General features: G+C 73.6%; 54 protein-coding genes (1 of these 54 cut by a window edge). 20 read left to right on the forward strand and 34 right to left on the reverse strand.

The window, feature by feature from the left end; genetic code table 11:
• Positions 1–312: 312 nt before the first annotated feature.
• Positions 313–1,311: a tryptophan--tRNA ligase gene (trpS, locus tag IF73_RS0111600; RefSeq protein WP_031006362.1), complete on the forward strand. Its 999-nt coding sequence runs from the start codon at positions 313–315 to the stop codon at positions 1,309–1,311.
• Here trpS and IF73_RS0111605 read toward each other — a convergent pair.
• Positions 1,278–2,276 (reverse strand): GlxA family transcriptional regulator, encoded by a 999-nt coding sequence (locus IF73_RS0111605; RefSeq protein WP_031006363.1) that lies wholly within the window; start codon positions 2,274–2,276, stop codon positions 1,278–1,280. The genes trpS and IF73_RS0111605 overlap by 34 nt on opposite strands.
• Before the next feature lie 75 nt (positions 2,277–2,351).
• On the opposite strand from IF73_RS0111605, the gene IF73_RS0111610 reads away from it, so the two are divergent.
• Positions 2,352–2,939 (forward strand): cysteine hydrolase family protein, encoded by a 588-nt coding sequence (locus IF73_RS0111610; protein ID WP_031006364.1) that lies wholly within the window; start codon positions 2,352–2,354, stop codon positions 2,937–2,939.
• Between the two features lie 4 nt (positions 2,940–2,943).
• On the opposite strand, the gene proC is transcribed toward IF73_RS0111610, so the two are convergent.
• From proC to IF73_RS0111635, 5 genes are all read right to left on the reverse strand, one after another.
• Positions 2,944–3,753, reverse strand: a complete 810-nt coding sequence (gene proC / locus IF73_RS0111615) for a pyrroline-5-carboxylate reductase (RefSeq protein ID WP_031006365.1) — start codon at positions 3,751–3,753, stop codon at positions 2,944–2,946.
• 86 nt (positions 3,754–3,839) lie between these two features.
• Complete coding sequence (locus tag IF73_RS0111620; protein WP_031006366.1) at positions 3,840–4,577, reverse strand: ABC transporter permease; 738 nt, start codon at positions 4,575–4,577, stop codon at positions 3,840–3,842.
• The gene (locus tag IF73_RS0111625) at positions 4,574–5,377 is read right to left on the reverse strand and encodes an ABC transporter ATP-binding protein (RefSeq protein ID WP_031006367.1); all 804 of its coding nucleotides are present in this window, start codon (positions 5,375–5,377) and stop codon (positions 4,574–4,576) included. Before IF73_RS0111625 ends, IF73_RS0111620 begins: the two co-directional genes overlap by 4 nt.
• 104 nt (positions 5,378–5,481) lie before the next feature.
• Positions 5,482–5,988 carry a hypothetical protein gene (locus tag IF73_RS0111630; protein WP_031006369.1) on the reverse strand — a complete coding sequence of 169 codons (507 nt, stop codon included), beginning with the start codon at positions 5,986–5,988 and terminating at the stop codon, positions 5,482–5,484.
• 49 nt (positions 5,989–6,037) lie between these two features.
• Complete coding sequence (locus IF73_RS0111635) at positions 6,038–6,292, reverse strand: SH3 domain-containing protein (RefSeq protein ID WP_031006371.1); 255 nt, start codon at positions 6,290–6,292, stop codon at positions 6,038–6,040.
• A gap of 136 nt (positions 6,293–6,428) precedes the next feature.
• On the opposite strand from IF73_RS0111635, the gene IF73_RS0111640 reads away from it, so the two are divergent.
• Positions 6,429–8,660 (forward strand): protein kinase domain-containing protein, encoded by a 2,232-nt coding sequence (locus tag IF73_RS0111640; protein WP_031006373.1) that lies wholly within the window; start codon positions 6,429–6,431, stop codon positions 8,658–8,660.
• Positions 8,661–8,724: 64 nt separating this feature from the next.
• Here the strand turns inward: IF73_RS0111640 and ilvD are convergent, their stop codons facing one another.
• From ilvD to IF73_RS0111660, 4 genes are all read right to left on the reverse strand, one after another.
• Positions 8,725–10,578, reverse strand: a complete 1,854-nt coding sequence (ilvD, locus tag IF73_RS0111645) for a dihydroxy-acid dehydratase (protein ID WP_031006375.1) — start codon at positions 10,576–10,578, stop codon at positions 8,725–8,727.
• A gap of 181 nt (positions 10,579–10,759) precedes the next feature.
• The gene (locus IF73_RS0111650) at positions 10,760–11,374 is read right to left on the reverse strand and encodes a TetR family transcriptional regulator (RefSeq protein WP_031006377.1); all 615 of its coding nucleotides are present in this window, start codon (positions 11,372–11,374) and stop codon (positions 10,760–10,762) included.
• Positions 11,371–12,195, reverse strand: coding sequence for a sugar phosphate isomerase/epimerase family protein (locus tag IF73_RS0111655; RefSeq protein WP_031006379.1), 825 nt, complete (start codon positions 12,193–12,195; stop codon positions 11,371–11,373). Before IF73_RS0111655 ends, IF73_RS0111650 begins: the two co-directional genes overlap by 4 nt.
• 210 nt (positions 12,196–12,405) lie before the next feature.
• A complete protein-coding gene (locus tag IF73_RS0111660; RefSeq protein WP_031006381.1) occupies positions 12,406–13,350 on the reverse strand; it encodes a Ppx/GppA phosphatase family protein in 945 nt (314 codons plus the stop codon).
• A gap of 41 nt (positions 13,351–13,391) precedes the next feature.
• On the opposite strand from IF73_RS0111660, the gene IF73_RS0111665 reads away from it, so the two are divergent.
• The gene (locus IF73_RS0111665) at positions 13,392–14,309 is read left to right on the forward strand and encodes a hypothetical protein (protein ID WP_031006384.1); all 918 of its coding nucleotides are present in this window, start codon (positions 13,392–13,394) and stop codon (positions 14,307–14,309) included.
• Between the two features lie 42 nt (positions 14,310–14,351).
• Here the strand turns inward: IF73_RS0111665 and IF73_RS0111670 are convergent, their stop codons facing one another.
• Entirely contained in the window at positions 14,352–16,184 is a 1,833-nt protein-coding gene (locus IF73_RS0111670; RefSeq protein ID WP_031006386.1) for a BACON domain-containing protein, read from the reverse strand.
• Between the two features lie 304 nt (positions 16,185–16,488).
• On the opposite strand from IF73_RS0111670, the gene radA reads away from it, so the two are divergent.
• Both radA and disA read left to right on the forward strand, forming a co-directional pair.
• Entirely contained in the window at positions 16,489–17,895 is a 1,407-nt protein-coding gene (radA, locus tag IF73_RS0111675) for a DNA repair protein RadA (RefSeq protein ID WP_031006388.1), read from the forward strand.
• Positions 17,896–18,182: 287 nt separating this feature from the next.
• Entirely contained in the window at positions 18,183–19,307 is a 1,125-nt protein-coding gene (disA, locus tag IF73_RS0111680; RefSeq protein WP_030497825.1) for a DNA integrity scanning diadenylate cyclase DisA, read from the forward strand.
• A 108-nt stretch (positions 19,308–19,415) separates the two neighbouring features.
• Here disA and IF73_RS0111685 read toward each other — a convergent pair whose 3' ends face one another.
• Positions 19,416–20,306 (reverse strand): hypothetical protein, encoded by an 891-nt coding sequence (locus tag IF73_RS0111685; RefSeq protein WP_063833421.1) that lies wholly within the window; start codon positions 20,304–20,306, stop codon positions 19,416–19,418.
• A gap of 215 nt (positions 20,307–20,521) precedes the next feature.
• Between IF73_RS0111685 and IF73_RS0111690 the strand changes: the two genes are divergently transcribed.
• The 6 genes from IF73_RS0111690 to cseC all read left to right on the forward strand — a co-directional run bounded on the left by IF73_RS0111690 (position 20,522) and on the right by cseC (position 25,877).
• The gene (locus tag IF73_RS0111690) at positions 20,522–21,199 is read left to right on the forward strand and encodes a phosphatase PAP2 family protein (protein ID WP_037878941.1); all 678 of its coding nucleotides are present in this window, start codon (positions 20,522–20,524) and stop codon (positions 21,197–21,199) included.
• Between the two features lie 33 nt (positions 21,200–21,232).
• On the forward strand, positions 21,233–22,171 hold the full coding sequence (locus IF73_RS0111695; RefSeq protein WP_031006395.1) for an A/G-specific adenine glycosylase: 939 nt from the start codon (positions 21,233–21,235) through the stop codon (positions 22,169–22,171).
• Between the two features lie 249 nt (positions 22,172–22,420).
• Positions 22,421–23,017: a SigE family RNA polymerase sigma factor gene (locus IF73_RS0111700; protein WP_031006397.1), complete on the forward strand. Its 597-nt coding sequence runs from the start codon at positions 22,421–22,423 to the stop codon at positions 23,015–23,017.
• A complete protein-coding gene (locus IF73_RS0111705; protein ID WP_031006399.1) occupies positions 23,005–23,787 on the forward strand; it encodes a hypothetical protein in 783 nt (260 codons plus the stop codon). Before IF73_RS0111700 ends, IF73_RS0111705 begins: the two co-directional genes overlap by 13 nt.
• Positions 23,788–23,846: 59 nt before the next feature.
• On the forward strand, positions 23,847–24,557 hold the full coding sequence (gene cseB / locus IF73_RS0111710) for a two-component system response regulator CseB (protein WP_031006401.1): 711 nt from the start codon (positions 23,847–23,849) through the stop codon (positions 24,555–24,557).
• Between the two features lie 3 nt (positions 24,558–24,560).
• Complete coding sequence (gene cseC / locus IF73_RS0111715; RefSeq protein ID WP_031006403.1) at positions 24,561–25,877, forward strand: two-component system sensor histidine kinase CseC; 1,317 nt, start codon at positions 24,561–24,563, stop codon at positions 25,875–25,877.
• 69 nt (positions 25,878–25,946) lie between these two features.
• On the opposite strand, the gene IF73_RS0111720 is transcribed toward cseC, so the two are convergent.
• Positions 25,947–27,524, reverse strand: coding sequence for an MDR family MFS transporter (locus tag IF73_RS0111720; protein ID WP_031006405.1), 1,578 nt, complete (start codon positions 27,522–27,524; stop codon positions 25,947–25,949).
• A gap of 105 nt (positions 27,525–27,629) precedes the next feature.
• Between IF73_RS0111720 and IF73_RS0111725 the strand changes: the two genes are divergently transcribed.
• Positions 27,630–28,187 (forward strand): TetR/AcrR family transcriptional regulator, encoded by a 558-nt coding sequence (locus IF73_RS0111725; RefSeq protein WP_031006407.1) that lies wholly within the window; start codon positions 27,630–27,632, stop codon positions 28,185–28,187.
• A gap of 12 nt (positions 28,188–28,199) precedes the next feature.
• Here IF73_RS0111725 and IF73_RS0111730 read toward each other — a convergent pair whose 3' ends face one another.
• A complete protein-coding gene (locus IF73_RS0111730; RefSeq protein WP_031006408.1) occupies positions 28,200–28,925 on the reverse strand; it encodes a M23 family metallopeptidase in 726 nt (241 codons plus the stop codon).
• 770 nt (positions 28,926–29,695) lie between these two features.
• Positions 29,696–32,215 carry an ATP-dependent Clp protease ATP-binding subunit gene (locus IF73_RS0111735; protein WP_031006410.1) on the reverse strand — a complete coding sequence of 840 codons (2,520 nt, stop codon included), beginning with the start codon at positions 32,213–32,215 and terminating at the stop codon, positions 29,696–29,698.
• Between the two features lie 473 nt (positions 32,216–32,688).
• Between IF73_RS0111735 and IF73_RS0111740 the strand changes: the two genes are divergently transcribed.
• Positions 32,689–33,285 (forward strand): SCO3374 family protein, encoded by a 597-nt coding sequence (locus IF73_RS0111740; protein WP_031006412.1) that lies wholly within the window; start codon positions 32,689–32,691, stop codon positions 33,283–33,285.
• Here IF73_RS0111740 and IF73_RS0111745 read toward each other — a convergent pair.
• The 10 genes from IF73_RS0111745 to IF73_RS0111790 all read right to left on the reverse strand — a co-directional run bounded on the left by IF73_RS0111745 (position 33,264) and on the right by IF73_RS0111790 (position 41,299).
• Positions 33,264–33,599: a histone-like nucleoid-structuring protein Lsr2 gene (locus IF73_RS0111745; RefSeq protein WP_031006415.1), complete on the reverse strand. Its 336-nt coding sequence runs from the start codon at positions 33,597–33,599 to the stop codon at positions 33,264–33,266. The two genes, IF73_RS0111740 and IF73_RS0111745, sit on opposite strands and share 22 nt — an antisense overlap.
• A 190-nt stretch (positions 33,600–33,789) precedes the next feature.
• Entirely contained in the window at positions 33,790–34,299 is a 510-nt protein-coding gene (locus tag IF73_RS0111750) for an amino-acid N-acetyltransferase (RefSeq protein WP_031006417.1), read from the reverse strand.
• A gap of 15 nt (positions 34,300–34,314) precedes the next feature.
• Positions 34,315–34,725, reverse strand: a complete 411-nt coding sequence (locus IF73_RS0111755) for a BlaI/MecI/CopY family transcriptional regulator (protein WP_031006419.1) — start codon at positions 34,723–34,725, stop codon at positions 34,315–34,317.
• 119 nt (positions 34,726–34,844) lie between these two features.
• Positions 34,845–35,021, reverse strand: a complete 177-nt coding sequence (locus IF73_RS41420) for a hypothetical protein (protein ID WP_031006421.1) — start codon at positions 35,019–35,021, stop codon at positions 34,845–34,847.
• Positions 35,022–35,035: 14 nt separating this feature from the next.
• Positions 35,036–35,608: a hypothetical protein gene (locus IF73_RS0111765; protein ID WP_031006423.1), complete on the reverse strand. Its 573-nt coding sequence runs from the start codon at positions 35,606–35,608 to the stop codon at positions 35,036–35,038.
• A 157-nt stretch (positions 35,609–35,765) separates the two neighbouring features.
• Positions 35,766–36,572: a type III pantothenate kinase gene (locus tag IF73_RS0111770; RefSeq protein WP_031006425.1), complete on the reverse strand. Its 807-nt coding sequence runs from the start codon at positions 36,570–36,572 to the stop codon at positions 35,766–35,768.
• Positions 36,572–37,585 (reverse strand): carboxylating nicotinate-nucleotide diphosphorylase, encoded by a 1,014-nt coding sequence (nadC, locus tag IF73_RS0111775; RefSeq protein WP_031006428.1) that lies wholly within the window; start codon positions 37,583–37,585, stop codon positions 36,572–36,574. The genes IF73_RS0111770 and nadC overlap by 1 nt, the downstream gene beginning before the upstream one ends.
• Positions 37,582–39,273, reverse strand: a complete 1,692-nt coding sequence (locus IF73_RS0111780; protein ID WP_031006430.1) for an L-aspartate oxidase — start codon at positions 39,271–39,273, stop codon at positions 37,582–37,584. Before IF73_RS0111780 ends, nadC begins: the two co-directional genes overlap by 4 nt.
• Positions 39,270–40,343, reverse strand: a complete 1,074-nt coding sequence (gene panC / locus IF73_RS0111785) for a pantoate--beta-alanine ligase (protein ID WP_051716687.1) — start codon at positions 40,341–40,343, stop codon at positions 39,270–39,272. The genes IF73_RS0111780 and panC overlap by 4 nt, the downstream gene beginning before the upstream one ends.
• On the reverse strand, positions 40,340–41,299 hold the full coding sequence (locus tag IF73_RS0111790; protein WP_037878948.1) for a Rossmann-like and DUF2520 domain-containing protein: 960 nt from the start codon (positions 41,297–41,299) through the stop codon (positions 40,340–40,342). The genes panC and IF73_RS0111790 overlap by 4 nt, the downstream gene beginning before the upstream one ends.
• A 137-nt stretch (positions 41,300–41,436) precedes the next feature.
• Between IF73_RS0111790 and IF73_RS0111795 the strand changes: the two genes are divergently transcribed.
• Positions 41,437–42,648 (forward strand): threonine aldolase family protein, encoded by a 1,212-nt coding sequence (locus IF73_RS0111795; RefSeq protein ID WP_078868026.1) that lies wholly within the window; start codon positions 41,437–41,439, stop codon positions 42,646–42,648.
• Between the two features lie 101 nt (positions 42,649–42,749).
• Here the strand turns inward: IF73_RS0111795 and IF73_RS0111800 are convergent, their stop codons facing one another.
• On the reverse strand, positions 42,750–42,959 hold the full coding sequence (locus IF73_RS0111800) for a hypothetical protein (protein WP_031006438.1): 210 nt from the start codon (positions 42,957–42,959) through the stop codon (positions 42,750–42,752).
• A gap of 100 nt (positions 42,960–43,059) precedes the next feature.
• Here IF73_RS0111800 and IF73_RS0111805 point away from each other — a divergent pair, with 100 nt between their 5' ends.
• Entirely contained in the window at positions 43,060–44,151 is a 1,092-nt protein-coding gene (locus IF73_RS0111805) for a DUF5937 family protein (protein WP_031006440.1), read from the forward strand.
• Positions 44,152–44,163: 12 nt separating this feature from the next.
• On the opposite strand, the gene IF73_RS0111810 is transcribed toward IF73_RS0111805, so the two are convergent.
• Both IF73_RS0111810 and IF73_RS0111815 read right to left on the reverse strand, forming a co-directional pair.
• Positions 44,164–44,838, reverse strand: a complete 675-nt coding sequence (locus IF73_RS0111810) for a response regulator (RefSeq protein WP_031006442.1) — start codon at positions 44,836–44,838, stop codon at positions 44,164–44,166.
• 54 nt (positions 44,839–44,892) lie between these two features.
• Positions 44,893–46,095, reverse strand: a complete 1,203-nt coding sequence (locus IF73_RS0111815; protein ID WP_031006444.1) for a sensor histidine kinase — start codon at positions 46,093–46,095, stop codon at positions 44,893–44,895.
• 96 nt (positions 46,096–46,191) lie between these two features.
• On the opposite strand from IF73_RS0111815, the gene IF73_RS0111820 reads away from it, so the two are divergent.
• Entirely contained in the window at positions 46,192–47,193 is a 1,002-nt protein-coding gene (locus IF73_RS0111820; RefSeq protein ID WP_234338211.1) for an SAM-dependent methyltransferase, read from the forward strand.
• A gap of 121 nt (positions 47,194–47,314) precedes the next feature.
• Positions 47,315–48,457, forward strand: coding sequence for an NADH-quinone oxidoreductase subunit D (locus IF73_RS0111825; RefSeq protein ID WP_031006448.1), 1,143 nt, complete (start codon positions 47,315–47,317; stop codon positions 48,455–48,457).
• Between the two features lie 16 nt (positions 48,458–48,473).
• Here the strand turns inward: IF73_RS0111825 and IF73_RS0111830 are convergent, their stop codons facing one another.
• The 5 genes from IF73_RS0111830 to IF73_RS0111850 all read right to left on the reverse strand — a co-directional run bounded on the left by IF73_RS0111830 (position 48,474) and on the right by IF73_RS0111850 (position 52,641).
• Positions 48,474–48,959 carry a GNAT family N-acetyltransferase gene (locus tag IF73_RS0111830; protein ID WP_031006450.1) on the reverse strand — a complete coding sequence of 162 codons (486 nt, stop codon included), beginning with the start codon at positions 48,957–48,959 and terminating at the stop codon, positions 48,474–48,476.
• Entirely contained in the window at positions 48,956–50,134 is a 1,179-nt protein-coding gene (locus tag IF73_RS0111835) for a hypothetical protein (RefSeq protein ID WP_031006452.1), read from the reverse strand. Before IF73_RS0111835 ends, IF73_RS0111830 begins: the two co-directional genes overlap by 4 nt.
• Before the next feature lie 130 nt (positions 50,135–50,264).
• Complete coding sequence (locus tag IF73_RS0111840) at positions 50,265–51,239, reverse strand: ABC transporter substrate-binding protein (RefSeq protein ID WP_031006454.1); 975 nt, start codon at positions 51,237–51,239, stop codon at positions 50,265–50,267.
• 36 nt (positions 51,240–51,275) lie between these two features.
• The gene (locus IF73_RS0111845; RefSeq protein WP_031006456.1) at positions 51,276–51,953 is read right to left on the reverse strand and encodes an ABC transporter permease; all 678 of its coding nucleotides are present in this window, start codon (positions 51,951–51,953) and stop codon (positions 51,276–51,278) included.
• Position 51,954: 1 nt separating this feature from the next.
• Positions 51,955–52,641 carry an ABC transporter permease gene (locus tag IF73_RS0111850; RefSeq protein WP_031006458.1) on the reverse strand — a complete coding sequence of 229 codons (687 nt, stop codon included), beginning with the start codon at positions 52,639–52,641 and terminating at the stop codon, positions 51,955–51,957.
• Positions 52,642–52,801: 160 nt separating this feature from the next.
• Between IF73_RS0111850 and IF73_RS0111855 the strand changes: the two genes are divergently transcribed.
• Positions 52,802–53,788, forward strand: coding sequence for an ABC transporter ATP-binding protein (locus tag IF73_RS0111855; RefSeq protein WP_031006460.1), 987 nt, complete (start codon positions 52,802–52,804; stop codon positions 53,786–53,788).
• Positions 53,789–53,791: 3 nt separating this feature from the next.
• Here IF73_RS0111855 and IF73_RS0111860 read toward each other — a convergent pair whose 3' ends face one another.
• Positions 53,792–54,904, reverse strand: coding sequence for an alpha/beta hydrolase (locus IF73_RS0111860; RefSeq protein WP_031006462.1), 1,113 nt, complete (start codon positions 54,902–54,904; stop codon positions 53,792–53,794).
• Between the two features lie 161 nt (positions 54,905–55,065).
• Here IF73_RS0111860 and IF73_RS0111865 point away from each other — a divergent pair, with 161 nt between their 5' ends.
• Positions 55,066–56,233 carry the 5' portion of a phosphatidylglycerol lysyltransferase domain-containing protein gene (locus IF73_RS0111865; RefSeq protein ID WP_051716688.1) on the forward strand. 683 nt of this gene lie beyond the right edge of the window, so 1,168 of the gene's 1,851 nt are visible here — the first part of the coding sequence; it begins with the start codon at positions 55,066–55,068; its stop codon lies off the right edge, out of view.

Raw genomic sequence — 56,233 nt, forward strand, 5'->3', positions numbered from 1 at the left:
AGAACGGCACGACGAATCGCAGCCGTCAGGCTCAGTGGTTCTTGCGGAGTGGCTGTCCGGGGCCGACCGGAGTCGGTGCTCACGTCGGACAACTCGGAGAACAGTACGGACCGGTCAATCCCGTGTCAACCCCCGTCCTGGGGCGTACTCTCTCCGTATGACTACGCGTGCGCACACCACCCAGTGGTGGGCCGCCTGACGGCGGCCCGTACTGACGCATGCACACGGCCGCCGATCCGGCGGCCGTTCGCGTATCCCCCTCCGGGAGCCGGGCCGTCGGGCCGGCTCGGGACGGAGAAGGAGCGGAACGCGATGACGAGGATCTTCAGTGGGGTCAAGCCGACCGGGCATCTGACGCTGGGCAACTACCTGGGGGCCGTGCGGCGGTGGGTCGAGGTGGACCAGCACCGGGGCGAGGCGCTGTTCAGCGTGGTGGATCTGCACGCGCTGACCGTGGAGCACGATCCGGCGCGGGTGCGCAGGCTCAGTCGGCAGGCGGCGACGCTGTTGTTGGCTTCGGGGCTCGATCCGGAGGTCTGCACGCTGTTCGTGCAGAGCCATGTGGACGAGCACGCCCGGCTGTCGTACCTGCTGGAGTGCACGGCCACCGACGGCGAGCTGCGGCGGATGATCCAGTACAAGGAGAAGAGCGTCCGGGCGCGGGAGGCTGGGCAGGGCGTACGGCTCTCTCTGCTCACCTATCCCGTGCTGATGGCCGCCGACATCCTGGCCTACGGGGCCGACGAGGTGCCGGTGGGCGAGGACCAGACGCAGCACGTGGAGCTGACGCGGGACCTGGCGGTGCGGTTCAACCAGCGGTACGGGCACACCTTCACCGTGCCGAAGGCGACGCGGCCGGCGGTGGCGGCGCGGGTGATGGATCTCCAGGACCCCGGATCGAAGATGGGCAAGTCGCATGAGAACGGGGCCGGGATCGTCTATCTCCTCGACGACGCGGACACCGTGCGGCGGAAGGTCATGCGGGCCGTGACGGACAGCGGACGGGAAGTCGTCTACGACCGGGACGTCAAGCCGGGTCTCGCAAATCTGCTCGATCTGATGGCGGCGGCGACGGGTGGGAACCCGGAGGAGCTGGCCGGTGTATACGAGTCGTACGGAGCGTTGAAGAAGGACACGGCGGACGCGGTCGTCGAGCTGCTGCGGCCGGTGCGGGAGCGGCATGCCGAGCTCGCGGCGGATCCGGGGTTCGTGGACCGGGTGCTGCGGGACGGGGCCGAGCGGGCCCGGGGGGTGGCGCGGCCGCTGGTCGACCGGGCCTACCGGGCGATCGGGCTGTTGCCGGCCGTGTGACGGAAGGCGGCGCGGTAGTCGCGCGGGCTGGTGGCGAGGTGCGAGGCGAAGTGCTGGCGCATCGTGACCTCGCTGCCGAAGCCCGCGCGGCGGGCCACTTCGGGGAGGGGATGGTCGGTGAGTTCGAGGAGTTTCTGGGCGGCGGCGACGCGCTGGGCGATGAGCCAGTGGAGCGGGGTCGTGCCGGTGGTGGCCTGGAAGTGGCGGGCGAAGGAGCGGGGGGACATCCCGGCGTGGGCGGCGAGACTCGCGACGGTGTGGGGCTGGTCGAGATGGGCGAGCGCGTGGGCGCGGACGGCGGCGAGCGCGTCCTCGTCGCGGTCGGCCCTGGGGGTGGGGCGCTCGATGAACTGGGCCTGGGTGCCGGTGCGGAAGGGGGCGGTGACCATCGAGCGGGCGACGGTGGCGGCGACCTCGGCGCCGTGGGCCGTACGGACGAGGTGGAGACAGAGGTCGATGCCGGCGGCGGTGCCGGCCGAGGTCCAGATGCCGGTGTCCTCGATGTAGAGCGCCTCCGGTTCGACGCGGATGCGGGGGTGGCGGGCGGCCAGGGTGTCGGCGAGGCGCCAGTGGGTGACCGCGCGGCGGCCGTCGAGCAGGCCGGCGCGGGCGAGGACGAAGGCGCCGGCGCAGAGGGAGGCGACGGGGACGGCGTGGTCGTGGGCGCGGCGGAGGGCGTCGAGGACGGGGGTGGGGACGTCGGCGTCGGGGTCCTCGATGCCGGGGACGAGGACGAGGTCGGTGGGGGTGAGGGTGTCGAGCCAGTCGAGGGGGCGGTCGGGGGTGAGGCTCAGGCCGCCGCGGATCGGGATGGGGATGGTCGGGTCTGCGGCGGTGCGGCGGAGGTCGAAGGCGGGGACGCCGCGGGTGGTGCGGTCGGTGCCCCAGACCTCGGTGACGACGGAGACGTCGAAGGCCCGGATGCCGGGGAAGGAGAGGAGAGCGATGCGCTGGGGGGCCGCCATGGTTGGCAGTAAACCATCGATCGCTGGCTTCGGCGCCTCTGGGACGTGTCCCGGGGCGGCGGCAGGATCGTGGACATGGAGATCAAGGAGAACGCAGCGCTGATCGTCGTCGACGTCCAGAAGGGCTTCGAGTACGCGTTCTGGGGGCGTCGGGACAACCCGGAGGCGGAGACGAACATGACCGCCCTGATCGACCGGTGGCAGGAGACGGGTCGGCCGGTGGTGTTCGTGCGGCACGACTCGGTTCAGGAGGGTTCGCCGCTGGCGCCGGGGACCGCGGGGAACGCGTTCAAGGACTTCGTCGAGGAGCGGCGGGGCAGGGGCGCGGGGCCCGAGGTGCTGGTGACGAAGACGGTGAACTCCGCCTTCTACGGGGAGCCGGATCTGGACGCGTGGCTGAAGGGGGCGGGGATCGACCAGCTGGTGATCGTCGGCATCCAGACGAACATGTGCAACGAGACGACGGCCCGGATGGGCGGGAACCTCGGGTACGACGTGGTGTTCCCGCTGGACGCGATGCACACCTTCGACCTGGCGGGGCCGTTCGGCTGGACGCGGACGGCGGAGGAGCTGACCCGGGCGACGGCGGTGTCGCTGCACGGCGGGCGGTTCGCCCGGGTCGTGACCACGGAGGACGTGCTGAAGGGGACCGTGGCGGAGTAGGGGGTCAGCCGTTGCCGGAGGCGAGTTCGCGGCTGCGGTCGCGGGCGGCTTCCAGGGCGGCGATGAGGGCGGCGCGGACGCCGTGGTTCTCCAGCTCGCGGATGGCGCTGATGGTGGTGCCGGCGGGGGAGGTGACGGCCTCGCGGAGCTTCACGGGGTGTTCGCCGCTGTCGCGGAGCATGACGGCGGCGCCGATGGCGGCCTGGACGATCAGGTCGTGGGCCTGGGCGCGGGGCAGACCGAGGAGGATGCCGGCGTCGGTCATGGCCTCGACGAGGAAGTAGAAGTACGCCGGGCCGGAGCCGGAGAGGGCGGTGGCGGCGTCCTGCTGGGACTCGGGGACGCGGAGGGTCTTGCCGACGCCGCCGAAGATCTCCTCGGTGTGGGCGAGGTGCTCGGGGGTGGCGTGGCTGCCGCCGGAGATCACGGACATGCCCTCGTCGACGAGGACGGGGGTGTTGGGCATGACGCGGACGACGGGGGTGCCGGGGCTGAGGCGTTCCTCGATGAAGGAGGTGGGGATGCCGGCGGCGGCGCTGATGACCAGGCGGTCGGTGGCGACGTGCGGGCCGAGTTCGTCGAGGAGGCGGCCCATGTCCTGGGGCTTGACGGCGAGGATGAGGGTGTCGGCGCGCTTGGCGGCCTCGGCGTTGGTGACGGTCTCGACGCCGTAGCGGTCGCGGAGTTCCTCGGCGCGCTCGCTGCGGCGGGTGGTGACGAGGAGGTGCGCGGGGTGCCAGCCGGCTCGGATCATGCCGCTGAGGAGGGCTTCACCGATCTTGCCGGTGCCGAGGACTGCGACGGTCTGGGTCATGGCTCTGTTCACCTCGCCGGAGGGGGTTACGTGTCGTCATCCTCGCACCGGCGGGGCGGCCGGTGCGCGGGGTGTCCGAGGGGCGGTCAGGCGGTGCGGCGGCGGAGGGTGGCGGCGCCGAGGGCGAGGACGAGGACGGCGCAGCCCGCCACGACGAGGGCGTCGCGGACGAAGGCGGACGTCACGTCGGGGTGGCGGAGGACCTCGTTCATGCCGTCGACGGCGTACGACATGGGCAGGACGTCGGAGATCGCTTCGAGGGCGGGGGCCATCTTGTCGCGCGGGGTGAAGAGGCCGCAGAGGAGGAGCTGGGGGAAGATCACGGCCGGCATGAACTGGACGGCCTGGAACTCGGAGGCGGCGAAGGCGGAGACGAAGAGGCCGAGGGCGGTGCCGAGGAGGGCGTCGAGGAGGGCGACCAGGAGGAGGAGCCAGGGGGAGCCGACGACGTCGAGGCCGAGGAACCAGACGGCGAGGCCGGTGGCGAGGACGGACTGGAGGACGGCGACGAGGCCGAAGGCGAGGGCGTAGCCGGCGATGAGGTCGGCCTTGCCGAGGGGCATGGCGAGAAGGCGTTCCAGGGTGCCGGAGGTGCGTTCGCGCAGGGTGGCGATGGAGGTCACCAGGAACATGGTGATGAGCGGGAAGATGCCGAGGAGCGAGGCGCCGATGCTGTCGAAGGTCTGCGGGCTGCCGTCGAAGACGTAGCGGAGCAGGAAGAGCATCAGGCAGGGCACCAGCAGCATCAGCGCGATCGAGCGGGGGTCGTGGCGGAGCTGGCGGAGGACGCGGGCGGCGGTGGCGAGGGTGCGTGAGGTCGTCATGGGCGGGTCTCCTGGTGGGCGGCGCGGGCCGCGGCGGCGTCGACCAGGTGGAGGAACGCCTCTTCGACGGTGGTGGTGCCGCTCTGCCGGCGGAGGGTGTCGGGGGTGCCTTCGGCGAGGATCTCGCCCTCGCGCATGAGGAGGAGTCGGTGGCAGCGCTCGGCCTCGTCCATGACGTGGGAGGAGACGAGGAGGGTGGTGCCCCGGTCGGCGGCGAGGCGGTGGAAGAGGTCCCACAGGTCGCGGCGGAGGACGGGGTCGAGGCCGACGGTGGGTTCGTCGAGGACCAGCAGGTCGGGGGTGCCGAGGAGGGCGACGGCGAGGGAGACGCGGCTGCGCTGGCCGCCGGAGAGGCGTCCGGCGAGGGCGTCGGCGTGGTCGGTGAGGTCGACGTCGGCGAGGGCGTGGTCGACGGCGGCCCGGCGGGCGGGGCGGTGGGCGCGGCCGGGGAGGAGGACGGAGGCGAAGTAGTCGAGGTTCTGCCGGACGGTGAGGTCGTCGTAGACGGAGGGGGCCTGGGTGACGTAGCCGATGCGGGGGCGGAGGCCGGGGTGTCCCGCGGGGCTGCCGAGGACGGTGAGGGTGCCGGTGACCTTGGCCTGGGTGCCGACGATCGCGCGCATGAGGGTGGTCTTGCCGCAGCCGGAGGGGCCGAGGAGGCCCGTGACGCGGCCGGCGGGGACGGTGAAGCCGAGGCCGCGCAGGACGGTGCGGTCGCCGCGTACGGCGGTGAGGTCGCGGGCGGTGATCGCGGGGTCCGGGTCGGGGGGTTCGGGCTCCCCCACGCTGTAATTCATCATGTGATGAATAGTGGGGACGAAGAAGCCCCCGCGTCAAGGATCGCGGGGGCTTGTCCCGTGGTGGGCCGGGTCCGGGCGCGCCGGACCGTGTCTCACCGTGTCTCTCAGGAGCGCTTGGGCTTCTTGCGGGCGGCCGGGTTGCCGGTGCGGGCGCCGCGCCGCTTCTCGTGGCGGGCGCGGGCCGTCTCGTACTCGGCGCGGCGGAGCTTCTCGCCGGGGGCCTCCAGGAGACACCGGAGGGCGTAGGCGAGGAGCCCTCCGATGAAGCCGATGGCCTTGAGGCTCTTGAGCGAGTCCTCGCGGGCCTGGTCGGCGGGGCGGCGGCCGAAGCCCTCCCAGGTCTTGGCGAAGGCGATGGCCGAGCAGATCGCGAACATCAGGATGACCAGCGTGTTCACCAGACCGCCCACGTCCGCGACCTGGAGTCCCTGGTAGGCGAAGCGCAGGACGAAGGCGCCCGCGGTGGCCGCGACGAGCGCGCCGACCGCGAGGCCGGCGCGCCGCAGGCCGTAGTGGGCACTGTGGTCGACCCAGGTCGTCCCGAAGAAACGGATCTCCTCGGGCTGGGGTCCGCTCGTGCCGGTTCCGGGGGTCTGCTTGTCCTCGCTCACGAGGTCGATTATCCCCGGTGCGGCGCCGGAACGGCCGAGGCGAAGGTCCTCAGGCGCAGCGGGGCGCCACGTAGTCGTCGCTGCCGGTCTTCACGTAGGCGTCGGAGACGTACTGCCCCGGGGCGATGCTGTCCCAGATGCGGGTGGTGCCGTACGGTCCGGAGATCCACTCGCCCGGCTTCTGGCAGTGGATCGGGACGGTCACGCCCTCGGCGAGCACCCGGACCACCGGGTACTGGGTGCTCGGACCGGAGCGGACGTTGAGCCGGTAGCCCGGCGCGACCGGGTAGTACTTCACCGTCATGACTGTTCCCCCTGGCTTCACTCTGTGCGACGCGCGCAGGCTAGCAAGCTCCTCCGACATCGCGGGGACCATCGACTAGGCTCCTCGCGTCGCGCACGCGCGCGTGGCCGGACGCGGAACCACACGGGGGTGGGAGATGCCGCCGTTGAGCAGCACCGACGCGGGACGGGACGCCGAGGGTCCCGAGTACGCCGGGGAGTACCGGCTGCAGGCGGTGCTCGGCGCCGGCGGCATGGGCGTCGTCCATCTCGCCTCCTCGCCCTCCGGGCTGCGGCTCGCCGTGAAGGTGGTGCACGCGCGCTACGCGGAGGATCCCGACTTCCGGGCCCGCTTCCGGCAGGAGGTGGCCGCCGCCCGCCGGGTCAGCGGCGCCTTCACCGCACCCGTCGTGGACGCCGACCCGGACGCCGAGCGGCCCTGGATGGCCACCCTCTACGTCCCCGGCCCCACCCTCGCCGACCAGGTCCGGCAGCGCGGCCCGCTCTCCCCCGCCGAACTGCGCCGGCTGACCGCCGGGCTCGCCGAGGCGCTGCGGGACATCCACCGCGCCGGGGTGGTGCACCGGGACCTCAAGCCGAGCAACGTCCTGCTCACCGACTCCGGGCCCAAGGTCATCGACTTCGGGATCTCCCGGCCCGTCGACAGCGACCTGCACACCGAGACCGGGAAGCTGATCGGCTCGCCGCCGTTCATGGCGCCCGAGCAGTTCCAGCGGCCGCGCGAGGTCGGGCCGTCCGCCGACGTCTTCGCGCTCGGCTCGGTGCTGGTGCACGCGGCGACCGGACACGGCCCCTTCGACTCGGACAGCCCGTACATCGTGGCCTACCAGGTGGTCCACGACGAGCCGGACCTCTCCGGGGTGCCCGCCGAACTCGCGCCGCTGGTCGCGCGCTGCCTCGCGAAGGAGGCGGCCGACCGGCCGACGCCCGCCGAGATCATGGCGGCCCTGCTGCCGCCCTCGTACGCCGCCGAGGCGTTCATACCGGCCCAGCGGCGGCGCCCCGCGCTGCCCGCCGACCCGTTCGCGCCGGACGGCCGTACCGGCGGACCCGCCGGGACCGGCGCGGACGACCTCGCCCGCGGCGACACCACGACCCGGGCCGCCGCGCCCGCCCCGCCCGCACGCCGGCGGCGCTCCCGGCTCGCCCCGCGGCTCACGGTCTCCGCCGCGGTCGTGCTCGTCCTCGCCGGGGCCGGGGTGTACGCGGCGCTGCGCCCGCCGGCCCGGCCCGCGGTCGAGGGGCCCGCCCACCCCGCCGAGGTGGCGACCTCCTTCGACGGCTGGGCCACCCGGCTCCAGCAGTACGGCGGCTCCGCCGCGCCCGCCTGCGCCCACGAGGCCGGCTCCCTCTACTGCGCGGCCCGGGGCGTGACGCTCGCCCGCCTCGACCCGCGCACCGGCGAGGTCCTGTGGAAGCGGACCGGGCCGGTCGACGCGGAGATGCCGGACGCGCCCGTGCCGCTGGCCGGCGGGCCGGACCCGCTGGTCGGCGCCGCGCCGAAGGCCGGCCCCCTGCGCGCGTACGCCGTCGAGGACGGGGCGCCCGGCTGGACCGCGCGCGCGGACGTGCCCGAGACGTACCGGCCGGCCGGGCCGGTGGTGGTCCTCTCCGACGGGCGCGGGGCGCTGCGGGCGGTGGACGCGCGGACCGGTGCCCGGCGGTGGGCGCACCGCCTGGCCGGGTTCGACGCGCCGGTGCTCGGCACGTACGACGCGCCGACCGGGCTGCTCACCGTCTCGGAGACGGCGGCGGACGGGCGGAGCAGCCGGATCGCGGCCCTGCTGCCGGCGACCGGCGAGATCGTGTGGAGCCGGGTGGTGACCGGGGACGCGGCCCCGGTGGGCCGGACCGGCGACGGGACGCTGGTCCTCGCCACCCGGTACCAGGGCCACCTGGTCGACGGGCTCGTGCTGCTCGCGCCGGGCGATCCCGGCGACCCGGGCAGCGGTCCCGACGCCGGTGCGGAGCGCCGGGTCGGGATCCAGGAGCGGATGCAGCTCAGTGGCATCGCCGTGCGGGGCCGGGTGGTGTACCTGCTCTCGCTGGACGGGCGGCTGCTCGCGCTGGACACGGCGGTGGAGCAGGGCAGTCGGCTGTGGGAGCTGGAGACGGGGGCCTCCAACGTCTCCGTGCCGGTCCTCGGCCCCGACGACCGGCTCTATCTGTCCGCGGCGGACGGGCGGCTGTTCGCGGTGGACACCGCGCGCGGGGCGGTCGTCGGGCAGACCCGGCCGCGGCTGCGGAACGGGCGCCTCGGGTACGCGACGCAGGTGCCGGCCCCGCTGGTCGCCGGGGACCGGGTGTTCGGGTCGGCGCCGGACGGCTCGGTCTTCGCGGTGGACGCGCGCGTGGCCGAGTCCTGGTAGACCGCCGTACCGACTACGCGCGCGGGGAGCGGCGGGCTCTCCGGCCGCTCCCCGCGCGCGTGCGTCAGCCGAGCTTCGTCACGTCCCGGACGGCGCCCTTGTCGGCGCTGGTCGCCATCGCCGCGTACGCGCGCAGGGCGGCCGACACCTTGCGCTCGCGGTTCTTCGGCGCGTAGACGCCGCCGAGGGCCTCGCGGCGGGCGGCGAGGGTGGCGTCGTCGACGAGCAGCTCGATGCTGCGGTTCGGGATGTCGATGCGGATCCGGTCGCCGTCCTCGACGAGGGCGATGGTGCCGCCCGAGGCGGCCTCCGGGGAGGCGTGGCCGATGGAGAGGCCCGAGGTGCCGCCGGAGAAGCGGCCGTCGGTCACCAGGGCGCAGGTCTTGCCCAGGCCCCGGCCCTTGAGGAAGGAGGTCGGGTAGAGCATCTCCTGCATGCCCGGGCCGCCCTTGGGGCCCTCGTACCGGATGACGACCACGTCGCCGTGCGTGACCCGCTTGTTGAGGATCTTCTCGACGGCCTCCTCCTGCGACTCGCAGACGACGGCCGGGCCCTCGAAGGTCCAGATCGACTCGTCGACGCCGGCCGTCTTCACGACGCAGCCGTCGACGGCGATGTTGCCGCGCAGGACGGCGAGGCCGCCGTCCTTGGAGTAGGCGTGGGCCGCGTCGCGGATGCAGCCGCCGGCGGCGTCCAGGTCGAGGCTCTCCCAGCGCTCGGACTGGGAGAACGCCTCCGCGGAGCGGACGCAGCCGGGGGCCGCGTGGAACAGCTCGACGGCCTCGTCGCTGGGGGAGCCGCCGCGCACGTCCCAGGTGTCCAGCCACTCCTTCACGGAGCGGGAGTGGACCGCGTGGACGTCCTCGTTGAGCAGCCCGGCGCGGTACAGCTCGCCGAGGATGGCGGGGATGCCGCCGGCCCGGTGCACGTCCTCCATGTAGTACGTGCCGCGCGGGGCGACGTTCGGGGCGACCTTGGCCAGGCAGGGGACGCGGCGCGAGACCTCGTCCATGTCGGACAGGCCGTAGTCCAGCTCGGCCTCCTGGGCGGCGGCGAGCAGGTGCAGGATCGTGTTGGTCGAGCCGCCCATGGCGATGTCCAGCGCCATCGCGTTCTCGAAGGCCGCGCGGGTGGCGACGGAGCGGGGCAGGACGGAGGCGTCGTCCTCGTCGTAGTACCGGTGGGTGATCTCGACGACCGTGCGGGCCGCGTTCTCGTACAGCGCGCGGCGGCCGGTGTGCGTGGCGAGCATCGAGCCGTTGCCGGGGAGGGAGAGGCCGATGGCCTCGGTCAGGCAGTTCATCGAGTTGGCGGTGAACATGCCGGAACAGGAGCCGCAGGTCGGACAGGCGTTCTCCTCGATGCGGAGGATGTCCTCGTCCGAGATCTTGTCGTTCACGGCGTCGGAGATCGCGTCGACCAGGTCGAGCGTGCGGACCGTGCCGTCGACGAGGGTGGCGCGGCCGGACTCCATCGGGCCGCCGGAGACGAAGACCGTCGGGATGTTCAGGCGCAGCGCGGCCATCAGCATGCCGGGGGTGATCTTGTCGCAGTTGGAGATGCAGATCAGGGCGTCGGCGCAGTGGGCCTCGACCATGTACTCGACGCTGTCCGCGATCAGGTCCCGGGAGGGCAGGCTGTAGAGCATGCCGCCGTGGCCCATGGCGATGCCGTCGTCGACGGCGATCGTGTTGAACTCGCGGGCGATGCCGCCGGCGGCGGTGATGGCCTCGGAGACGATCCGGCCGACCGGCTGAAGGTGGGTGTGGCCGGGGACGAACTCGGTGAAGGAGTTCGCCACGGCGATGATCGGCTTCCGCCCGATGTCCGCGCCCGGTACACCGGAGGCGCGCATAAGGGCGCGGGCGCCCGCCATGTTGCGGCCGTGGGTGACTGTGCGGGACCTCAGCTCGGGCATCGTCGCTCGCTCCTCGTGATGGGTGTGCTTCTCTCGAGCGTACGCCGACGCTCCAAGATCTGGACAGGTCGTCCGGAATACGGGACAGGATTTCAGGGATCGGTCAGGGGCCGGTCAGGGCCCGCTCGGGGTCGAAGCGTCGAGAACGGTCGGGCTTCGACCGGGATCGATCAGACTTCGGTCAGGCTTCGGTCAGGTACCGCTGGAGCGTCGGGGCCACCTCGGCCACGATCCGCTCCGGGTCCGCGGAGGCCAGCGGCTCGACCCGGATCACGTACCGCAGGATCACGATCCCGATCATGTGGGAGGCCGCCAGCTCGGCCCGGAACCTGGGGTCCGGTACGGCGAGGTCGGCGGCGATCCGCTCCAGGAGCCGGCGCAGCACGAAGCTCCGCAGCACCTTGGCCGCCGCCTCGTGGGTGACCGCGGAGCGGATGATCGCCAGCAGCGGGGCCCGGGACACCGGGTTCTCCCAGACGCCGATGAAGAAGCGGGCCAGCCGCTCGCCGACCGCCTCGCGTGGGCCGTCGAGGATGGCGGGGACGACGAGCGTCGGCTCGAAGGAGACCTCGATCGCCGCCGCGAAGACCTCGTCCTTGGTCCCGAAGTAATGGTGCACCAGCGCCGGGTCGACCCCTGCGGCCTTGGCGATGCCGCGCACCGAGGTCTTGTCGTAGCCCCGCTCCGCGAACTGCGTCCGCGCCGCCTCCAGGATGCGCTCGCGCGCGCCGGGGCCACTGTCGTCGGTCGCGCCGCGCGCGGGACGGCCGCGCCGCCGGGGGGACGCCTCGCTCACGCGCGCGTGCCCCGGGTCGCCGAGGCGAGGTGGAGCCGGGTGAAGGCGAGCGCCTCGGCGAGGTCGGCCTCCCGTTCGGCGGCGGACATCGCGCGCCGGGTGTTGACCTCGATGACCACGTGCCCGTCGAAACCGGTCACGGCCAGCCGCTCCAGCAGCTCGGCGCAGGGCTGGGTGCCGCGGCCCGGCACCAGGTGCTCGTCCTTGGCGGAGCCGCGCCCGTCGGCGAGGTGGACGTGGCCGAGCCGGTCGCCCATGCGGTCGATCATCGCCAGGGTGTCGGTGCGGGCGGTCGCGGTGTGCGAGAGGTCGATCGTGAAGTGCCGGTAGTCGTCCTTGGTGACGTCCCACTCGGGGGCGTACGCGAGCATCTCGCGGTCCCTGTACCGCCACGGGTACATGTTCTCGACGGCGAAGCGGACGTCGGTCTCGTCCGCCATCCGCCAGATGCCGGTGACGAAGTCGCGGGCGTACTGGCGCTGCCAGCGGAACGGCGGGTGGACGACGACCGTCGACGCGCCGAGCTTCTCGGCGGCCGCCTGGGCGCGCTGGAGCTTGACCCAGGGATCGGTGGACCAGACGCGCTGGGTGATGAGCAGACAGGGCGCGTGGACGGCGAGGATCGGCACCTGGTGGTAGTCGGAGAGCCGGCGCAGGGCCTCGATGTCCTGGCTGACCGGGTCGGTCCACACCATGACCTCGACGCCGTCGTAACCGAGGCGCGCGGCGACCTCGAAGGCCGTCGCCGTCGACTCCGGGTAGACCGAGGCCGTCGACAGGGCGACCTTCGCATCCGGGACGCGCACCGCTGGTTCTGCCACGAGAGACAGGGTACGGGGCGCACCTGGGCGCGGGAGGGTGGTTCCGGTCACCCTCCGCACGCCGCCGGTACGGCTCCGGCACGCGTACGGTCACCCTCCGCACGCCGCCGGTATGGCTCCGGCACGCGTACGGGCGCCGCACGCGCGCGTGCGGGGCGCGGTGACTCGGCCTCGGGCGCCGTACGCGCGCGTGCGGCGCCCGGGGACCGGTCAGGCGCCGTGCGGGAGCTCGGGAAGGTGGTCGAGGCGGCGCAGGATGACGCCCTCGCGCAGGGCCCAGGGGCAGATCTCCAGCTGCTCCACGCCGAGCAGGTCCATCGCGCCCTCCGCGACCAGGGCGCCGGCGAGCAGCTGGGCGGCGCGGCCCTCGGAGACGCCGGGCAGGGCGGCGCGCTCGCCGCCGGTCATGCCGGCGAGCTTCGGCACCCACTCCTCCAGGGAGGCGCGGGTCAGCAGCCGCTCCACGTACAGCCCCTCGCTGGAGCCGGGCGCGCCGGCGATCCGGGCGAGCTGCTTGAAGGTCTTGGAGGTGGCGACCACGTGGTCGGGCTTGCCGAAGCGGCTGAACTCGCCGACCGTCCGGGCGATCTGGGCGCGGACGTGCCGGCGCAGCGCCTTCACGTCCTCCGTGGCGGGCGGGTCCCCGGGCAGCCAGCCGGCGGTGAGGCGGCCCGCGCCGAGGGGCAGGGAGACGGCGGCGTCGGGGTCCTCGTCGATGCCGTAGGCGACCTCCAGGGAGCCGCCGCCGATGTCGAGGAGGAGCAGCTTGCCGGCGGACCAGCCGAACCAGCGGCGGGCGGCGAGGAAGGTGAGCCGGGCCTCCTCCTCGCCGGTGAGGACCTGGAGGTCCACCCCGGTCTCGTCCCTGACCCGGGCGAGGACCTCGTCGGCGTTGGTGGCCTCGCGGACGGCGGAGGTCGCGAAGGGCAGGACCTCCTCGCAGCCCTTGTCCTCGGCGGCCTGGAGCGCGTCCACGACGGTCCCGATGAGCCGCTCGACGCCGCCGGGCGCGATGGCCCCGCGCGGGTCGAGGAGTTCGGCGAGCCGCAGCTCCGCCTTGTGGGAGTGGGCGGGCAGCGGGCGGGCGCCGGGGTGGGCGTCCACCACGAGCAGGTGCACAGTGTTCGAACCGACGTCGAGGACTCCGAGTCTCATGGCGGAAACGCTACTGCTCCCGCCCGCATACGCTTGGCGTTGTGCCAAAGACGAAAAAGGCGAAGCCGGGCAAAGACAGTGCCCCCGGCGGCGACGGTGCCGCACGCGGCGAGGCCGCGCACGACGTGCGGGACGTGAAGTACGCGCGCGATGTGACGGGCGCGAAGCCGCCCGTCAAGGGCGTGACGAAGCAGCGCAAGGGCGCGGAGCCGGACGAGCAGGGGCTCGACTTCCCGCGCGCGTGGGTGGAGTTCGCGGATCCCGCCGACGAGGAGCAGCTCTTCCGCTGTGACCTGACCTGGCTGACCTCGCGCTGGACCTGTGTCTTCGGCAGCGGCTGCCAGGGCATCCAGGCGGGCCGGGCGGCGGACGGCTGCTGCACGCTGGGCGCCCACTTCTCCGACGAGGACGACGAGAAGCGGGTCGCGGAGCACGTGGCGAAGCTGACGCCGGAGCTGTGGCAGTTCCACGACGTCGGCAGCGAGACGGGGTGGACGCAGGTCGACGAGGACGGCGACCGGCAGACCCGCCGCTGGAAGGGCTCCTGCATCTTCCAGAACCGGCCGGGCTTCGCGGGCGGCGCCGGCTGCTCGCTGCACATCCTGGCCCTGAAGGAGGGCCGGGAGCCGCTGGAGACGAAGCCGGACGTGTGCTGGCAGCTGCCGGTGCGCCGGACGTACGACTGGATCGACCGGCCCGACGACACGCGCGTGCTCCAGGTGTCGATCGGCGAGTACGACCGGCGGGGCTGGGGCCCGGGCGGTCACGACCTGCACTGGTGGTGCACCTCGGCGACCTCGGCGCACGGCGGCGGGGAGCCGGTCTACGTCTCGTACCGGCCGGAGCTGATCGAGATGATGGGCAAGGACGCGTACGACGTGCTGGTCGGGCTCTGCGAGGCGCGGCTCGCCTCGGCGCTGCCGATGGTGGCGCCGCACCCGGCCGACCCGAAGCCGTAGCCGAGCCGCTGCCTCCTCCTTTCAGGAGGAGGACCGCGCGGCTCAGGACGAGGGCTGGGGGGCCGGCTCGTCCGTCGTCGGCTCGGCCGTCGGGGGCGGGGTGGTCGGCTCCTCCGTCGTGGGCGGCGGGGTGGTGGGCGGCTCCGTCGTCGGCGGTTCGGTCGTCGGGGGCGGGGTGGTGGGTTCGGTGGTCGGCGGCGGAGTGGTGGGCGGCTGCGTCGTCGGCGGGGGCGTCGTCGGCTCCGTGGGCTCCGTGGGGGCGGTCGGGCCCGGGTCGACCGGCCCGCCGGTGGGCGGTGGCGCGGTCGGCGGGGTGGTGGGGTCCGTGGTGACCGGCGGGAGCGGGATCACCCGGTCGTCGATCGGGGCCGGCCCCCGGCCGCTGATCCGCAGCACCGCGCCGGTGGGGTCGACGCCGATCCGGGCGCTCCAGGGGCCGCGCGGTTCGCGGGCCCGGTCGACGCGGACGGCGACGGTGACGGTGTCGCCGGGGCCGAGGGTGCCGGACGCCTGGCTCACGTACAGCCAGGGCGCGTCCGTCCACAGCGACCAGTCGACCGGGGTGCCGCCCTCCCCGGTGAGCGTGATGAGGGTGACGTCGGCGAGGCAGCGCGCGGTGACGCCGATCCAGCCCGGCACCGGGTCTCCGGGCCGCGCGGGGGCGACCGGACCGGCGGACCGGGCCGGGGTGACGACCTCGACGGAGACGTCGGGGGAACGGCTCCCCTGGGTGGCGCGGGGGTCGGGGGTCGTACGGGCGTTGCCGGTGTTCTCGTACCGGTCGTACGGGCGCCCCTCCTCCGTCCCGTCGCCGCGCTCGCCGGCGCTGACCCGGGAGCCGTCCCGGCCGACCTCGGCACCGGCGGGGACACCCCGGTACGAGGTCCACAGGGCGAGCACCGGGGCGGCCACGACGGCGGCGACCACCGTCGTGGTGACCGCGCGGGCCCGCATCCGGTCGCGGCGGGCGACGAGGTCCTTCGGGTCGATCGGGAAACCGGTCGGGGCGAACCGGGGGGCACCGGCACGCGCGCGGGGGACGTGCAGCATCGCCATGTAGGCGGCGGCCCGGGGCGCCTCGACGAGCGGCAGGCGGTCCTGGACGGCGCGCGCCCCGCCGCCCGGCCAGGGGGCGGTGGCGCCGACCCGCTCGGCGGTGCGGCGGCAGACCGGGCAGTCGTCCACGTGCCGGACGAGTTCGGCGCGCAGCGCCGCCGAGAGGATCAGCTGCCGGTCGCCGGTGAGGAGCCGGGCGACGGTGGGGCAGCTGCCGGTGGAGACCACGGCGAGCGCGGCCCTGGTGCGCTCGACCTCGCAGGCGGCGGTGGCGAGCAGTTCGCGGGCGGCCGACGGGTCGAGGGCGAGGACGGCGGCGACCTGGCGCGGGCTCAGGCCGTGCCGGACGGCCAGTTCCAGCGCCTCGCGCTGCTCCGGGGTGGTGCCGGCGGCCTCGGGCCAGGCGAGGGCGGCCAGCTCCGCGCGGCGCCGCTCGGCGGTCTCGGCGGAGACCGGCGGCGGGGCGGGCGGGGTGACGGCGGGACGGCCGGTGTGCGCGCCCTGGCGCCGGCGGCGCTGCTCGCCGAGGCTGCGCAGACAGGCCCAGCGGGCCAGCGCGTACAGCCAGGCGGTGCGGCCCTCCTCGTCGGAGGGGCAGCGGCCGTGGTGGCGCTCGGCGGCGGCGAGGACGTCGCCGAGGACGGCGGTGGCCGTGTCGTGGTCGCAGAGGACCGAGAGGCAGTACGTGAAGAGCCCGTCGAGGGCGGCCTCGTAGCGGGCGGGGGGTCGCTGGCCGAGCGTGCGCGGTCCCTGCTGCGGGCCGCGGCGCGCCCGGTGGGCGCCCGGGGTGCGGGAGGAGTCCAGCCTGCTGCTCGTCACTGGGCGACCGTAGGCGCGTAAGGGGGCACTCTTCATACCGGATCCGCTGTTCTCAGCCTTACGGGTGAAGCCATCACTCGAAAGGGGACAGGAACGAGGTGTTCCGCTGCCGTCGCGACGGCCTGAGCGCGGATCGAGGACGAACCGCGAGCGCGGATCGGGGGCGGGATCGGGGGCAGGGGGCTGATCGGGAGCGGGGGTCGGGGTCGGATCGGGGGCGGCTGTCCACAGGTCGTGGACGGCTGTCCACAGGACGGGAGCGGGCGGCGGTCCGCTGTCGGTGGCGGCGGCTACGGTGTGGGGCATGGCTGCCCGTACGAAATCCACCAAGGACCGTCCGTCCTACCGCTGCACCGAATGCGGCTGGCAGACGGCCAAGTGGCTCGGCCGCTGCCCCGAATGCCAGGCGTGGGGCACGGTCGAGGAGTACGGCGCGCCCGCCGTCCGGACCACCGCCGCCGGCCGGGTCTCCACCGCCGCGCTCCCCATCGCCCAGGTCGACGGCCGGCAGGCGACCGCCCGCACGACCGGTGTCGACGAGCTGGACCGGGTCCTCGGCGGCGGTCTGGTGCCCGGCGCCGTCGTGCTGCTCGCGGGCGAGCCCGGCGTCGGCAAGTCCACGCTGCTGCTCGACGTGGCGGCGAAGGCGGCGAGCGACGCGCACCGCACGCTGTACGTGACGGGCGAGGAGTCCGCGAGCCAGGTCCGGCTCCGCGCGGACCGGATCAACGCGCTCAGCGACCATCTGTACCTGGCGGCCGAGACCGACCTGTCCGCGGTCCTCGGCCATCTGGACGAGGTCAAGCCCTCGCTGCTGATCCTGGACTCGGTGCAGACGGTCGCCTCGCCGGAGATCGACGGCGCCCCCGGTGGCATGGCGCAGGTCCGCGAGGTCGCGGGCGCGCTGATCCGGGCCTCCAAGGAGCGCGGGATGTCCACGCTCCTCGTCGGCCATGTGACGAAGGACGGGGCGATCGCCGGTCCCCGGCTCCTGGAGCACCTGGTCGACGTCGTCCTGCACTTCGAGGGCGACCGGCACGCGCGCCTGCGCCTGGTCCGGGGCGTGAAGAACCGGTACGGGGCGACGGACGAGGTGGGCTGCTTCGAGCTCCACGACGAGGGGATCACCGGTCTCGCCGACCCGTCCGGGCTCTTCCTGACCCGCCGGGACGTGGCCGTGCCCGGCACCTGCCTGACGGTCACCCTGGAGGGCCGTCGGCCGCTGGTCGCCGAGGTGCAGGCGCTCACCGTGGACTCCCAGATCCCGTCCCCGCGCCGGACCACCTCCGGCCTGGAGACCTCCCGGGTCTCGATGATGCTGGCGGTCCTGGAGCAGCGCGGCCGGATCAGCGCGCTGGGCAAGCGGGACATCTACAGCGCCACCGTGGGCGGGGTGAAGCTGTCCGAGCCCGCCGCCGACCTGGCCATCGCGCTCGCGCTCGCCTCCGCCGCCAGCGACACCCCGCTGCCGAAGAACCTGGTCGCGATCGGCGAGGTCGGCCTCGCGGGCGAGGTGCGGCGGGTCACCGGCGTACAGCGCCGCCTCGCCGAGGCGCACCGGCTCGGCTTCACCCACGCGCTGGTCCCCGGCGACCCGGGGAAGGTGCCGCCGGGCATGAAGGTGACGGAGGTCGCGGACATGGGGGACGCCCTGCGGGTCCTGCCGTCCAGCCGCCGCGCGGCCCGGCGGACGGAGGAGGCGGGGGGCTGACGGAGGAGGAGGCGGGGCTGACGGAGGAGGCCGAGGGGCTGACCTACGGAGCCCCCGGCGGTGCTCGGGGCGGGCGCCGTCAGGGCCGTCCGGGGCGGTGCCCGGGTACTCCGGTGGGGTCGCGGAGGGGTAGGCACGCGGCCGGGCGGGTAGGGCGGATCGCGACCGGGCCGCCCCGGCGGGTGCCCCTCCGGAGCACCCCGGACCGGCGTGCGGCCCAGGGCGGCGGGGTGGTGTCGCTAGACTTTGCCCTGGTCTCGCCCATCCGTACGAGCCGGAGGAGTGCAGTGGCAGCCAAGGACGGGGCAGCAGCTCCTGGAAAGTCCGGCGCGGGCTCCGGCAACGAAGCACTGATGCGCGCGGCGCTGAGCGCGGTCGCGCCCGGCACCGCCCTGCGCGACGGCCTGGAGCGGATCCTCCGCGGGAACACCGGTGGGCTGATCGTCCTCGGCATGGACAAGACGGTCGACTCGATGTGCACCGGCGGCTTCGTCATCGACGTCGAGTTCGCCGCGACGCGCCTGCGCGAGCTGTGCAAGCTCGACGGGGCGCTCGTCCTCGACAAGGACATCACCAAGATCCACCGGGCCGGTGTGCAGCTGGTCCCGGACGCCTCCATCCCCACCGAGGAGACCGGCACCCGCCACCGCACCGCGGACCGGGTCTCCAAGCAGTGCAACTTCCCCGTCGTCTCCGTCTCCCAGTCGATGCGGCTGATCGCGCTGTACGTGAACGGCGAGCGGCGGGTCCTGGAGGAGTCGGCCGCGATCCTCTCCCGGGCCAACCAGGCCCTGGCGACGCTGGAGCGGTACAAGCTCCGGCTCGACGAGGTGGCCGGCACGCTCTCCGCGCTGGAGATCGAGGACCTGGTGACCGTCCGGGACGTCACCGCCGTCGCGCAGCGCCTGGAGATGGTCCGCCGGATCGCCACCGAGATCGCGGAGTACGTGGTCGAGCTCGGCACCGACGGCCGGCTGCTCTCGCTCCAGCTCGACGAGCTGATCGCGGGCGTGGAGCCGGAGCGCGAGCTGGTGATCCGGGACTACGTGCCGGAGCCGACGGCGAAGCGTTCCCGCACGGTCGCGGAGGCGCTGACCGAGCTGGACGCGCTCTCCCACACCGAGCTCCTCGAACTGCCCGTCGTCGCGCGGGCCCTCGGCTACAGCGGCTCCCCCGAGACCCTGGACTCGGCGGTCTCGCCGCGCGGCTACCGGCTGCTCGCCAAGGTGCCGCGGCTGCCCGGGGCGATCATCGAGCGTCTGGTGGAGCACTTCGGCGGGCTGCAGAAGCTGCTCGCGGCGAGCGTCGACGACCTCCAGACCGTGGACGGCGTCGGCGAGGCCCGGGCCCGCAGCGTCCGCGAGGGCCTGTCGCGGCTGGCGGAGTCGTCGATCCTGGAGCGGTACGTCTGACGGCCGGCGCCCGCGCGGAGGCCGTCCGCACGGAGGCCGTCCGCACGGAGGCGGTCGGCACGGAGGCGGTCGGCGCAGATGCCGTCCGCACGCGCGGTGTGCCCCGGCTCAGTCCTTGGCGAGGGCGAACGGCGCCGCGACCGTCTTCTCGCCGGGCACGGTCGCCTCGACCAGGTAGTTGCCCGGACCGGCCGCGCCCGCGGGGGCGGTGGCGCACTGCGGGGCGCTGCGGCGCAGGTCCCACTCCACGGTGTGGGTGATCGTGGCGCCCGCGGGGACCTTCAGCAGCACCGGGTCGCCGGGGCGCGGGCAGTCGTCGGAGGCCCACAGCCGCTCGTTCCGCGGGTCGCTGATCTTCAGCACCGCGGCGCGGGGGCCGAGATCCGCCTTGCAGTCGGCGTCCGAGGTGTTCTTGACGACGAGGTGGAAGCGCGGCTTCTCGCCGGGCTCGTACGTGAGCTTGGCGCTGCGCAGCGTCAACTCCAGGGATCCCGCCGGGCAGTTCGGGAGCGGCGAGCCGGCCGGGACGCGCTGTCCGGCCCCGGCCCCCGCGCCGCCGTCGCCGCCCGCGCCGTCGGTGTCGCCGTTCTTGCCCGGCGTACCGGAACCGGCCGAACCGGAACCGTTCGAACCGGAGGCGTCGCCGTCCCCTGAGCCCGCGCCCGCGTCCGTACCGGAACCGGCGTCGGAACCGGAACCCGCGCCGTCGCCGCCGTCGCCCGCACCGGAGTCGCCCCCGTCGCCGGAGTCGCCCGACTCGTCGCGGCCGCCCGGCTGTTGGCTGATGGCCGGGCCGGTCCCGGCGGGGCCGGGAGTGATGGAAGGCGCGGGGGCCGAGCCGTTGGCGGCGTCGTTCGTCTTCTTCCCGCCGCCGTCACCGGAGGTGACGGCCCATAGCGTGAGCAGGGCGAGCAGCGCGATCAGGCACAGCGCGACCGCCCTCCGTCGCCAGTAGATGGTGGAGGGAAGCGGCCCGACCGGATTGCGCAAAGATCCCACGCCCCGAACCTTACGAGAGATCCGGCCCAACTCCCGCCCCACCCGCCGCCCTAGAGCCCAAGTTTTGCCGATGATCACATCCTCCGGAGACGGGAACTCTCCCCGCCATGGCCGGAAATCGACCCTGCCGTCGCCCCTCCCCCACTTTCGTCAGGGGTCGTATCGTTCCTTGGCCCGGGGCGCGACGGTCCGGATTCCGGTTAGCGTCATGCACCATGGACAACCTCCTCGACCTCTCCGACCGGCTCTACCTCGACATCCTCGACTTCGCGCACACCACACCGCACTGGTTCCAGTGGCTCGCCGAAGTCTGGACGGAGCTCGGACTGCTGCTGTTCGGCGCGCTGTTCCTGGCCGGGTGGTGGCGCTCGCGGAACGGATCGAGCCAGGCGATGGCCCTCGCGCTCCTCGCCCCCCTCGCCACCGCCTTCGGTTACGTGGTGAGCGAGGGCCTGAAGTCGCTGATCGACGAGGAGCGGCCGTGCCGGGCCGTCGCCGGGGCGCCCGCCGCGCTCATCGACTGCCCCGCCTACGGCGACTGGTCCTTCCCCAGCAACCACTCCGCCATCGCCGGGGCCGCCGCCGTCGCGCTCGCCCTCTCCTGGCGCGGCATCGTCTGGCTGACCGTGCCCATGGCGATCCTCATGGCCTTCTCCCGCGTCTTCGTCGGCGTCCACTACCCGCACGACGTCACCGCCGGCCTGCTCCTCGGCGGCCTGGTCGCCTTCCTCGTCATGCGGGCCGCGCGCCGGCCCATGGCGGCACTGGTGGAGACGGCCCGGTCGAGCCGGAGCGCGGCGGTCGTGTGGTGCGCGGGGCGGGGGCCCGCGACCCCGGCGCACGCCTCCGCGCGCCCCGAGCGCCGTTCGCGGGCGCGCCACGGCGCGTACTGATCGCTCCCCGGACGTGCCAGGATCGGGGGTGCCATGACTTCCATCGATGCCCCCGCCTCCCTGTCCGTCCCCGCCGGGGCGGCCCCGCCCGCCGTCGCCCCGGCCGAACTGCACGGGCCGGTCCTCGCCTGGTTCGACCGGCACGCCCGTGACCTGCCCTGGCGCCACCCCGAGGCCGGTGCCTGGGGCGTCATGGTCAGCGAGTTCATGCTCCAGCAGACCCCCGTCGTCCGGGTGCTCCCGGTGTACGAGCAGTGGCTGGCGCGCTGGCCCCGCCCGGCCGACCTGGCCGCCGAGCCGCCCGGCGAGGCCGTCCGCGCCTGGGGCCGGCTCGGCTACCCGCGCCGGGCCCTGCGGCTGCACGCGGCGGCCGTGGCGATAAGGGACCGGCACCGCGGCGACGTGCCGAGCGACCACGCGCAGCTCCTGGCCCTCCCCGGCATCGGCGAGTACACCGCCGCGGCCGTCGCCTCCTTCGCGTACGGGCAGCGGCACGCCGTCCTCGACACCAACGTGCGCCGCGTCTTCGCCCGCGCGGCGAGCGGCGTCCAGTACCCGCCGAACGCCACCACCGCCGCCGAGCGGCGCCTCGCCCGCGCGCTCCTCCCCGACGACGACGGCACCGCCGCCCGCTGGGCCGCCGCCTCGATGGAGCTGGGCGCGCTGGTCTGCACGGCGAAGAACGAGGACTGCGGGCGCTGCCCCATCGCCGACCGCTGCGCCTGGCTGCTCTCCGGCAAGCCCGCCCACGACGGCCCGCCCCGGCGCGGCCAGACCTACGCCGGCACCGACCGCCAGGTCCGCGGCCGGCTCCTCGCCGTCCTCCGCGACGCCCCCGGCCCGGTCCCCCAGTCCGCCCTCGACGCCGTCTGGGACGAGCCGGTCCAGCGCGGCCGCGCCCTGGACGGCCTGGTCGCGGACGGTCTGGTGGAGCCGCTGGACGGCGGACGGTACCGGCTGCCGCTGACCTGAGGCGAGGGGAATCGGATCCAACCTCCGAGATCTCGGATCCAGGGCCTTGGATCCGAGAGCCGAAATCCTGGATCCGGGATCCGGGATCCACCCTCCGAGATCTTGGATCCAAGATCCTGGCTGTTACACAACCGATGGGTAGCCGTGCGTCCACCGACGGCTGCCCCGCACACCCCCGTGACAACCGCTCCGTAGCGTCGTCGTCGACACGGAGAACAAGCAGGTCACGGGGATGTGGAGGCGGCTGGGATGAGCCAGGGCGAGGTGCTCGACTTCGAGGAGTACGTCCGCACGCGGCAGGACGCGTTGCTGCGCAGCGCCCGCCGGCTCGTCCCGGACCCGGTCGACGCGCAGGACCTCCTGCAGACCGCGCTGGTCCGTACGTACGGCCGGTGGGACGGGATCGCGGACAAGTCGCTGGCGGACGCGTACCTGCGACGGGTCATGATCAACACGCGGACGGAATGGTGGCGGGCGCGCCGGCTGGAGGAGGTGCCCACCGAGCAGCTTCCGGACGCGCGCGTGGAGGACCCGACCGAGCAGCACGCCGACCGGGCCCTGCTGATGGACATCCTGAGGGTGCTGGCGCCCAAGCAGCGCAGCGTCGTGGTGCTGCGGCACTGGGAGCAGATGAGCACGGAGGAGACCGCGGCGGCCCTGGGCATGTCGACGGGTACCGTGAAGTCGACGCTTCACCGCGCGCTCGCCCGGCTCCGCCAGGAGCTGGAGAGCCGGGACCTGAACGCCCTCGCCCTGGGGCGGCCCGTGGAGCGGACCGGAGGACAGCGGTCGGCTGCGGCGGCCGTGCGAGGTGACGAGGGAGGGCGCGAGCGGTGCGCGGCCTAGACGACGGCGCCGGCGAAGTCGGCGACGGCAGAACCGGCGGAGACGCCGGGGCGGGAGCCGGGTCCCGGGGCGGTTCGCCCCTGGGGGCCGGTACGAAGGCGGCGGGTGTCACGGCGATGGCCGGACTCGCCGCCCTCGGCCTGTTCGTGGCCGCGTGCTCGACCGGCGGCACGGGTTCGCGCGACGAGGGCGCGGCGCGCGCCGACGCGACGGCCGCCGCCGCCCCCACCCCGCCCGCCGCGGACTCGGGCTCGGCGAAGGCGGCCGAGCGGGTGGACCCGATCGCGCTGCTCAAGGGCGACCCGAAGATCGGCGCGCGGGTGAAGGACGACCTGAAGCCGTGCGTGGCCGACGCGTACCCGGTGGACACCTCGTACGGCAACCTCACGAACGGCACCGCGCCCGACGTCGTCGTCAACGTCATGACCTGCGGGGACGCGGTCGGGATCGGCACCTACGTCTACCGCAAGCAGCCCGGCGGGAGCGCCGCCCGGGACTCGGCCACGGCCGACGGCTACGAGAACGTCTTCATGGCCGAGGACGCGGCGGTCTACGGCACCATCGACCGCGGCGACCTGATCGTGACGAAGCAGGTGTACGCGGAGGACGACCCGGTCGCGTACCCGTCGGGCGAGGACGTCATCACGTACCGCTGGTCGGGGAACAGGTTCACCCAGCACGACTGGGTGCACAACGACTACAGCCGGGCCGTGGGCGAGGGCGACGGCGCCACCGAGCAGCCGGCGCCGGAACCGTCCGCCGCCGGCTGAGCCCCCGTCCCGCCGGCCGAGCCCCCATCCCCCCCACCCACACCGAAGGACCCCGCACGATGGCCGAGACCCATGTCCTGTTCGTCGAGGACGACGACGTCATCCGTGAGGCCACCCAGCTCGCCCTGGAGCGGGACGGCTTCCGCGTCACCGCCATGCCCGACGGGCTCTCCGGGCTCGACGCCTTCCGCGCCCACCGCCCGGACATCGCGCTGCTCGACGTGATGCTGCCCGGCATGGACGGGGTCAGCCTGTGCCGCCGCATCCGCGACGAGTCGACCGTGCCGGTGATCATGCTGTCGGCGCGCGCCGACTCGATCGACGTCGTCCTCGGCCTGGAGGCCGGGGCGGACGACTACGTGACCAAGCCCTTCGACGGCTCCGTGCTGATGGCCCGCATCCGGGCCGTGCTGCGCCGCTTCGGCCACGCGGCGGGCAACGGGACGGGCGACGGGACGGCGGAGCACGCCGGCGACGGCGGGCCGCTCGTCTTCGGCGACGGCGACCTGGAGGTCGACACCGAGGGCATGGAGGTGCGGCGGGGCGGCGAGCCGGTGGCGCTGACGCCGACCGAGATGCGGCTGCTGCTCGAGTTCTCGTCCGCGCCGAACACCGTGCTCTCCCGCGACAAGCTCTTGGAGCGCGTCTGGGACTACGGCTGGGGCGGCGACACCCGGGTCGTCGACGTCCACGTGCAGCGGCTGCGGGCCAAGATCGGCCAGGACCGGATCGAGACGGTCCGCGGCTTCGGCTACAAGCTCAGGGGCTGATCGGTGAGAGCGCTCCCGCTCCGCACCGGCGTCCGCTGGAAGATCGCCCTGGCCATCGCGGCGGTCGGCGCGCTGATCGCGGTCACCCTCAGCGTCGTCGTGCACAACGCCGCCCGCATCTCGATGCTGGACAACGCGCGCGAGGTGCAGATGGAACGGCTGCTCTTCGCCCAGCGCCTGTACGAGACCTCCAAGCCGAAGGAGCCGCGCTTCGGCGCCAAGCTCAACGACCCGGCGCTGCCGGACCAGCTCGACCAGCTGATGCGCGACCAGCGGCGGGGCACGTACGTCCAGGAGCACCGGCACGGCGGGCCGCCGGACGTCTGGGCGGCGGTGCCGCTGGCCAACGGCGACGTGCTGTCGCTGCACATCCCCTTCGCCGACCGCAGCGCCACGATCATGAAGGACCTCGACCGGGCGCTGGTCATCGGCTCGGTCTCGGTGGTGTTCGGCGGCTGCGCGCTCGGCATCCTGGTCGGCGGGCAGCTCTCCCGGCGGCTGCGGAAGGCCGCGGCGGCGGCCGGGCGGGTCGCCCAGGGCAACGGCGACGTCCGGGTGCGGGACGCCGTCGGCGGAGTCGTACGGGACGAGACCGACGACCTCGCGTGGGCCATCGACTCGCTCACCGACGCCCTCAACGAGCGGATCGAGGCCGAGCGGCGGGTCACCGCGGACATCGCGCACGAGCTGCGCACCCCGGTGACCGGGCTGCTGACGGCGGCCGAGCTGCTGCCCCCGGGGCGTCCGACCGAGCTGGTACGGGACCGGGCGCAGGCGATGCGGACGCTGGTCGAGGACGTCCTGGAGGTGGCCCGGCTCGACGGGGCCTCGGAGCGGGCGGAGCTCCAGGAGATCGCGCTCGGCGAGTTCGTGGAGCGCCGGGTGCGGTCGATGTTCCCGGACGCGGAGATCCGGGTGGTGCACGAGTCCTGGGTGTCGACGGACCCGCGCCGGCTGGAGCGGATCCTCGGCAATCTGCTGGCCAACGCGGCCAAGCACGGCAAGGGCCCGGTGGAGGTCACCGTAGAGGGCCGGGTGGTCCGCGTACGGGACCACGGCCCCGGCTTCCCCGAGGCGCTGCTCCGCGAGGGCCCGAGCCGCTTCCGTACCGGCACGAGCGACCGGGCGGGGCAGGGCCACGGCCTGGGCCTGACCATCGCAGCCGGTCAGGCGCGGGTCCTCGGCGCCCGGCTGACCTTCCGGAACGTGGCCTTCGAGGCGGCGCCGGAGGGGGTCGGCGGGGCCGTGGCGGTGCTGTGGCTGCCGGACCACGCGCCGACGAACACGGGCAGCTTCCCGATCCTGCGGCTCCCGGAGTAGCGGGCCGGTACGCGCGCGTGGGGCCGGGTTTCCGAAGAGACCCGGCCCCACGCGCGTGCGCACTGCCTTCTAGACGGTCTCGGCGACCTTCGCCGAGCCGTCCCCGGCCGGCTGCTCCGCGGGCGCGGGGCCGGCGCCGCGCAGCGCCACCTCCTTGACGAAGAAGGCGAGGACGAAGCCGATCACCGCGACCGCCGAGCCGACGAGGAAGGCGGAGTGGGTGCCGACGGCGACCGCGTGCTGGTACGCCTCGCGCAGCGCCTCCGGCAGCTTGGCCAGGCTCGCGGCGTCCAGCTGGGCGGTGCGCTCGGTGACGGCGGAGCCGCCGCCGGCGGCCATCTCGTCCTGGACCCGGCTGGTGAAGAGCGCGCCCATGATGGCGACGCCGAAGGAGGAGCCGAGGGTCCGGAAGAGGGTGGTGGAGCTGGAGGCCACGCCCATGTCCTTCATCTCGACGCTGTTCTGGGCGACGAGCATGGTGATCTGCATCAGGAAGCCCATGCCCGCGCCGAGCAGCGCCATGTAGACCCCGGAGACCAGACGGGTCGTGCCGGTATCCATCGTGGAGAGCAGGAACAGGCCCACGATCATCAGGGCGCCGCCCGCGAGCGGGAAGATCTTGTACTTGCCGGTGCTGGTGGTGACGCGGCCGACGACCAGCGAGACGACCATCATCGACAGCAGCATCGGCAGGAGCAGCAGGCCGGAGTTGGTGGCCGAGGCGCCCTGCACGGACTGCTGGAAGATCGGCAGGTAGAGGACCGCGCCGAACATGACGAAGCCGGTGATGAAGCCGATCAGCGACATCAGCGTGAAGTTGCGGCTGCGGAAGATGTGCAGCGGCATGATCGGGTCGCTCGCTCGGGTCTCCACGTACAGGAAGGCGGCGAGGGCGGCCACGCCTGCGACGGCGAGGCCGACGATGGTGGCAGAGCCCCAGGCGTACTCGGTGCCGCCCCAGGTGGTGACGAGGACGATCGCGGTGATGCCGACGGTCAGCAGCGCGGCGCCGAGGAAGTCGATCCGGGTGCCCTTCGCCCGCTGCTTCTTCGGCAGGTGGAGGACGGCGGTGACCATGGCGAGGGCGACGGCGCCGAGCGGCAGGTTGATGTAGAAGGACCAGCGCCAGCCCCAGTGGTCGGTGATGGTGCCGCCGACCAGCGGGCCGCCGATCATGGCGAGGGCCATCACGCCGGCCATCATGCCCTGGTACTTGCCCCGCTCCCGGGGCGGGATCAGGTCGCCGATGATCGCCATCACGCCGACCATCAGGCCGCCCGCGCCGAGGCCCTGCACCGTGCGGAAGGCGATGAGCTGGCCCATGTCCTGGGCCATGCCGCTGAGCGCCGAGCCGATCAGGAAGATCACGATCGAGGTGAGGAAGACGCCCTTGCGGCCGTACATGTCGCCGAGCTTGCCCCAGATGGGGGTGGAGGCGGCGGTGGCGAGGGTGTAGGCGGTGACGACCCAGGAGAGGTGCTCCAGGCCGCCGAGCTCGCCGACGATGGTCGGCATCGCGGTGCCGATGATCATGTTGTCCAGCATCGCGAGGAGCATCGCGATCATGAGGGCGAGGAGGACCACGCGCACGCTGCGCTGCGCTTCCGGCTGCTCCTGCGCCTGTTTCGATGCCGCCGTGTCCGTCATGACCGTCCCCTTACTTGCCGCCCGGCTAGTTACTACACTGGGGACGGTAGGCGTGTCACTTGCCGGTCGTCAAGTAAGTTTTGTGGAAAGTGGGAGTGAACAGCCATGGCCCGAGGCAATACCCGCCAGCGCATCCAGGACGTGGCTCTCGAGCTCTTCGCCGAGCAGGGCTACGAGAAGACCTCGCTGCGGGAGATCGCGGAACGCCTCGACGTCACCAAGGCCGCGCTGTACTACCACTTCAAGACCAAGGAAGACATCATCATCGGGATCTTCCAGGACCTCACGCGCCCGATGGACGAGCTGCTCACCTGGGCCGCCGAGCAGCCGCGCACCCTGGAGACCAAGCGGGAGATCCTGCGCCGCTACCAGCTCTGCCTGCTCGCCGCGGCCCCGCTGTTCCGCTTCATGCACGAGAACCAGGCGACCGTGCGCGAGCTCAGCATCGGCCTCACCTTCAAGGAGCGGCTGCTCGCGCTCTACGAGTACATCCAGGAGCCCGAGGCCCCGATGAAGGACCGGGTCCGCGCCATGAGCTCGATCTTCACCCTGCACGCGGGCACGTTCTTCATGCAGAACGCGGACGAGGACGACCCCGAGGAGAAGCAGGAAGCCGTCCTCGAGGTCGCCCTCGATCTGATCGAGCAGGCCCACCGGGCCTGATCCGCGTCAGCGTCAGATGGTCACGCCGTGGTTCCGCAGGAAGGCGGCCGGGTTGACGGCGGAGCCGTAGTTCGGGGTCGTACGGATCTCGAAGTGCAGGTGCGGGCCGGAGGAGTTTCCGGTGTTGCCCGAGAGGGCGATCTTCTGGCCGGCGGCGACCTTCTGGCCGACGTGGACCTGGATCTTCGACAGGTGGGCGTACTGCGAGTACGTGCCGTTGGCGTGTCGCACCACGATGGCGTTGCCGTACGCGGGGCCGTCGCCGCCGCCGTTCGGGCCGGCCTTCACGACGGTGCCCGAGCCCGCGGCCTTGACCGGGGTGCCGACCGGGACGGCGAAGTCCTGGCCGGAGTGCTTGTGGGACCACATGGCGCCGCCCTGGTTGTAGCTGGCGGTGAGGGTGTACGCGGTGACCGGCTTGACCCAGCCCTTGGCCTTCTTCGCGGCGGCCGGCTTGGCGGCGGCCTTCGCGGCCGCGGCCTTCACCTTGGCGGCCTGAGCGGCCTTGGCGGCCTTGGCGGCCTTCGCCTGGGCGGCGACCTTCGCCTGGGCGGCGACCTTGGCCTGGGTGACGGCCTGCGCCTCGACGGCGGCGGCCGCGGTACCGGCGACCGGGGCGGCCTTGCTCTCGGCGGCGAAGGCGGACCCGGCTCCGGCCACCAGCGACGCTCCCAGACCCGCGGTGGCGAGGGCGACGGCGGTGACTCGGACGGCGGGGTTCATGACGCGCTTCGACATACGGGGGAAGACCTCCGGACAGAACGGGACCCGACGCGATCGGTGCGTTGCGCCGGGCTGGCTGTTCCTTGGTAACCCGGCACCCAGGTCATCCCAAAACACCCCATCTACGACACCGGGTCGTAGCGATCTCCACAGGAATACGGCCCTTGACACCCCGGGAGACCGCCCGCGAAATCGGACATACCGTCCCAAGCTTCCGGGTTTAGCCGCATGTCGCCGGTGCGGGGAAAGGCCCGAAAGACGGCGCGGCGCCCGATTCGACCCACTCGGGACCGAGGTCCCGTTGGTTGACGCCTGAACGTCCCGATTCGCCCCTTATCAGGGCTACGATCCCGTCTAGTACCCCCTGAAACCCCTGTGCGCCTTGTCACCGCGCCGGCCCTGCCATTGGGACCTGGGTCACGCAACCGGAGCCGCCGGAAGCCCGTCGGAAGGGCGCCCGGAGACCATCCTGCGGACTCCTCTCGGACCCTGAGGCCGTCCCGACCCCGCCCCGCCCGGAGTCCGTCCCGAAGCCCGCCCGGAGACCGTCCCTCGGACTCGTCGAACTCCCCTGAGGCCCCCCAGGCCGCGCCCGAGCCCCGCCCGCCCCGCCCCGAGAGCCCGCCCCGAACCCGCCAGGGAGGCCGCCCCGGCCCCTGAGCCGTCCGGAGGCCGTCCCGAGGCCGTCCGGAGCACCCTCAGACAGCATCACGAAAAGGGGCGGCCCCGGAACCGTCTGGTTCCGGGGCCGCCCCTGAGGTGGCGCTACACGCTCCGCGCGTGCGTCACGCGTCCTTGGACAGGTTCGGGCCCGAGTCGCCCGCCGCGACCGGCGGAGCGTCCGGCAGGGCCGACTTCTCCTCGCCGCGGAAGGTGAACGCGCGCTCCTCGCCCTCGCCCTCCGTGTCCACGACCACGATGTGGCCGGGGCGGAGGTCGCCGAAGAGGATCTTCTCGGACAGGGTGTCCTCGATCTCGCGCTGGATCGTCCGGCGGAGCGGGCGGGCACCCAGGACCGGGTCGTAGCCCTTCTTCGCCAGGAGCTCCTTGGCGGACTGGGAGAGCTCGATGCCCATGTCCCGGTCCTTGAGGCGCTCGTCCACGCGGCCGATCATCAGGTCGACGATCTGGAGGATGTCGTCCTGGGTCAGCTGCGGGAAGACGATGACGTCGTCCACACGGTTGAGGAACTCGGGGCGGAAGTGCTGCTTCAACTCCTCGCTGACCTTCGCCTTCATCCGCTCGTAGTTGGACTTCGTGTCGCCCTGGGCCGCGAAGCCCAGGTTGAAGCCCTTCGAGATGTCCCTGGTCCCGAGGTTGGTCGTCATGATGATGACCGTGTTCTTGAAGTCCACGACCCGGCCCTGGGAGTCGGTCAGGCGACCGTCCTCCAGGATCTGGAGCAGGGAATTGAAGATATCGGGGTGGGCCTTCTCGACCTCGTCGAAGAGGACGACGGAGAACGGCTTGCGGCGCACCTTCTCGGTGAGCTGGCCGCCCTCTTCGTAGCCGACGTATCCGGGCGGCGAACCGAAGAGACGGGAAACCGTGTGCTTCTCGCTGAACTCCGACATGTCGAGGGAGATCATCGCGTCCTCGTCGCCGAAGAGGAATTCGGCGAGCGCCTTGGAAAGCTCGGTCTTACCGACACCGGACGGACCGGCGAAGATGAACGAGCCACCGGGACGCTTCGGGTCCTTCAGACCGGCCCGCGTGCGCCGGATGGCGCGCGAGAGGCCGATGACGGCGTCCTTCTGGCCGATGACGCGCTTGTGGAGCTCGTCCTCCATGCGGAGCAGGCGCGAGGACTCCTCCTCGGTCAGCTTGAAGACCGGGATGCCGGTGGCGGTCGCGAGGACCTCGGCGATCAGATCGCCGTCGACCTCGGCGACGACGTCCATGTCGCCGGCCTTCCACTCCTTCTCCCGCTTGGCCTTCGCGGCGAGGAGCTGCTTCTCCTTGTCGCGCAGGGACGCGGCCTTCTCGAAGTCCTGCGAGTCGATCGCGGACTCCTTGTCGCGGCGGACGCCGGCGATCTTCTCGTCGAACTCGCGGAGGTCCGGCGGCGCGGTCATCCGGCGGATGCGCATCCGGGAGCCGGCCTCGTCGATCAGGTCGATCGCCTTGTCCGGGAGGAAGCGGTCCGAGATGTACCGGTCGGCCAGGGTCGCGGCCTGGACGAGGGCCTCGTCGGTGATGGAGACGCGGTGGTGCGCCTCGTACCGGTCGCGCAGACCCTTGAGGATCTCGATGGTGTGCGGCAGCGACGGCTCGGCGACCTGGATGGGCTGGAAGCGGCGCTCCAGCGCGGCGTCCTTCTCCAGGTACTTGCGGTACTCGTCGAGCGTGGTGGCACCGATGGTCTGGAGCTCACCGCGGGCCAGCATCGGCTTGAGGATGCTGGCGGCGTCGATCGCGCCCTCGGCGGCGCCCGCACCCACGAGGGTGTGGAGCTCGTCGATGAACAGGATGATGTCGCCGCGGGTGCGGATCTCCTTGAGGACCTTCTTCAGGCGCTCCTCGAAGTCACCGCGGTAGCGGGAGCCGGCGACCAGCGCGCCGAGGTCCAGGGTGTAGAGGTGCTTGTCCTTGAGGGTCTCGGGCACCTCGCCCTTGACGATGGCCTGCGCCAGGCCCTCGACGACGGCGGTCTTGCCGACGCCGGGCTCGCCGATGAGGACCGGGTTGTTCTTGGTGCGGCGGGACAGCACCTGCATGACCCGCTCGATCTCCTTCTCGCGCCCGATGACCGGGTCGAGCTTGGACTCGCGCGCCGCCTGGGTGAGGTTGCGGCCGAACTGGTCGAGGACCAGGGACGTCGAGGGGGTGCCCTCGGCAGGACCGCCGGCGGTGGCGGCTTCCTTGCCCTGGTAGCCGGAGAGCAGCTGGATGACCTGCTGCCGCACCCGGTTGAGGTCGGCGCCCAGCTTCACGAGGACCTGGGCGGCGACGCCCTCGCCCTCGCGGATCAGGCCGAGCAGGATGTGCTCGGTGCCGATGTAGTTGTGGCCGAGCTGGAGGGCCTCGCGGAGCGACAGCTCCAGGACCTTCTTGGCACGAGGGGTGAAGGGGATGTGCCCGGACGGGGCCTGCTGGCCCTGGCCGATGATCTCCTCCACCTGCTGGCGGACCGCCTCGAGCGAAATCCCGAGGCTCTCCAGGGCCTTAGCGGCGACACCCTCACCCTCGTGGATAAGGCCCAGAAGGATGTGCTCGGTGCCGATGTAGTTGTGGTTGAGCATCCGGGCTTCTTCCTGAGCCAGGACGACAACCCGCCGCGCGCGGTCGGTGAACCTCTCGAACATCGTTAATCGCTCCTCAGAGCGGTCAGTCAGTTAGGGGTCGATCCCCTCCCTGTCCTTCCGCAGCTTAGTCCCGCAAGCGGGGACCGCTCATTCCAACTGCCGACATCCGTCCGGATCACCCCCTTGTCGCTGGGGTGTCCCGCTGCCGAACAGCCGACAAATGCTCCAACTCGATGGTGCGAGACGATGTTCCCGCAGGCCAAGCAGTTACCCCCGCCTTGAGTACGCCGATGGCGAACGTGAGACGGCCCGGCCGTACGGGTCACCCCTCTCCACTAGGAATGTCTTACCCGTAGGGTCCGACACTCCATGCGGCGCACCCGGGGTCCCTCCGCTACCAGCGAACACGGTCGCGTCGCCGAATGCACTCGTACGCCCCATTACCGGACACCTCGGGTCCCCGGACCGGAACGTTACGTCACCGGTGACGCCCGGGGCCGTAACCAACCCGGCTCCCCGGGAGTTCCCCGGGCATGGCCCTCACCGTCCCGCTTCCCCGCTCGCCGATCGACGGCGGACGGGCGCTCGCGCTCTGGTACGAGCGGGAGCTCGGCTGGGCGACGGTGCCGGGCCCGCCGGTGCAGCTGGTGACGGGGCTCCGCTTCGACGTGCTGGAGCTGCCCGCGGCGGCCGGCCGGGAGGTGCTGCGCCGGGTGGGCGCGGCGACCGGGCCGGTGGCGCTGATGGGGCGCCGGATGCGGTTCCTGGTGGCCGCGGGGGCCTCGGAGGACCTTCCCGGCCTGCTGGAATGGCTGGAGTGGGGCGGGATCTCACTGGATCTCGTGGCGCTGGGCGCCGACGGCCGGATGACCGCTCCCCTGCCTCCGGGGCGGGGTGGCTCCGGCGCGCCGGGCGCCGCCGTGTGGCTGCGGGCCCCCGAGCCGGGGCGCGAGGTGGAGTCCTCGCTTCCGGCGGTGAGGTCCGGGCCGTGGGGCCGTGCGGAGGCCCCGTGCCTGACGCGCCTGGTCGCCGCGGCCGCGGTGGAGTGCCATCGGCTGCGGCTGCTGAGCGCCCGGGCCGACGGACCGGCGGCTCAGCGGGGGACGCCTCAGCGGTTCGCGTCCTCGTAGGCCGCCTTGACGTGGGCGGGGACGCGGCCGCGGTCGTTGACCTCCATGCCGTTCTCCTTGGCCCACGCGCGGATCTTCGCCGTGTCCTGGCTGCCGGAGGCGGCGACGCGGCCCTTGCCGCGGCCCGTGGTGGTGCGGCCGCCGGTGCGACGCCCGTTCGTGGTGTACGGCTCGAGCAGGCCACGGAGCTTTTCCGCGTTGGCGGTGGTGAGGTCGATCTCGTAGGTCTTGCCGTCCAGCGCGAACGTCACGGTCTCGTCCGCCTCGACGCCGTCGAGGTCGTCGACAAGAAGGACCTGAACCTTCTGTGCCACCGGATTTCCTTTCATCGAAAATGCAGTACGCGGAAAGGAAACCGCTTTTCCCGGAAAAACACAAACCCCTGGCAGAGGTTCAGAACCCCGGCAACGCGGGAAACGTGCGCGATTCGGACATAGGGATCCGTCTTGGGTTCCGTCGCGGGTTCCGCCGGGGGTTCCGTTCAGGCTTCCGCCGGGCTTCCGGTCACAGGTGCAGAAGCATCCGGCTGTTGCCCAAGGTGTTCGGCTTCACTCGTTCGAGACCGAGGAACTCGGCGACGCCCTCGTCATAGGAACGGAGGAGCTCGGCGTAGACATCTCCGTCGACCGGGGTCTCGCCGATCTCGACGAAGCCGTGCTTCGCGAAGAAGTCCACTTCGAAGGTGAGACAGAAAACCCTGCGCACACCGAGCCAGCGCGCGGTCTGCAACAACTTGGTGAGCAGCTGATGACCGATGCCGGCGCCCTTGAACTCGGGATCGACGGCGAGCGTGCGGACTTCCGCGAGGTCTTCCCACATGACGTGCAGGGCGCCGACTCCGACGACCTCGGCGTCCTCGTCGCGTTCCGCTACCCAGAACTCCTGGATGGCCTCGTAAAACGTCACCGTGGCCTTGTCGAGGAGGATGCCGCGGCGCGCGTACGGATCGACCAGGCGTCGCACGGCGGCGACGTCGGAGGTGCGGGCACGGCGTACGGTGACGGCTTTCGACATGGGGGGACGGTACCGCTAGGAGGCCGCCGGTTCCCCGCCGCCCTCCTCGGGCGCGGGAAGGGGGTTGTCGCGCTGGACGATGCGGATGGCGTCGTTCAGGGACTCGCGCTGTTCCGGGGACATCATCCCGAAGAAGGCGACCAGGGCGGCCGCGGGGTTGTCGCTCTGCGCCCAGGCTTCGTTCATGAGCGCGGCCGAGTAGGCGGCGCGGGTGGAGACCGCCGTATATCGATAGGCGCGGCCTTCGACTTCCCTGCGCACCCAGCCCTTCTGATGAAGATTGTCCATGACGGTCATGACGGTGGTGTAGGCGATGGAGCGTTCCTGCTGGAGGTCTTCCAGGACTTCCCGGACGGTCACCGGGCGGTTCCATTGCCAGACGCGCGTCATGACGGCGTCTTCGAGTTCTCCCAGGGGACGGGGCACGGACTCAGCCTAGTGGGAGAAACCGTGAATAACGCCCATTGATGGTCGAAGTGCTGCCAGAAGGCGACAAAAGGGGCGCCGACCGCAGACGGTCGTGCGCCCCTCGGGTTCCGCGGGTCCTACGCGTCGGTGCCGTCCGCCTGGCGGGCGGACTCCGCGCGGGCGAGGGCGGCGTCGACCGCGGCGTCCTCCTTGGCCTTGTTCGGGCCGCCCTGGGTCTTGACGATCACGACGATCAGGGCGATGAAGAACGCGGCCATCACGACGGGGGGCAGAAGCGCGGATACGTAGTCCATGGCGTCCAGACTAGCTAGCCCGCGACCCGTTCCTCGGGCGGGGGCGGGGGCACGGGGCGGCGGCGCGGCGGGAACACCTCGGAGGGCTTGGGCACCGGACGCTCGGTCGGGGTCGGGGTCGGCGGCTTGGGCCGGGGCTCCTCGGCGGCGCGCCCGCCGGGCAGGGCCAGCAGCCGGGCCCGGGAGACGGACGGGGTGCTCGCGGTGGCCTGGGAGACGCGGGCGAGGCGGGCCCGTACCGAGCGCTCGGCGAGGGCCTGGCAGCGGGCCAGCAGCCGGGCGGCGGCCGGGTTGCCGCGCAGGGCCCGCAGGGCGGCGAGGTCGTCGGCCGCGGGGTCGTACCCGTCGGCCAGGGCGTCCTCCAGGAGGTCCAGGTAGCCGGTGAGCGAGCCGGGGAGGGCCTCGCGGTAGCGGGCGAGGTCGTCGAGGAGGAAGGCGCGCAGCCGCCCGGCCTCGCGCACGGCCTCGTCCACGGAAGCGGCCAGGCGGAGGGCGTCGCGGACGTCCTCGTCCGGGAGGGGGGCGGGGTGGAGGGCGTTGGCGAGGGCGCGTCGGAGCACACGCAGCTCGTCCGCGCTGAACGCCATGCCGCCGCGGGATCCGTATGGCGTGGGCATGGGGCGACGATACGCGCTAATCGGACAAATTTCCCTTAGCGATCATCCGGCGCGTCGGTTCCGGACCCCTGCCACCTGCGGATTCCCGCCCCACGCGCGCGTGGGGCGGTCACGACCACCCGAGCGGTCACATGCGGGAGACGTTCCGCTCGTAGACCAGGCGCAGGCCGATCAGCGTCAGCCAGGGCTCGTGCTCGTCGATCTCCCGGGAGTCCGGGAGGACCACCGGCGCCAGCCCGCCCGTGGCGATCACCGTGACGTCCGAGGGGTCGCCGTCCGGACCGACCAGCTCGCGCCGCATCCGCGCGACCACCCCGTCGACCTGGCCCACGTAGCCGAAGACGATGCCGGACTGCATCGCCTCCACCGTGTTCTTCCCGATCACGCTGCGCGGCCGGACCAGCTCGACCTTGCGGAGCATCGCGCCCTTCACGCCGAGCGCCTCGACCGAGATCTCGATGCCCGGGGCGATCGCGCCGCCCGCGTACTCGCCGCGCGCGGTGACCGCCTCGTACGTCGTCGCCGTGCCGAAGTCCACCACGATCGCCGGCCCGCCGTAGAGCTCCGCCGCCGCGACCGCGTTGACCACCCGGTCCGAGCCGACCTCCTTCGGGTTGTCCGTGAGGATCGGCACGCCCGTCTTCACGCCCGGCCCCACGAGGACCGCCGGCACGTCCCCGTAGTAGCGGCGGGTCACCTCGCGCAGCTCGTGCAGGACCGAGGGGACCGTCGCGGCGATCGCGATGCCCTCGATGCCGTCGCTCAGCTCGGCGCCGAGCAGCGGGTGCATGCCCATCAGGCCCTGGAGCAGGACCGCCATCTCGTCGGCGGTCCTGCTGGGATCGGTGGAGATCCGCCAGTGCTCGACGATCTCCTCGCCGTCGAAGAGCCCGAGGACCGTGTGCGTGTTGCCGACGTTGATGGTGAGCAGCATCAGCCGCGCACCTCGCGCAGGTCGAGACCGATGTCGAGGATCGGGGAGGAGTGCGTGAGGCCGCCGACCGCCAGGTAGTCCACGCCGGTCGCCGCGTACGCCGCCGCGTTCTCCAGGGTCAGCCGGCCGGAGGACTCCAGGACCGCGCGGCCGGCGACCAGGGTCACGGCCTCCTCGGTCTCGTCCGGGGTGAAGTTGTCCAGCAGGATCAGGTCGGCGCCCGCGTCGATCACCTCGCGGACCTGGTGCATGGTGTCGACCTCGACCTCGATCGGCAGCTCGGGGAACGCCTCCCGGACGGCCTTGAACGCCTCGGCGACCCCGCCGGCCGCCACCACGTGGTTGTCCTTCACCAGGGCGGCGTCCGAGAGCGACATCCGGTGGTTGACGCCACCGCCGCAGCGGACCGCGTACTTCTCCAGGGCGCGCAGCCCCGGCGTCGTCTTGCGGGTGTCGCGGACCTTGGCCTTGGTGCCCGCCAGGGCGTCCGCCCACGCGCGCGTGGCGGTGGCGATGCCGGAGAGGCGGCACAGGATGTTCAGCGCGCTGCGCTCGCCGGTGAGCAGGTCGCGGGTGCGGGCGGTGACGCTGAGCAGCAGGTCGCCGGGCTCGACGCGCTCGCCGTCCTCGCGGTGCCGCTCGACCTCGAACTCCTCGGTGCAGACGATCGACAGGACCGCCTCCGCCACCCGCAGACCGGCGACCACGCCGGACTCGCGGGCCACGAAGTCCGCGGTCGCCACCGCGTCCTCGGGGACGGTCGCCACCGTCGTCACGTCCACGCCGCCGTCGAGGTCCTCGGCGATCGCCAGGTGGGCGATGTCCTCGACCTGTACGGGGTCGAGGCCGGCGTCGGCGAGCAGCTGGGCGAGCGCGGGGTCGAGCCCGCACTCGTACTCCTCGGCGTCTCCGCAGCCGCAGCCGTCGCCGCAGCCGCCGGACTCCTCGTAGGAGCTGATCTGGATGAGAGGGACGTCCACGGGCTCGGGACGGGCTTCCTCGGGCGTGCTCACGGCTGCGGCTCCCTGGGGGCTTCGGGGGTTACGGGCGGAAAGTCCGCGGTCTCGGTGGTGCGCACCACCGGCCGGCGGTCGGGCGTGAGGCGGACGACCAGGTGGCGGCGCCACCGCTCGTCGTCCCGGTCCGGGCGGTCCTCACGCCAGTGGCAGCCGCGGGTCTCCTCGCGCGCCAGGGCGGCCGCGGTCAGGACCCGGGCCACGCAGAGCAGGTTGGTGGTCTCCCAGGCGTCGACGCCCGGCTCGGCCGCCTTGCGCTCCTCCTCGGCGTCCTGCCGGAGTGCTTCGAGGGCGTCGGCGGCGGCCGTCAGGGAGGCCGCCGAGCGCAGCACGCCCGCGTCCCGGGTCATCACCCGCTGGATCTCCCGGCGGACCTCGGGCGCGAGCAGCGTCAGCACCGTGCCCCGGGGCTCGGTGTGCGACACGCCCTCGCGGTGCGGGCCGTGCTCGGCGATGTCCGCGGCGATCCGCTCCGCGAAGACCAGGCCCTCCAGAAGCGAGTTCGAGGCGAGCCGGTTGGCGCCGTGCACGCCCGTGCAGGCGACCTCGCCGCACGCGTACAGGCCGGGGACGGTGGTGCGGCCGCGCAGGTCGGTGCGGACGCCGCCGGAGGCGTAGTGGGCGGCCGGGGCGACCGGGATCGGGTCGGTGACCGGGTCGATGCCGTGCGCCCGGCAGGCGGCCAGGATCGTCGGGAAGCGGTGCTCCCACATGTCGGCGCCGAAGTGCCGGGCGTCCAGGTACATGTGCTCGGCGCCCTGCTGCTGCATGCGGCGGGTGATCGCCTTGGCGACGATGTCCCGGGGCGCCAGCTCGGCCAGCTCGTGCTGTCCGAGCATGAAGCGGACGCCGTCCGCGTCCACCAGGTGGGCGCCCTCGCCGCGTACCGCCTCGGAGACCAGCGGCTGCTGGCCCTCGGCGCCCGCGCCGAGGAAGAGCACGGTCGGGTGGAACTGGACGAACTCCAGGTCGGAGACCTCGGCGCCGGCGCGCAGCGCGAGGGCGACGCCGTCGCCGGTGGAGACGGACGGGTTGGTGGTGGCGGAGAAGACCTGCCCCATGCCGCCGGTGGCGAGGACCACGGCGGGGGCGCGGACGGCGCCGACGCCGTCGTGCTGGCCCTCGCCCATGACGTGCAGGGTGACGCCGGCCGTGCGGCCCTCGTCGTCCTTGAGGAGGTCGAGGACGAGCGCGTGCTCGATGGTGCGGACGCCCTGCTCCCGGATGGCCTCGACCAGCGCGCGGGAGATCTCGGCGCCGGTGGCGTCGCCGCCCGCGTGCGCGATCCGGCGGCGGTGGTGGCCGCCCTCGCGGGTGAGCGCGATCTCGCCGTCGTCGGTGCGGTCGAAGTCGGCGCCGGTGGCCATCAGACGGCGGACGGCGTCCGGGCCCTCGGTGACGAGGGCCCGGACGGCCGGCTCGTCGCAGAGCCCGGCGCCGGCGACGAGGGTGTCGTCCAGGTGCTGACCGGGGGTGTCGCCCTCGCCGAGCGCGGCGGCGATGCCGCCCTGGGCCCAGCGGGTGGATCCGTCGTCCAGGTTGGCCTTGGTGACGACGACCGTACGGAGCCCGGCGGCGGTGCAGCGCAGGGCGGCCGTCAGACCGGCGACGCCGGAGCCGACCACGACCACGTCGGCGTCGATGGCCCAGCCCGGTTCGGGGGCGTGCAGCCGTATTCCGGTCACGAGGCGGCTCCCTGGGTGGGTCCGAAGGTCAGCGGGATGTTGTCGATGAGGCGGGTGGTGCCCACGCGCGCGGCGAGCGCGAGGATGGCCTCGCCCCGGTGGGTGTCCTCGACCTCGGTGAAGTCGGCCGGGTCGATCAGGGCCAGGTAGTCGAGGACCAGCGGCGGCTGCGCCTTCGCGGCCTCGTCGAGCACCGCCCGCGCCGCCGCCCGTACGGCCTCGGCTCCGGCGCCCTCGGCGGCCTGCGCGACGGCGTGGGTGTCGGCGGCGGCCCGGGCCTCGCCGAGCCGGGACAGCGCCTCGGCGCGGGTCTCGGCCCGCCCCTGGGCGCCGGGCAGGGCGAGGGCACGCGCGTGCAGCGCCTCCTGCGCGGCGAGCCGCTCGCGGGCGGCGAACAGGGCGCGGGACAGGGCCAGGGCGGTCTGCCGCTCGGAGGCCGACAGGTAGCGGTTGCGGCTCGACAGGGCGAGCCCGTCGGTCTCGCGGACCGTCGGGACGCCGACGATCTCGACCGGGAAGTTCAGGTCCGTCGTCATACGGCGGATGACGGCCAGCTGCTGGGCGTCCTTCTGGCCGAAGAAGGCCAGGTCGGGCCGGGTGAGGTGGAGCAGCTTGGCGACGACGGTGAGGACGCCGTCGAAGTGGCCGGGGCGGGAGGCGCCCTCCAGGCGGTCTCCCATGGGTCCGGCGGTGATCCGGACCTGCGGCTGCCCGCCGGGGTAGACCTCGTCGACGGAGGGGGCGAAGACGGCGCTCGCGCCGGCCGCGAAGGCCAGCTCCAGGTCGGCGTCGAGGGTGCGCGGGTAGCGGTCGAGGTCCTCGCCCGCCCCGAACTGGAGCGGGTTGACGAAGACGGTGACGACGACGAAGCCGTTCCTGCCGACCCGTTCGCGGGCGGCCCGGATCAGGGTGGCGTGGCCCTCGTGGAGGGCGCCCATGGTCATCACGACGGCGTTGTGCCCCGGCTTGCCGCCGAAGTGGGCGCGCACGTCCTCCAGGTCCTCGACGGTGGAGACCAGCTCCGCCGGCGCGTGCCGCGCGGGGCTCTTCGGGGTGGACGGGCGGCTCATCGGTCGTCTCCTCGCGGCCCGTCGGCGGGGCCGGTCGTGTCGGCGGCGGGGTCGGCGGCGAGGACGCCCAGCAGGTCCTGGGCCAGCTCCGGCTTGAGCAGACCGTGCGCGAGCGCCCGGTCGGCGGTGGTGCGGGCCATCGCCAGATAGCCGGCGACGGTGCCGGGCGCGTGCTTGCGGAGCTCGGCCACGTGGGCGGCGACGGTGCCGGCGTCGCCGCGGGCGACGGGGCCGGTCAGGGCCGCGTCGCCGGACCGCAGCGCGTTGTCGAGCGCGGCGCCCAGGAGGGGGCCGAGCATCCGGTCGGGGGCGGCGACGCCGGCCGTGCGGAGCAGCTCCATCGACTGGGCCACCAGGGTGACCAGGTGGTTCGCGCCGAGGGCGAGGGCCGCGTGGTAGAGCGGCCGGGCCTCCTCGGCGATCCACTCGGGCTCCCCGCCCATCTCGATGACCAGCGCCTCCGCGGCGAGCCGCAGCTCCTCGGGGGCGGTCACCCCGAAGGAGCAGCCGGCCAGCCGCTGGACGTCGACGGCGGTGCCCGTGAAGGTCATGGCCGGGTGCAGGGCCAGCGGGAGGGCGCCCGCGCGGCGGGCCGGGTCCAGGACCCGGGCGCCGTACCGGCCCGAGGTGTGGACGATCAGCTGGCCGGGCCGGATCGCCCCGGTCCCGGCGAGGCCCTCGACGAGGCCCGGGAGGGCGTCGTCCGGGACGGTGAGCAGGACGAGGTCGGCGAGGGCGAGCACGCGCGCGGGCTCCACCACCGGCACGTCCGGCAGCAGCTCGGCGGCGCGGCGCCGGGAGGCGTCGGAGACCGCGGAGACGGCGACGGGGCGGTGCCCGGCGAGCCGGAGGGAGGCGGCGAGGGCGGGGCCGACGCGGCCGGCGCCGACGACTCCGACGGTGAGCCGGGCGGGCCGGTCCTCGGCCCTGGGCTCTGGCGCTGCTGGTGCGTTCACGGTGGTACGGGCCTTCCGTTCCAGTCCTCGGCGGGTACCGGACGATTTCTCGCCATGCTACGCCAGCGTTTCGTCCCTCCCCCCGGCCGCCCGAAACCCGGAGGCGGGGGTGCCGGTGGCGGTGTGATGATCTCCCCATGGACAGGGAAGAGCTGCCACCGGAGACGCCCGGTGAGGTGACCGGCGGGACCGCTGCGGAGGCGCCCGACGAGGGTGCGGCACGGCGCTACCGGGCCCGGGTGTGGGGCGGGGCCGCGCGCTCGCTGTGGCGCCCTTCCGTGGACGGCACGGTCGGCGGGCGGCTGCGCGAGCTCGCCGACTGGACGGACGCGGCGGGCCTCGCGGACGCGGACCTCGACGCGTACGGCGACGGTCTCGTGGAGGCCCTGGAGGAGCGGGTCGCCGAGGAGCTGGGCATGCCCGCCGCGGTCTTCTTCCCCACCGGGACCATGGCCCAGCAGGTGGCGCTGCGCTGCTGGGCCGGACGCACCGGCAACCCGGTCGTCGCCCTCCACCCGCTGGCCCACCCCGAGGTCCACGAGGACGACGCCTTCAGGACCGTGTCGGGGCTGCGCACGGTCCACCCGACGGACGCGCCCCGGCTGCCGACGGCCGAGGAGGTACGGGACCACCCGGAGCCCTTCGGGACGCTGATGCTGGAGCTGCCGCTGCGGGACGCGGGCTTCGTGCTGCCGTCCTGGGAGGAGCTGACCGCGACGGTCGAGGCGGCCCGGGAGCGGGAGGCGGTGGTCCACTTCGACGGCGCCCGGCTCTGGGAGTCGGCGACGCACTTCGGGCGTCCGCTCGCGGAGATCGCCGGGCTCGCGGACAGCGTGTACGTCTCGTTCTACAAGTCCCTCGACGGTCTGTCCGGGGCGGTGCTCGCCGGGCCCGAGGACCTGGTGGAGGAGGCCAGGGTCTGGCTCCACCGGTACGGGGGCCTGCTCTTCCAGCAGTACCCGGCCGCCCTCGCCGTGCTGCGCGGCCTGGACACCGAGCTGCCCCGGCTGCCGTCGTACGTGGCCCACGCGCGCGTGGTGGCCGGCGCGCTGGGCGACGCGCTCGCGGAGGAGGGCGGTCCCGGCTGGTTCCGGGTCCATCCGGAGGTGCCGCACACCCACCAGTTCCAGGTGTGGCTGCCCTACGAGCCGGACGTCTTGACGGCGGCCTCGCTGGCGCTGACCGAGCGGACCGGGACCTGCCTCTTCCGCCGCTGGTTCTCGCCGGGCGCGGGCGGTCCGCCGGGGGTCGCCGTCACCGAGGTGACGGTGGCCGCGCCGGGCCTGGAGTGGACGGCCGAGGACGTCAGGAAGGCCGTACGGGACTTCCTGGCGCTCGTCCGCGGCTGAGCTCCGCCTGCTCGTCCCCAGCCGGGCGCGCCTGCCCTTTCCGCGGCCGGGCGCTCCGCGTGCGCGTCCGCGGCGGGGCGCTCCGCTTCGGGCGGGGGCTCTCAGCGGCGTCCGAGGCGTGCCGCGGCCCGGGACAGGGCGGCGCGGAGGCGGCCGGTCGCGGGACGGCCGGCCACCACCCGCTCGAAGCGGCGGCGGTCGCGCAGCTCACGCAGCACGGCCAGGTCGTGGGTGCCGGGGGCGGGCGGCGCGGGCTCGCCGTGCCGCGCGGCCCGGTAGCTGTCGAAGAGGTGCTGCTGCAGCGCGTCCATGGGCTCACCCTGGGGCCGGGTCCGGCGGGCCCGCGCCTCGATTGACGGGCCTCGTCAATCGGAGCGACGGGCTCCCGGGTGCGTCCCGCACCATGGGGGCGTGAGCGTGACCATCGACATCACCGGAGTGCCGGCCGAGCGGATCGTCTTCTGCCCCTCGCCGCTGGCCGAGCTCGGCAACGCCGTCCACGTCCTGGCGGAGCCCGGCCACCATCCCGGCCACCACGCGTGGGCGACGGCGACCGCCGCCGCGCTCGAACCGGGCCTCGCGGACCGGCTCCTGGAGGCCGACTTCATGTGGCGGTCGACGCGCTCCGACTTCCTGCTGCCCGCCCGGCCCCGGGAGACCCTGGCCGAGGAGCTCGACGACCTGGACCGGATGGACGACGAGACCTTCGTCGGCGCCGCCCTGGAGATCTCCTGCAGCCCCCTCTACGCCCGGGGCGGCATACCGTCCCCGCTGGTCGACGAGCGCTCCCGGCGGCGGGCCCTGGACCTGGCCGCCGCGCGCGGCCCGCGCCAGGCCGCGTTCGCGGAGCGGATGATCGCCGCGCCCACCGCCACGCGCGCGTGGATCCGGCGGCTCCTGGAGGACTGCGACGAGGCGTTCTTCGCCGACGCCTGGCGGCGGATCCGGGTGCAGCTGGCCGCCGACGCCCGCCACAAGACGGAGCTGATGCGCCACAAGGGGCTGGCCGAGGCGCTGGCGGACGCCTCGCGGGCGCTGACCCTGGAGGAGGACGGGGACGGCACCCGGATCGTGGTCGACAAGCTGATGGAGGCCCGGGCGGACGCGCGGGCCGGGGCGCTGACCCTGGTCCCGAGCGCCTTCGGCCGGCCGCACCTCATCGCCCTGTACTCGCCGGGCTGGCAGCCGGTGATCATGTACCCGGCGGCGAGCCGCGAGGTCGGCGGCCTGGAGACGGTGGAGACGGTACGGCTCCGGCTGGAGGCGCTCGCGCACCCGGTGCGGATGCGGATGTGCCGCAGCCTGGCGCGCGGTCCGTACTCGACGAGCGAGCTGGCCGACGCGTACGGCATCACCGCCCCCGAGGTCTCCCGCCACCTCGCCGTCCTGCGCAGGGCGGGCCTGCTGACCACCCGCCGCCGCGGCCGGTACGTCCTGCACCAGCTCGACTTCTCGGTCGTCGCCCGCCTGGGCAGCGACTTCCTGGAGTCGGTGCTGCGCTGAGCCGCCGGGCGCTCAGCCCTTGGCGCCGCCGGCGCGGACCAGGCCCGTCTCGTACGCGAGGACGACGACCTGGACGCGGTCGCGCAGGCCCAGCTTGGTGAGGATGCGGCCCACATGCGTCTTGACCGTCGCCTCGGAGAGGACCAGCCGGGCGGCGATCTCGCCGTTGGAGAGGCCCTGGGCGACGAGGAGCATGACCTCCCGCTCCCGCTCGGTCAGCTTCTCCACCTCGCGGTGCTCCGGCTCGCGGCCGGAGGACGGCAGCATCGGGGAGAAGCGGTCGAGGAGGCGGCGGGTGGTCGAGGGGGCGACCACGGCGTCGCCGCTGTGCACCGAGCGGATCGCGCCGAGCAGCTCGGCCGGGGGCACGTCCTTCAGCATGAAGCCGCTCGCGCCCGCCTTCAGGCCGGAGAAGGCGTACTCGTCGAGGTCGAAGGTGGTCAGGATGAGCACCTTCGGGGCGTCGGGGGCGGCACAGATCCGGCGGGTCGCCTCCACCCCGTCGAGGCGCGGCATCCGGACGTCCATGAGGACCACGTCGACCTTGGTGGCCCGCAGCACCTCCAGGGCCTCCGCCCCGTCGCCCGCCTCCGCCACGACCTCCATGTCCGGCTGGGCGGCCAGCACCATGCGGAAACCGGTACGGAGCAGCACCTGGTCGTCGACGAGCATCACACGGATGGACATGGGGTTCCTTCGGTGGGTGGGGACGGGCGCGGTGGGTGCGGGCGGGTCAGGCTCTCAGTGTGCGGGCTTGAGCGGCAGCAGGGCGCTGATCCGGAAACCGCCGCCGGGGCGCGGGCCCGCGTCCAGGGTGCCGCCCACCATGCCGACCCGCTCCCGCATGCCGATGAGGCCGTGGCCGGCGCCGTCGGCGCCGCCGTCCTCGTACATCTCCTGGGGGGCGCCCCGGCCGTCGTCCTCGACGAGCAGGCCGAGGCCGTCGTCGAAGTAGACGAGCCGGACGCTGGCGCCGGCGTCGGGGCCGCCGTGCTTGCGGGTGTTGGTGAGGGCTTCCTGGACGATCCGGTAGGCGGTCAGGCCGACGCCGGTGGGCAGCTCGCGCGGGGTGCCCTCGACGGTGAGGTCGACGGTCAGGCCGGCGCCCCTCACCTGCTCGACCAGCTCCTCGATCTGCTCCACGTCGGGCTGCGGCACGTACTCCCCCGCCTCCTGGTGCTCACCGGTGCGCAGGATGCCGAGCAGCCGGCGCATCTCGGCGAGCGCCTGCCGGCCGGTGGTGGAGATGGTCTCCAGGGCCTGCTTGGCGGTCTCCGGGGAGGAGTCCATGACGTAGGCGGCGCCGTCGGCCTGCACCACCATCACCGAGACGTTGTGCGCGACGACGTCGTGCAGCTCGCGGGCGATCCGGGCCCGCTCGGCGGCGACCGCGACCTTGGCCTGCGCCTCCCGCTCCCGCTCCAGCCGGGCGGCCTTCTCCTCCAGCTGCGCGAAGTAGGCGCGGCGGGTGCGGAGCGAGTCGCCGAGGACCCAGGCGAGGGCGAACGGCACGGCCATGATCACCGTGAAGAAGACCCGGGCGGGCACCGAGACGCTCTCCTCCAGCGGCCAGCGCAGCTGGGAGAGCGGGGCCGCGAAGAGTCCGCCGACGAGGGCGAGCCGGGAGGCCCAGCGGGGTCCGTCGTGGGCGGCGACGGTGAAGATGATGACGAGCATGGCGAAGTCCGCCATGAAGGGCTCGACGTCGAGGACCAGCTGGACGACGCCGAGGGCGACGGCCAGGACGAGCATCCGCTCGGGCGCCTTCCGCCGCAGGGCCACGACCAGGGAGAAGAGCGTGGCGACCACCCCGTAGCGGGCGGAGTGGTCGAGGGACGGGGTCATCGACCCGATCCACAGCGCGGAGAGCCCGAGGAGGACGACGGCCCAGAAGACGTCGACGCCCGTCGGGTGACTGCGGATGAAGTCGTAGAGGCGCTGCACGTAACCCAGAGTAGGGAACGTGTGCGGGCGGGGGATCAACCGTGCGGTCGATCCTGGCGGCGGGACCCGTACGCCCCGGGGTGGAGACTGGGGCGCGTGACGGATGAGGTGACGGACGGGACGGGCCTGCCGGCGGACGGCGGGCGGGAGTGGCGGGGCTGGCGGGAGGCGGCGGAGCGGGCGCTGTACGGCCCCGGGGGCTTCTTCCTGCGCCCCGAGGGTCCCGCGGGCCACTTCCGCACCTCGGTGCACGCCTCGCCGCTCTTCGCCGCCGCGGTGGCCCGGCTGCTCGTCGCGACGGCGGAGGAGCTGGAGACGGACGAGGTCGCCCTGGTGGACATGGGCGCGGGCCGGGGCGAGCTGGTGACGGGGGTGCTGGCGGCGGTCCCGGCGGGGCTGCGGGTGCGGGCGTACGCGGTGGAGCGGGCCGCCCGGCCGGACGGGCTCGACCCCCGGGTGGAGTGGACCGGCCGGCCGCCGGAGGGGGTGCGGGGTCTTCTCTTCGCGAACGAGTGGCTGGACAACGTGCCGGTGGACGTGGCCGAGGTGGACGAGGACGGCACGGTCCGGTACGTGGAGGTCCGCGCCGACGGTGCGGAGCGGCCGGGCGTGCCGGTGACGGGGCCGGACGCGGAGTGGCTGGCCCGCTGGTGGCCGCTGTCCGCGCCGGGCGAGCGGGCCGAGATCGGCCGGCCCCGGGACGAGGCGTGGGCGGCGGCGGTCGGCTCGCTGGCGGCGGGCCGCGCGGTGGCGGTGGACTACGGGCACGTACGGGGCTCCCGGCCGCCCTTCGGGACGCTGACCGGCTTCCGGGCGGGCCGTGAGGTGGCGCCGGTCCCGGACGGCACCGGCGACCTCACCGCGCACGTGGCCCTGGACGCGTGCGCGGCGGCGGTGCACGCGCGCGTGCCGGCGGAGCTGACGACCCAGCGGGAGGCGCTGCGCGGGCTCGGGGTCTCCGGCGGCCGGCCGCCGCTGGCGCTCGCCTCGACCGACCCGGTGGCGTACGTGCGGGCGCTGTCCGCCGCGGGGGAGGCGGCCGAGCTGACCGCGCGCGGCGGTCTGGGCGACTTCCTGTGGCTGAGCCAGCGGGTCTGACGGGGGTCCGGCGGTCCGGCGGGGGCGTGTCGTCCACAGGCGGGGAGGGCGGCCGGCGGGTTGTCCACAGGCGGGGGCCCTCGCCCGTCGGCGGGCCGCGCGGCGGGGGATACTGTCCGGCATGACGGAGACCACGGTCGGCATCGGCGGCGCGGCGGAGAGCACCGACATGGTGCTGAACATCGGCCCGCAGCACCCCTCCACGCACGGCGTGCTCCGGCTGCGGCTCGTGCTCGACGGCGAGGTGATCCGGCACGCGGAGCCGGTGGTCGGCTATATGCACCGGGGCGCCGAGAAGCTCTTCGAGGCGCGGGACTACCGCCAGATCGTCATGCTGGCCAACCGGCACGACTGGCTGTCGGCGTTCTCCAACGAGCTCGGTGTGGTGATGGGCGTCGAGCGGATGCTCGGCATGGAGGTGCCGGAGCGGGCCGTGTGGCTGCGGACGCTGCTCGCGGAGCTGAACCGGGTCCTCAACCACCTGATGTTCCTGGGGTCGTACCCGCTGGAGCTGGGCGGGATCACCCCCGTCTTCCACGCCTTCCGGGAGCGGGAGGAGCTCCAGACGGTGATGGAGGAGGTCTCCGGCGGCCGGATGCACTACATGTTCAACCGGGTCGGCGGCCTCAAGGAGGACCTGCCGGCCGGCTGGCTCGGCCGGGCCCGGCAGGCGGTCGCGGACGTGCGGTCGCGGATGGACGTGTACGACCGGCTGGTCCTCGGCAACGAGATCTTCCGGGCCCGCACGCGCGGGGTCGGCGTCCTGGCCCCGGAGACGGTGCACGCCTTCGGGGTGTCCGGGCCGATCGCCCGCGCCTCCGGCGTCGACTTCGACCTGCGGCGCGACGAGCCGTACCTGGCGTACGGGGAGCTGCAGGACACCCTGCGGGTGGTGGTCCGCGAGGAGGGCGACTGCCTGGCCCGCTTCGAGTGCCTGCTCGACCAGACGCACAACTCCCTGGAGCTGGCGGACGCCTGTCTCGACCGCCTGGCGGAGCTGCCGCGGGGGCCGGTCAACCAGCGGCTGCCGAAGGTGCTGAAGGCGCCGGAGGGGCACACGTACGCCTGGACCGAGAACCCGCTCGGGCTGAACGGCTACTACCTGGTGTCGAAGGGCGAGAAGACCCCGTACCGGCTGAAGCTGCGCTCGGCCTCGTACAACAACATCCAGGCGCTGGTGGAGCTGCTGCCGGGGACGCTGGTCGCGGACATGGTGGCGATCCTGGGGTCGTTCTTCTTCGTCGTCGGCGACATCGACAAGTGACGGACGCCCCGGCCCCTCAGGGGCGGCGCATCACGACGTAGTCCCGGGTCTCCCGGCCGGGGCGGCGGCGGTCGACGACGGTCCAGCCCCAGCGCGCGTACCGGTCCGTCAGCTCCGGCACGTCGAGGGTCATCAGCAGCGCGGGCCCGGCCGCGGCGGCCGCCAGCAGGGCGTCGTGGAGGGCCCGGCCGAGGCCGCGGCCCTGGTGGGCGGGGGCGACGACGAGCTCGGCGAGCTCGAAGGCGGGGCCCGCGCCGGAGAGGGCCGTGTCGGTCCAGCCGGCGGCGAGGCCGAGGAGTTCGCCGTCGGGGCCGAGGGCGGCCGCCGCGTGGAAGTCGGGGCGGCGGGCGGCGGAGTCCAGCAGCCGGTCCACGGTTCGCACGGCGCCGAGCGGCGTGTCGTGCCAGGGAGCGCCGGCGAACGCCTGGGCGCACAGGGCGATCAGCTCGTCGCGGCGGTCCCGTGCCTCCTCCGGGAGGAGGAGGCCGAGGCGGTGGGTCACTGGTTGACGGCGCCGCGCAGCTCGGCGAGGTCGAGCTGCTCGGTCTCGTCGTGCGCGGTCAGGTCGATGACCTGGCCGATCGGGCCGGCGGCGGAGGGACGGACCAGGACGGGCTCGTCGTCGGCCTGCGCCTCGCCCGCGCGCTCGGCGGCGCCGGGGGCCGGGACCGGGGTCAGGGCGGGGGCGGCGGGGGTCTGCGGGAGGGCGGCCGCGCGGGCCTCCTCCAGGACCTCCTCGCCCACCACGTCGGCGAGGTCGGTGTCCTGGACGGCCTCGATGGCCGCCCTCTGGGTGCCGCTCTGGGTGCCGTTCTGCGTGCCGTTCTGGGTGCCGAAGAAGTCGAAGCCGCCCTCGGTGCGCTGGACGGGCTTGCGGGCCGCGTACGGGACGATCGCGCTGGCCACCGGGACGGCCGGGGTCCGGTCCTGGGCCGGGGCCGCGGGAGGCAGGGCCTTCGCGGGGGCCGCGCCCGGGGTGAGGGCCGCGGGGGCGTCCTGGCCCGCCGGGCGGGCGTGCTGCTCGCCGGCGGCGTGCCGGCCGCGCGGCTCCTCCGCCTGGGCGGCGCGCTCGGCGAGGTCGCGGGCGCGGGCCGCCTCGGCGGTCCGCCGGGCCTGCTGGGCGGCGGCGTTGCGGGGCAGGTCGCGCAGGGCCTCGGCGGCGCGGCGGTACGCCTCCGGGGTGGGCGTCGAACCGGCGGCGGGCAGCTCCTTGGGCGCCTCGGCGCCGGCCTGGGCCAGGACGCGCTGCCCCTCCAGGGCGCTGGCGCGCTCGGTCTCCGCGGTGGCGTAGCGGCGCAGCAGGTCGGCGTGCTCGCCGCGCAGCCCGGCCAGTTCGACGCGCTTGGCGCGGAGCTTGGCGTCCAGGCGGATGCGCAGGGCGCGGGACTCCTCCAGGTCCGCCTCCAGTTCGGCGAGGCGCTCCTCGGCCTTCCACTGGTCGGCGGTGCGGGCCCGGGTCAGCTCGGCGACCTGGCGGCCGGCGCTGCGGTCCCAGCCGCGCATGAGGACGGCGCCGGTGACGGCGGCGGCGGCCGCCGCCGTCGCGAGCAGCCGGACGACCACGAGTTCCCCGGGGATCCAGGCCGCCGCGGCGCACACGGCCGCGGCGCCGGCGACCGCGGAAGGCGGCATCAGCTTGTGCAGAGGCGGGGAATGGCGGTGGCGTCCACGTGGCATGGCCTGAAATTTACCGTGCGTAGGCACGGAGTGGGGGGTCGGCCCGGCAATCTCTTGGCCACTTCTCGACAACGGAATCGGAGAGACCGCGTTCCGCTTCCGCTTCGGGCCGACTTCCCCTCTCCGGCGCCTACTTGCCGACCAGCCCCTTCTCCTTGAGATAGGCGGCGGCGACGTCCTCGGGCTTGGCCCGCTCGGCGTCGACCTTGCGGTTGAGTTCGGCGAGATCCGCTGTGGTCAGCACCTCGGTGATCTTGTCGAGGGCGGCGGTGACCCCGGGCGCCCCGGCCTCCTTCGCGTTCACCACCGGCAGCACGTTGTCCGCGTTCTGCAGGTGCTTGTCGTCCGCCAGGAAGACCAGGCCGAAGCCGTCCACGGTGGCGTCCGTGGTGGTGGTCAGGACCAGCTGGTCCACGCCGTCCTTGACGGCCTGCTTGGCCTGCGGGGTGCCGACGCCCTTGGGGTCGATGCCGGTGACGTCGATCCCGTAGGTCTTCTTCAGACCCGGGGCGCAGAAGGGGCGGACCGCGCATTCGTCGCCCGCCGCGATCTTCACCTTCAGCTTCGCCGCGCCGAGATCGGAAAGGCTCTTCAGGCCGTTCTTCTCCGCGAATTCCTTCGACACCGCGAAGGCGTTCTGGTCGACCGCCTCGCCGGCTTCCAGGACCTTCAGTCCGCGCGGTTCCGCGAGCTTCCTCAGCGCCGCCACGGTGGCCTTCACGTCACCGGAGGCGACCGGCTTCTCCTCGGGCGCCTGGGGGCCGTTCGTCTTCGCGTTGAGGAATTCCGCGAGCGTCGCCGCGTATTCCGGTACGACGTCGATCTCGCCCTTCTCCAGGGCGGGCTCGTACAGCTCCCGGTTCTTCACGGTGGTGACCGAGACCGTGTAGCCCGCGTCGCGCAGCAGCTGCGCGTACAGCTCGGCGAGCACCTTCGACTCGGTGAACGCGGCCGCGCCGACGACCAGCGATCCCTTGCCGCCGCCGGAGCCCCCGGACGTCTTCTCCTTGCCCTGCTCCAGGCTGTCGCCGCCGCACGCGGCGAGCGAGACGGCCAGCGCGGCGGTGCCCAGCAGCGCGCCGGCGGCGCGCGAGATCCTGTTCACGGGTTCAGTCCTTCGCTCTCGGTGTCCTGAGGTACGTCACGTCCGGGGCGGGCGGGGCGCCCGGGGTACGAGGAGCCGGTCCAGGCCGATCAGCAGGCCCTCCACCACCAGCGCGAGCAGCGCCACCAGGACGGCGCCCGCGACGACCTGGGCGGTGTCGTAGAGCGCGAAGCCGGCGGTGATGATCCGGCCGAGGCCGCCCTGCCCGACCATGGCCGCGATCGTCGCGGTGGCGACCACCTGCACGGCGGCGGACCGGATCCCGGTCATCACCACCGGGGCGGCCAGCGGCAGTTCGACCCGGCGGAAGACCTGGCCGCCCGTCATCCCCATCCCCCGGGCGGCGCGGACCGCCGCCCGGTCGACCTCGCGCACGCCCACGTACGCGTTGGTCAGCAGCGGCGGTATCGCGAAGAGGACCAGGGCCGTCACGGTCGGCACATAGCCCGCGTTCCGCAGCGGGGAGACCATGAAGAGGGCGAGGACGGCGAAGACCGGGACCGCACGGCCCACGTTCGACACGTTGACCGCCAGCGCGCCGCCGCGCCCCACATGGCCGAGCCACAGCCCGAGCGGCAGCGCGACCGCGCCGGCGATCAGCAGTGCCAGCACACTCACGTACGCGTGCTCGGCGAGGCGCGCGGCGACGCCCTCCTCGCCGGTCCAGTGCGCACCCGTCGTGAGCCAGGCCCACGCGTCCGTCACGACCCCCACCTCAGCCACCCCCCGGCGCGCCCTGCGCCCGCGACCAGGGCGTGAGCAGCCGCTGGACGCCCAGGAGCAGCAGGTCGGCGGCGACGGCGAGCAGCACGCACAGCACGGAGGCGGCGAGCACCTGCGCCTTGAAGAAGGTGGGCAGCGCGTCCTCGATGAGATTGCCCAGGCCGCCGCGGCCGACGACCGAGCCGATGGTGGTGAGCGCGATCGTGGAGACCGTCGCCATCCGGACGCCGGCCATCAGGACGGGCAGCGCGAGGGGCAGTTCGACCTGCCAGAGCAGCCGCCAGGGGCCGAAGCCGAGGCCGCGGGCGGCCTCCCGGGTCTCCGCCGGGACGGCTTCGAGACCGGCCAGCGTGTTGCGGACCAGGATCGTCAGCGCGTACAGCACCAGCCCGGTGACGACGAGCGCGGAGGAGAGCCCGAAGACGGGCAGCAGCAGCGAGAACATGGCGAGCGACGGCACCGTGTAGAGCAGCGTCGTCAGCCCGAGGACCGGGGCGGCGAAGCGGGGCCGGGCCCGGACGAGGAGGGCCAGCGGCACGGCGACGAGCAGCGCGACCACCACCGCGGCGGCGGTGATGCCGATGTGCTGCACCAGGGCGTCGGTCAGCTCCTCGCGGCGGGTGCGCAGGTACTCCGCGCAGATCCAGTCGTTGGCGACCAGGCAGTTCGGCGCGCTCATCCGGACCTCCCCCAGGTCGTCGCCGTTAGAACGTGTGTATGGCGACCCTAACCGCCGCCACCGACAATCGGGGCCGATCCGGAGCCCGTGCCGCCGATCCGCCACCTCCCCGCAACACCGCCTTCACACCCGCCGGGTGACGAGGGGCCAGAATGGGCCCATGATCCGGTTCGAACAGGTGACCAAGCGCTATCCGGACGGCACCACCGCGGTCGACGACCTCTCCTTCGAGGTCGCCGAGGGTGAGCTCGTCACGCTCGTCGGCCCGTCGGGCTGCGGCAAGACGACCACGATGATGATGGTGAACCGGCTGGTCGAACCGACCGCCGGCCGCGTCCTCGTCGACGGCCGGGACGTCGCCGGGGTCGACCCGGTCGCCCTGCGCCGCAAGATCGGCTACGTCATCCAGCAGGTCGGGCTCTTCCCCCACCGCACGGTCCTCGACAACACCGCGACCGTCCCGGCCCTGCTCGGCTGGAAGAAGGCCGCCGCACGCGCGCGTGCCGCCGAACTCCTCGAACTCGTCGGCCTCGACCCCGCCGTGCACGGCCCCCGCTACCCCGCGCAGCTCTCCGGCGGACAGCGCCAGCGCGTCGGCGTGGCCCGCGCGCTCGCCGCCGACCCGCCCGTCCTCCTCATGGACGAGCCCTTCGGCGCCGTCGACCCGGTCGTCCGCGAGCGGCTCCAGAACGAGTTCCTCGCCCTCCAGGCCACCGTCCGCAAGACCGTCCTCCTCGTCACCCACGACATCGAGGAGGCCGTCCGGATGGGCGACCGCATGGCCGTCTACGGCCAGGGCCGCATCGAGCAGTTCGACACCCCCGCCACCGTGCTCGCCTCCCCCGCCACCCCGTACGTGGCCGACTTCGTCGGCGGCGACCGCGCCCTCAAGCGGCTGGCGGTCACCCCCGTCACCGCCGAGGACCTCGACCCGCTGCCCGACACCGCCGCCACGCGCGCGCGTACGGACGGCGCCCCCGCCCCCGTACCGCACTCCGTCCCGCTCGGGGCCACCCTCAAGGACGCGCTCGCGCTGCTCCTCCAGGACGACTCCGGCCGGCTGGCCGTCACCGACGCGGACGGGCGGCCGCTCGGCACCCTCACCCCCGCCGGGGTGCACCGGGCGCTGCGGCGCGCCGCCGCGTAGCGGTCAGTCCCCCCGGAGCTTCCCGCTCATCCACACCAGGCCGGGCGGGATCTCCCGGTTCCAGGTGGTGAAGTTGTGCCCGCCGCTCTCCAGCGTGATCGAGGAGACCCGCGCCGGGCTCTTCACCTTCCGGATGAACTCCTGGGTCCCCTTCAGGTTCCCCTCGCCCGTCTTCGACGTCGTCACCAGGAACGACGAGGCCGGCTGCGGCCGGTGGTCCAGGCTCCACAGCAGGTCGGCCCGGTGCCGCAGCGCCTGGTCGCCGTGGAAGAGGTCGCCCGTCGTCACGTCCTCCGCCGCCTTGTAGTACGCGGAGAAGCCCGCGCCCGCCACGAAGCGGTCCGGGTGGTTCAGCGCGATCTTCAGCGCGCAGTACCCGCCCGTCGAGTTCCCCATGAACCCCCAGTTCCGCGGCTTCGAGCCCACCCGGTACGCCGCCGAGACCGCCCGCGGCAGGTCCTCGGCGAAGAAGGTCTCCGTCTGCGGGCCGCCCGGCACGTCCACGCACTCGGTGTCCCGCGGCGGCGCCACCGTCGGCCGCAGCATGACCAGGACCATCGGCTGCATCTTCCCCTCCTGGGCCTGGAGGTAGGCCGTCCGCGGGTACTTCAGCCCTTTGATCAGGTTCTCCGCGGTCCCCGGATACCCCGTCAGGACCACCGCCGCCGGGAACGACCGCTTCGCGTACCGCTCCTGGAAGTACTCCGGCGGCAGATAGACGAAGGCCGGCGAGGTGATCCCCGACCGGTCGCCCCGGACCACCACCTGCTGGATCTGCCCGCCCACCGACGGCCGCGCGCCGCCCGGCACGTCCAGGGCGCGCGTCCCCACCACCCGTACGTCCTTCGAGGCGGCGCCGTGGTCGACCACCACCCCCATCTCCTGCTCCTGGCCGAACAGGTCCGCCCACGAACCGTAGAAGAGGAAGGAACGGTTCGCCGCGAGCCCCACGGCCGCGAACAGCGCGAGCTGCGTCGCCAGCAGCAGCCCCACCCTGCCGCAGACCGGCCGCCACCCCCGCCGGGCCAGCCGGGGCCACAGCACCACCGTGACCGAGAAGAGCGCGACGGCCACCGCCACCGCCGCGACGAGGGCTTTCCCGCTGGTGAGACCCATCAGACGTCCGAACCTTCCTGCCTGCGACTTCCCGGACGTCCCGACGACTTCCTGAGAATTTCCTGTGCCCGAATGAACCCGCCCCCGCGCAGCCCCGTCCTAAGGGGAGCCCCGAACAGGGCCGGAAAACGACCACAGAAGAACGGGAAGCGCGGGAAGCGATGTCTGTCACGGTAGATGGGGACAAAACATCATCGGTTCCGGTCCGGGTCCGCCGAATTCTGAGCGGCCCGGCCCCGGAGAAGGTCCCCTCCCTCGTCGGAACGGCCTGCACTCTGATCGGACTCGTCGACATCGCCGCCGGGGTCTTCCCCCGGTTCCGCGCGAGCCGGGTCCACGCCCTCGCCGAGGTCCTCCCCGGCACCCTCGGACCGCTCTCCGCCGCCGTCTCGCTGAGCGCCGGCGTCCTCCTGCTCCTCCTCGCCCACGGCCTCAAGCGGCACAAGCGCCGCGCCTGGCGGGCCGTCGTCCTGCTCCTCCCCCTCGGCGCCGCCGCCCAGTTCGTCTGGCGCCACTCGGTCCTCGGCTCGGTGCTCTCGCTCGCCCTGCTCGCCCTGCTGCTGCGCCACCGCGACCAGTTCGCCGCCCTCCCCGACCCCCGCAGCCGCTGGCGGGCCCTCGCCAACTTCGTCGTGATGGGCGCCGGCTCGCTCGCCCTCGGCCTCGTCGTCGTCAGCGCCCACCCCCGCCGCGTCGTCGGCGACCCCAGCCTCACCGACCGCCTCGAACACGTCCTGCTCGGCCTCTTCGGCATCGAGGGCCCCGTCGCCTACACCCGCGGCGTCGACTGGACCGTCGGCTACTCCCTCGGCGCCCTCGGCATGCTCACCGCCCTCACCACGCTCTACCTCGCGCTCCGCCCCGAACACCCCGCCGCCCGCCTCACCGACGAGGACGAGACCGCCCTCCGCGCCCTCCTCGACCGGCACGGCGGCCGCGACTCGCTCGGCCACTTCGCCCTCCGCCACGACAAGGGCGTCGTCTTCTCCCCCAGCGGCAAGGCCGCCGTCTGCTACCGCGTCGTCTCCGGCGTCATGCTCGCCAGCGGCGACCCCATCGGCGACGTCGAGGCATGGCCCGGCGCCATCGAACGCTTCATGGACGAGGCCCGCGCCCACTCCTGGACCCCCGCCGTCATGGGCTGCTCCGAGACCGGCGGCCAGGTCTGGACCCGCGAGACCGGCCTCGACGCCCTCGAACTCGGCGACGAGGCCGTCATCGACGTCGACTCCTTCTCCCTCTCCGGCCGCGCCATGCGCAACGTCCGCCAGATGGTCAAGCGGATCGAACGCAACGGCTACACCACGCGCGTGCGCCGCGTCCGCGACC

Origin of the sequence: Streptomyces sp. NRRL F-5727, from assembly GCF_000719555.1 — a bacterium.
Classification (GTDB): Bacteria; Actinomycetota; Actinomycetes; order Streptomycetales; family Streptomycetaceae; genus Streptomyces.

Bases quoted from the DNA above. Each gene is read 5' to 3' on its own strand.
- trpS (WP_031006362.1), top strand. From the start codon at position 313: ATGACGAGGATCTTCAGTGGGGTCAAGCCGACCGGGCATCTGACGCTG.
- IF73_RS0111605 (WP_031006363.1), bottom strand. From the start codon at position 2,276: ATGGCGGCCCCCCAGCGCATCGCTCTCCTCTCCTTCCCCGGCATCCGG.
- IF73_RS0111610 (WP_031006364.1), top strand. From the start codon at position 2,352: ATGGAGATCAAGGAGAACGCAGCGCTGATCGTCGTCGACGTCCAGAAG.
- proC (WP_031006365.1), bottom strand. From the start codon at position 3,753: ATGACCCAGACCGTCGCAGTCCTCGGCACCGGCAAGATCGGTGAAGCC.
- IF73_RS0111620 (WP_031006366.1), bottom strand. From the start codon at position 4,577: ATGACGACCTCACGCACCCTCGCCACCGCCGCCCGCGTCCTCCGCCAG.
- IF73_RS0111625 (WP_031006367.1), bottom strand. From the start codon at position 5,377: ATGATGAATTACAGCGTGGGGGAGCCCGAACCCCCCGACCCGGACCCC.
- IF73_RS0111635 (WP_031006371.1), bottom strand. From the start codon at position 6,292: ATGACGGTGAAGTACTACCCGGTCGCGCCGGGCTACCGGCTCAACGTC.
- IF73_RS0111640 (WP_031006373.1), top strand. From the start codon at position 6,429: ATGCCGCCGTTGAGCAGCACCGACGCGGGACGGGACGCCGAGGGTCCC.
- ilvD (WP_031006375.1), bottom strand. From the start codon at position 10,578: ATGCCCGAGCTGAGGTCCCGCACAGTCACCCACGGCCGCAACATGGCG.
- IF73_RS0111660 (WP_031006381.1), bottom strand. From the start codon at position 13,350: ATGAGACTCGGAGTCCTCGACGTCGGTTCGAACACTGTGCACCTGCTC.
- radA (WP_031006388.1), top strand. From the start codon at position 16,489: ATGGCTGCCCGTACGAAATCCACCAAGGACCGTCCGTCCTACCGCTGC.
- IF73_RS0111690 (WP_037878941.1), top strand. From the start codon at position 20,522: ATGGACAACCTCCTCGACCTCTCCGACCGGCTCTACCTCGACATCCTC.
- IF73_RS0111695 (WP_031006395.1), top strand. From the start codon at position 21,233: ATGACTTCCATCGATGCCCCCGCCTCCCTGTCCGTCCCCGCCGGGGCG.
- IF73_RS0111700 (WP_031006397.1), top strand. From the start codon at position 22,421: ATGAGCCAGGGCGAGGTGCTCGACTTCGAGGAGTACGTCCGCACGCGG.
- cseB (WP_031006401.1), top strand. From the start codon at position 23,847: ATGGCCGAGACCCATGTCCTGTTCGTCGAGGACGACGACGTCATCCGT.
- IF73_RS0111720 (WP_031006405.1), bottom strand. From the start codon at position 27,524: ATGACGGACACGGCGGCATCGAAACAGGCGCAGGAGCAGCCGGAAGCG.
- IF73_RS0111725 (WP_031006407.1), top strand. From the start codon at position 27,630: ATGGCCCGAGGCAATACCCGCCAGCGCATCCAGGACGTGGCTCTCGAG.
- IF73_RS0111730 (WP_031006408.1), bottom strand. From the start codon at position 28,925: ATGTCGAAGCGCGTCATGAACCCCGCCGTCCGAGTCACCGCCGTCGCC.
- IF73_RS0111735 (WP_031006410.1), bottom strand. From the start codon at position 32,215: ATGTTCGAGAGGTTCACCGACCGCGCGCGGCGGGTTGTCGTCCTGGCT.
- IF73_RS0111740 (WP_031006412.1), top strand. From the start codon at position 32,689: ATGGCCCTCACCGTCCCGCTTCCCCGCTCGCCGATCGACGGCGGACGG.
- IF73_RS0111750 (WP_031006417.1), bottom strand. From the start codon at position 34,299: ATGTCGAAAGCCGTCACCGTACGCCGTGCCCGCACCTCCGACGTCGCC.
- IF73_RS41420 (WP_031006421.1), bottom strand. From the start codon at position 35,021: ATGGACTACGTATCCGCGCTTCTGCCCCCCGTCGTGATGGCCGCGTTC.
- IF73_RS0111765 (WP_031006423.1), bottom strand. From the start codon at position 35,608: ATGGCGTTCAGCGCGGACGAGCTGCGTGTGCTCCGACGCGCCCTCGCC.
- IF73_RS0111770 (WP_031006425.1), bottom strand. From the start codon at position 36,572: ATGCTGCTCACCATCAACGTCGGCAACACGCACACGGTCCTCGGGCTC.
- panC (WP_051716687.1), bottom strand. From the start codon at position 40,343: ATGAGCCGCCCGTCCACCCCGAAGAGCCCCGCGCGGCACGCGCCGGCG.
- IF73_RS0111795 (WP_078868026.1), top strand. From the start codon at position 41,437: ATGGACAGGGAAGAGCTGCCACCGGAGACGCCCGGTGAGGTGACCGGC.
- IF73_RS0111800 (WP_031006438.1), bottom strand. From the start codon at position 42,959: ATGGACGCGCTGCAGCAGCACCTCTTCGACAGCTACCGGGCCGCGCGG.
- IF73_RS0111810 (WP_031006442.1), bottom strand. From the start codon at position 44,838: ATGTCCATCCGTGTGATGCTCGTCGACGACCAGGTGCTGCTCCGTACC.
- IF73_RS0111825 (WP_031006448.1), top strand. From the start codon at position 47,315: ATGACGGAGACCACGGTCGGCATCGGCGGCGCGGCGGAGAGCACCGAC.
- IF73_RS0111835 (WP_031006452.1), bottom strand. From the start codon at position 50,134: ATGCCACGTGGACGCCACCGCCATTCCCCGCCTCTGCACAAGCTGATG.
- IF73_RS0111850 (WP_031006458.1), bottom strand. From the start codon at position 52,641: ATGAGCGCGCCGAACTGCCTGGTCGCCAACGACTGGATCTGCGCGGAG.
- IF73_RS0111855 (WP_031006460.1), top strand. From the start codon at position 52,802: ATGATCCGGTTCGAACAGGTGACCAAGCGCTATCCGGACGGCACCACC.
- IF73_RS0111860 (WP_031006462.1), bottom strand. From the start codon at position 54,904: ATGGGTCTCACCAGCGGGAAAGCCCTCGTCGCGGCGGTGGCGGTGGCC.